The following is a 45,808-nucleotide window of genomic DNA, read 5'->3' as shown; positions in this document are numbered from 1 at the left end:
TGTGTCCCATCGGCACCTGGGCGTCGCGCTTCTTCCACATCTCCTCGACATCGCCGTTGGCGTAGCCCGCGGCCAGGCCGGCCGAATGCTCGACCATCGGCGTCTTCATCAACCCCGGCAGGATCGCATTCACCCGCACATGTTGAGGCGCGAATTCAACCGCCGAGGTGCGCGTCATCTGGTTCATCGCCGCCTTGCTGGCACCATAGCTGACGTAGGAAATGCCGATATGGCGGATCGAGGCAACGGACGAAATATTGATGATCGAGCCCCCGCCCTGGCTGATCATCACGGGCACGACGTGCTTCATGGCGAGGTAAGCGCTCTTGAGATTGACCGCGAAGACGCGATCCCATTCCGCCTCTTCGAAATCGACCACGCTGCCGGTCTCGGCGATGCCGACATTGTTGTCGAGCACGTCGATGCGGCCGTAGGTCGCAAGGCAGGCCCGCACCATGGTGACGATCTCCTCACCACGCGCGACGTCAGCGGTAAAGGCGGTGGCGCGGCCACCCTCTCGCTCGATGATGCCGACCGTTTCCTGCGCAGCATCCCTGTTGCGGTCGACGCAGAACACCTGCGCACCATGCCGCGCAAAGGTCACTGCGGTCGCCTTGCCATTGCCCCAGCCCGGCCCGATCGAGCCGGCGCCGACGACCATGGCGACCTTGCCCTTGAGACGATCCATCGTTTCCTCACCTGCTTGCATTGATTTTTGCAGGCAAATTGGCCGGATGTGCCGATCCGGTCAACCGATTCGAGAGAACGACGGGGTGCGGCGAGCCCTCAACGCATGACGGCCATGCTCAACACCGGAGCCATACTGGCAGGATCTTGCTGGCGGGACCTTGCTGGCAGAACCTCACTGGAAGGTCATGTCGAGACATTTGGAGATGTCCGACCCCAACCCGGAGGAGATGGTGATGCAGCCGCGTACCTTCTGCTGGGTGGTGTCGGCGGCCCAGATCGAGTAGCCCCCACTGCCGAAGAAGGAATTGGTGTTCGCGGGCTCGGTCTCGGTGGCATCGAATTCATAGTTGGAATCGGTATCGAACACGCGCGGCTTCTTGGCGCAGCCGCCGTCGGCCTGAACGTTGATAACCTCCTTGTTGTCGCGCGTCAGCGACAGCGAGATCTGGCAACGAAAATATTCCGAGGTCTTGACGTTGAAGAGGTAGGTGTAGGATTTGCACGTGGCGGTGTTGAGCTTTCCGGGGGACAGGCCGCGGCTGCAGGCAATCCGCTGATTGTTGGAGAGCTTGAACTCGTCGGCGTGCACGGCGGAAACCAGCGTCACCAGCAACAACGCGAAACCAGAGCCGATCTTCGTGACGAGGTTCATGCGAATCATCCCCTACATGCATCTTCTTTGCGGTTCATTTCTAGACCATGGCGCCAACATAGTCGCGAGATCGGGAACGAAAAATCGCAAAATGAATCGCGTTTGGTGGTGTGACAATCCGGACCACTGGCGAACCACTGGCCTTACATTGGCGAGGCGACAACGTTCGTGATTTGTTCGAAATGGCGGCGGCCCGACCGGCCGTGGGAGGATGAGATGACGACCCCAATTTTCAAAGCATTTGTGACGACCGGCCTGTTTGGTGTCCTGGTCGGTGTCGCGGCGACAGCGGCCTTCGCCGCGCCGGCCGCACCCACGCCGTGGGAGCTCAAGCCGGACATGGCTTACGCCTATGGCAAGGATGGCAAGACGCTCGCCTACAAGATGGGGACCAAGAACGCCAACATGCTATTCAAGGGCGCCAGGAAGGTGCCGAAGGGCACCATTTTCTTCCTCGGCGAGAACGGCCAGCTCTATATGCGAAGCGGCCCCTATCTGGAGGGCGACGGCAGCTTCTCGTTCGGCGCGGACGAATAGATCTCTGCTGCTGGCGCGGCGTATCGTCCGGTTGCGGTGCCCCACCCTCTCCCTTCGGGGGGAGGACCATCGCGCGTGTTGCGGCCGCTCGGTCGACAGGTCCGCCTAGAATGCCGCAGCCAAGTCCTTGGACCCCGGAAGTCCGCTCAGCGAGTCCATCCTGGAATCGGTGACCGCCAGCAGCTTCGCCACGGTGTTGTGGCGGACAGCGACGGGATTGCGCTCGTAGCCTGAGCGCTGGAAAAAGTTCGAGGTCGGCACCTGCTCGCGCATCGGCTGCGGCATCGTGACCATGTCGAAGCCGGTGCCATCGCCGGTCAGGTTCATCATCTCCAGCTCGGCCGCGGTGAGCGGACGCGCATAGCCCTTGGCGCGGGCGAACAGCACCGAGGTGAGCAGCTTATGGGTCTGCAGCATCGGGCCGACATCGATGTCGAGCACCATCGCATGCATGGCCCAGCCCTGCTCGGTGTCGCCGATCTTCTCATGCGCCGACCAGCCGTCCGGCACCGAGCGCGCGACCGCGACCATCTTCTTCAGCACCGACAGCTTCTGTTCCAACACCGCTCGCGCCGGCCCGTTGGTCTGGGTGACGCGCTCACCCAGAAGCCGCACGAATAGCGGTCCCTGCTCGGCCAACAGCTCGACGGTGTTGGTGGTGAGCAGCTGGTTGTAGCCGATCGCGGTCGAGATCGCGCGGTTGCCGCGAAAGCCGGATTGCGAATCGTGCCTGCCATTGCCGCCGGTCTCGAACGCGTAGACCCGCACCGCCTGCTCGCGCGTCAGGCCGCTCGCCGCGGCGAAGCGAGCATAGGTGCGTTTGAAATCGATGTCGTTGGCCGGCTGCTGCGGCTGCCACTGGAATTGCTCCCGTGCCGCTTTCAGGAGATCGGCGACCACTGGAATATATTTGCCCTCGCGCGACGGGCCTTCCGGCTCGGGTTCCGGATTCACCGGCCGCTTCGGTCCTTCGTAAACCGGCGGCTGCTCCAGGACGTAGTCATCAAGCGTGATCGGCTGATGGTCGCGCCGCTTGGCGTTGCGGGTGCGGCGCTTATCGGCGATCAGCTTCCAATAGGCGCCGGCCTGCTGTTCGAATGCGGCGCGCGCCTCCTGGTATTCCGCGAGCTTGCGGCGATACTCGGCGATCGCCTCCGGTGAAGCGGCTTGCGCCATCGCCGCGACGGCCCTCGGTGCCCGCACGGCCGGCTCGGCTGCAAGCATCGGCCCTGCAAGCGAGAGGACACCTGCAACGAACCTCAGGGTTGTGCGAATCGGATGGTGATGCATGGCTTGGTTGTAGCCAAAACCGCGGCGACTTCCAGGCCGAGGCTGGTCAGCACCCCGTGACGGCTTGACGCTGCAAAGCCGGCCGGTGATGAGTTCCGTCGCCGCAAGTCGGATGTGGAGGGAACTGCCGCCAATGGCTCAGAAAGTCGCGACCAGGATGACGTCCGACGGCTGGGAGATCGTCGACACCTCGGGCTTCCTGCACCTGATCGGCCCGCTGTGGCAACGCCAGGTCGACGGGATCAACGAATATGCGCTGGTCGCCGAGGACAAGCATCACAATCGCCGCGGCCTGGTGCAAGGCGGCGTGATCATGACGCTGGCCGACCGGAGCTGCGGCATGACCGCCCGCCACGTCTCGGGCAAGCCGCATATGGCCACCGTCCAGTTCGACACCCATTTCGTCGAGGCCGGCAAGATCGGCGAGACCCTGGTCTCGCGGCCGCATGTGGTGCGCACGACGCGGAGCCTGATCTTCATCACGACCGAGGTGAAGGTCGAGAACCGCGTGATCGCAATGGCCTCAGGCGTGTTCAAGATCTTGAAGAGCGAATGAGCTACAACGTCGTTCCGGGGCGATGCGAAGCATCGAACCCCGGAACCTCGAGACTCCGGGCTCGGTTTTTCCGCCCCGGAATGTCACCATGAAAGTCAGCGTTCACACATCACGAGGCATCCCATGAATTATCGCCAGCTCGGCCGCAGCGGCCTGAAAGTATCGCCGATCTGCCTGGGCACGATGATGTTCGGTGGTCCGACCGACGAGGCGATTTCGGCGCGCATCATTGCCAAGGCGCATGAGGCCGGCATCAACTTCATCGACACCGCGGACGCCTACAACAAGGGCCTATCCGAGCAGATGGTCGGACGCGCCATCGCGCACCATCGCGACAGCTGGATTCTCGCCACCAAGCTCGCCAACCCGATGGGCGATGATCCGAACCGCGCCGGGCTATCGCGGCGCTGGGTGCTGCAGGCCGCGGATGAGAGCCTGAAGCGGCTCGGCACCGATCACATCGACATCTACTACCTGCACAAGGAAGACCATGCGACGCCGCTCGAGGAAACCGTGCGCGCCATAGGCGACCTCCTGCGCGCCGGCAAAATCCGCTATTTCGGGGTCTCCAACTATCGCGCCTGGCGCGTCGCCGAAATCTGCAACATCTGCGATGACATCGGCATCGACCGTCCGGTGGTCAGCCAACCCTACTACAACGCGATGAACCGCATGCCCGAGGTCGAGCATCTGCCGGCGTGCGGCTATTATGGCCTGGGCGTGGTGCCCTACAGTCCGCTGGCGCGTGGCGTGCTCACCGGAAAATATAGCCCCGATGCAGCGCCCGACAAGGACAGCCGCGCCGGACGCAACGACACCAGGATGATGCAGACCGAGTGGCGGCCGGAATCGTTGCGGCTCGCGCAGGAGATCAAGCATCACGCCGAGGCCAAGGGCTTCACCGCTGGGCAATTCGCGGTGGCCTGGGTGCTGAATTCCTCCTTCGTGAGCTCGGTGATTGCCGGCCCTCGCACCGAGGCCCAATGGGACGACTACATCCGCGCGCTCGACTATCCCTTCGCCGCCGATGACGAGGCGCTGATCGACCGCCTCGTCACGACCGGCCATGCCTCGACCCCCGGCTACAACGATCCGGCCTATCCGATCGAGGGCCGCCGGCCGCTTGTGGGGTGAGTGCCGTGGAGCAGGACCGGTACGGGCTACCATTATCGACCGACTCACCGGAGTCGGCGCAGGCCTATCGCGACGGCGTCGATCTGCTGCTGGCGTTCTGGCCGGGCGCCGTGGAGGCGTTCGAACACGCCATCGCGCGCGATCCCGATTTCGCGCTGGCGCATGCCGCGCGTGCGCGTATTCACGCCATCTATCAGCAGCGCGAGCCTGCCCTGCAGACGATCGGACGCGCGCGCGAGCTGGTCAAACGGCGCGGCACCGCACGTGAGCAGAGCCATGTCGCGACGCTCTCGCTCGCCATCGAAGGCCGCAGCGCGGAGGCGCTGACCGCGACGCTGTCGCATCTTGAGAGCTGGCCGCGCGACGCGATGGTGATGGCACTGCCGCTAGGAGCGTTCGGGCTGCTGGCCTTCTCCGGCCGTGCCGACCATGACGCCGCCCGGCGCGAGCTGTGCGACAGATTTGCTGCCGCCTATGGCGAGGACTGGTGGTTCATGTCGAACCACGGCTGGGCGCTGACAGAGGCCGGCGAATTGGCGAAGGGACGCGATATCACAACGCGTGCCTTCGCGCTGCGCCGGCACAACGCCTACGCGGTGCACGCGCTGTTGCATGCGATGTTCGAGGATGGCTCGGTCGATGAGGCCGACGCGCTCGTAACCAACTGGATCGGCGACTACGATCGAAGCGGCATGCTGCACGGCCACATCCGCTGGCACCAGGCGCTCGGCGCGCTCGACCGAGGCGATGCCGCGCAGGCGTTTGCGGTGTACGCCGACGTGCTCCGGCCGACGATGGAATCGGCGCCTCCGCTCAATGCACTCTCCGACTGCGCCTCGCTGCTGTGGCGGCTCGCGGCTGAGGGCTACTCCGTGCCGCCCAACGCCTGGACCGACGTAGCAGCCTATGCGAACCACCGCTTCACGGGCTCGAGTCTGGCCTTCGCCGAGATGCATCTGGTGATGATCGCTGCGGCTGTCCATGACAAGGCCGCACTCAAGGGACGCCTCGCGGCGGTGGAGCGGCGGCTGGCGGAGGGCAAGCTCCCGGCCGGTCGCATCGTTCCGCACATGGTGTGCGCCCTGCGTGCGTTCGCCGACGGCGACTGGCGCAGCTGTGTCGACCAGCTCAAGCCCGTCATCGGCGATCTCGCCAGGATCGGCGGCAGCCACGCCCAGCGCGAGGTGATCGAGGATACCTATATCCTAGCGCTGATCCGCAGCGGCGAACTCGCCCAGGCGCGCATTGTGCTGGACGCGCGGCTGCATCGCCGTCCTTCGGCGCGCGACACGCGCTGGCGGGCATTGGCGAGCGGATAGACCTCGACTATCCCTCTGTTTCGAGGCCTGTCGGCATCGGCATGTTTTCCGGCTGCAGCTTGAGGCCGGCGGCGAGCGCGACGGTTTCCAGCAGCGCGGCGAAGTCCTTGTCCAGATAGCCGGCGGGATCAGCCTGCAGGCTGGCCGCACCGACATGGGCCTGCAGCGCTTCGCGCGTCGCCGCCGTCACCGGCATCGCGACGTCGAGCTGACGCGCCGCCGCGAGACCGAGATCGAGATCCTTGCGCAGCAAGGTCGGCGTGAAGGTGGTGGTCCAGTCGAGATTGACCAGCGCGTTGCTCTTGTACTTCGTGAAGGTCGAGCCCATCACGCTCGCATTCATGAAGTCGAGGAAGGCGTGGCGCGGCACGCCGGCCTTCTGTGCAAGAATGGTGATCTCGGCGAGGTTCTGGATCACGACGCCGAGGAAGACGTTGTGGGCGATCTTGCAGATGCGCGCCAGCTCGCCCTCGCCCACATACGAGACGCCCGAGGCCGCGATCTTGGCGAGATACGGCTCGATCTGATCGAACGCTGCCTTCGACCCCGACACCACCGAGGACAGCTTGCCGGCCTTGACGCATTTGCCGTTGCCGGAAACAGGCGCGCGCACGAACTCGCAACCAAGCGCCTTCAGCTTTGCTGCGATGGCCTCCGATTGCTCGACGCCAATCGAGGAACAGTCGACCAGGATCTTCGGGATCGCGCCGGAGCTCGCCGCGACCAGGCCGTGCTCGCCGAAATAGACCTGCTCGAGATCCTTGCCGGTGGAGACCATCGAGAACACGATCTCGCATCCGGCGAGATCGTTCGGCCGATCGACGATGACACCACCCTTGGCGGCCAGCGGCTCGGCCTTGGCGCGGGTGCGGTTCCAGATCGAAACCTTGTGACCGGCCTTCAACAGCCGTTCGGCCATCGGAAAGCCCATGCGGCCCATGCCGATCCAACCGAGCGTGTGCGTCGCCGTCATACGTCTCTCCGTTTTCCTGTGAGCTCAGTAGCGGTTGGCGATCGGCAGCTCTTCCGCCGGGAACAACGTGATCACCTGGCAACCCTTGTCGGTGACCACGACCTCCTCCTCGATGCGCGCCGCGGAATAGCCGTCGGCCGCGGGACAATAGGTCTCCAGCGCGAACACCATGCCGGTCTTGATCTCCATCGGGTTTTCCAGCGAGACCAGCCGCGAGATGATCGGCCGCTCGTGCAGCGCAAGCCCGAGGCCATGGCCGAACTGCAGGCCAAACGCGGCCATCTCCGAAGGAAAGCCGAACTCCTCCGCCTTGGGCCAGACCTTTGCGACCGTGTCGGTCGAGACCCCCGGCTTGATCAGGGCGATCGCGTTGTCGAGCCATTCGCGGCAACGCTTATAGGCATCGTGCTGGACCGGCGTGGCGCGACCGACATTGAAGGTGCGATAATAGCAGGTGCGATAGCCCTGGTAGGACTGCAGGATGTCGAAGAAGGCCTGGTCGCCGGGACGCAGGATGCGATCGGTGAAATTGTGCGGATGCGGGTTGCAGCGCTCGCCTGAGATGGCGTTGATCGCCTCGACGTCATCGGACCCCATCTCGTAGAGCATCTTGTTGGCGAGCGCGACGATGTCGTTCTCGCGCACGCCGGGTTTCAGATGCTCGTAGATCGAATGATAGACGCCGTCGACCATGGCGGCAGCCTGGTTCAATAGCATGATCTCGTCGATATTCTTGATCTCGCGCGCGTCCAGCATCACCTGCTGACCGTCGACCACTTTCATGCCGGCCTTCTGCAGTTCGAAGAACATCGCGGTCTCCGCGAGGTCGACGCCGACCGGCATGTCGGCGACGCCGGCGGAGCGCAGCAGGCTCATCACCTCTTCGGCGTGCGCCTTCATCAACCCGACCGCGGGCGGCACGGTGCCGCGCATGCCGAGCATGCCGGCGCGGCAATTCTCCGGCGCCAGCCAGTCGCAATAGATGCGGTGATGCACGGCCGCCGAGCCGAAATCCCACACGATCGGCTCGCCGTCGCCGGCCAGCAGCGCAAAGCGGCAGAGCTTATCGCGCTCCCATTCGCCGATCTTGGTGCCGGAGACGTAACGGATGTTGTTGACGTCAAACAGCAAGAGCGCGCCGCAGCCGGAGGCCTTCAGCGCTGCACGCGCCCGCGCCAGCCGGTAGCGGCGCAGCCGGTCGAAATCGACGCGACGCTCGAAATCCACCGAGACGTGACCGTGCGAGGGGATCGCACGACTCCAGCGCCAGTGTGGATCGAGATGTTCGGGGCTGACGAGATGCGGCTTGAGCGCGTTGGCGGCCATGTGCGGATCTCCGGCTTGCAATCGATTGCAACACGGGGTTTATTGCAGGTGGCCGAAGCCTGTCAAGGCGACGGGCGAGACAAACGTCGCTGCGTTGCGACATGAAGACACGCATATGAAGCGGAACCCGGTGACATCGGCACGAAGGCGCGCAGCACATGCCGGCACATCGCGGCCGACCATCAAGGACATCGCCGAACGTTGCGGCGTGCATCCCTCGACGGTGTCGCGCGCCCTGAGCCCCGCCATGAAGCACCTAGTGGCGGACGACGTGGCCCGGCGCATTCACGCCGCCGCCAATGCGCTTGGCTATCGGCTGAACACCGCGGCGCAAGGCCTGCGCACCGGCCGCAGCGGACTGATCGGCGTGCTGGCGCCCGACATCGCCGACCCTGGCTTTCCGCCGATCCTCTCCGGCATCGCCGAGCAGCTCAATGCGAGCGGCTATGCGACGATCGTCGTCGACATCGGCACTGACGGCTCGCAGCAGGAGTTTGTCGACCGATTGATCGCGCGCGGAGTCGATGGCCTCGTGCTCGGCACGGTCGGCTTGCGCGACGCAATCGTGAAACATTGTCTGGATGCGGCGCTCCCGGTCGTCCTTGTCAATCGCGTCGATGCCGGCGCGCGACTGCCGTCGGCTGCGAGCGACGACGAAACCGGCATGCGGCTCGCGGTCGAACATCTTGTTGGTCTCGGTCATCGGCGCATCGCCCACATCGCAGGACCCTCGAGCGTCTCGACCGGCGCCCAACGTCGGGCCGGGTTTGAGGCGGCAGCGAAGGATGCGGGGCTGCCATCGCCGGGCATCATGATCGAAACAGCCGAGACCTATACGCGTGAGGCCGGGCGCCGGGCAGCGCTGCAACTGCTCGACCGCAAGACGCGGCCGACCGCGATCGTCGCGGCCAACGACCTGTTGGCGCTCGGTGTCTATGACGCGCTCGCCGCGCGCGGGCTTGAGTGCCCGCGCGACATCTCGGTGGTCGGGCATAACGACATGCCGTTTGTCGACATGGTCGCGCCGCCGCTGACCACCGTGCGCATCGCGCAGCGCGAGATGGGCGAAGCCGCGGCAAAGCTGTTGCTTGCACGCATTGCAGATCCCGCCGCCAAGCGCGCGCACATCGTGCTGCCGCCGAGCCTGATCGTGCGTGGCTCGACGGCGCCGCCGCGCTGAACTCGTCGCAGGCGCTAAAGGGACGCGCTGCTTTCCGGCGCGACGCGGGTGATCACCTGCCCGGCGGTGGCGCCCTGGTGCGCGCCCTGCCACCAGGTCAGGGCGCCGTTGACGATCACTGCCTCGATGCCGGCCGCCGGCACGCAGGGCGCGTCATAGGTCGCGGTGTCACGGACGGTCGTGGCATCGAAGATGGTGAGATCGGCGTGGTTGCCGATCGCGATCGTGCCGCGTTGCTTGATCCCGAAATTCTTCGCGGTCAGTCCGCTCATCTTCCAGACCGCGGTCTCCAGCGGGAACAGCTCGAGCTCGCGGCAATAATAACCGAGCACGCGCGGGAACGTGCCCCACAGCCGCGGATGCGGCCGTTCGCCGAACGGCAGGCCGTCGGAGCCGATCATGGTGGGCTCGAACGCCAGGATGTTCTGCACGTCGGCTTCATCCATCGAGAAGTAGATCGCCGAGGCCGGCTGCAGCCGCTTCGCTGCCTCCAGCCGATCGACGCCCCATTCGGCGGCGATGTCAGCGAGATCGCGCCCGGCCATTTCGGGATGCGGCTTCGAGGCGGCAACGACCACCTTCACCTGCAACTTGGCGGGATCAGTGTGCAGCATCGTCGATGAGGCATTATAGGGATAGCAGTCCAGCGCGACGCATTGGCATTGCATGGCGCCGCGGAGCATGGGCAGCGTGAACTTGGACTTGCCGAAATTTGCCGGCCCGGCCAGCTTGTGATGCGAGATCACGACCGCCACGTCGAGCGCCCGGCCGATGGCAAAGCTCTCTTCGAGCGACTCGGCACAGCGGTCCGCCTCGTTGCGCATATGCGTCGCATACACCGCGCCGGTTCCGGTCAAAGGACGGCAGACCTCGATGATCTCCTCAGTCGGCGCGGCTTCCGCGGGCGGATAATAGGTCCCAGTCGAGACACCCAAGGCGCCTGCATCCAGCGCCTCCTGCACGAGTGTGCGCATCTCGGCGATTTCAGCATCCGTGGCCGCGCGATCGAGATCGCTCATGACGGAGGCGCGGAGCGCGGTGTGTCCTGCCATCGGCGCCACGTTGACCGAAGCCGGCGTGGCGCGCAGCGCGCCGATGTACTCGGCAAAGGTGGCGAACTCGGTGTTCCGACCGTCGCCAGAGGCGAGCAAGCCCAGCGGCATCGGCCGCGACGTTCCCGGCTTGAGCGGCGCAATGCTGACGCCGCAATTGCCGGTGACGACCGTGGTCACGCCCTGCGAGATCTTGCAGACCATCTGCGGGTCGAGCAGCACCGCGCCGTCATCATGGGTATGGGAGTCGATGAAACCGGGCGCGACGATCTTGCCGTCAGCCTCAATCGTCCGCGCCGCCGGCTTGCCAGCGAGATCGCCGATGGCGGCAATCCGTCCGTCGCAGATGCCGACATCTGCCGCGAAGCGCGGCGCCTTGGTGCCGTCAATGACCGTACCGCCGCGGATGAGAAGATCGAAAGCCCTGGCCTGCCCGCTGGACGTCTGTTCAGTCCAACTTGGCTCAGTCCCAGCTAGTTCAGTCCGCGTCTGTTCAACCGTCCTTTTAGCCATGGGCCCTCGCGCCAGCACCTTCTATGACATTCGTAACTTAGCGTTCGCATGTATGGCGACAAGACGCTGTCTTGCGAACGTCCGAAGTCACGAATTTCGGAAAAGTGATGAGCGCGATCCAGTGGGACGGTTCGAAAATCTGCTTCAGTATCACGGTTCAGGCGCGTCAACCGAATTTCGGAACCAAACGGCGCCAGAAGAAAGAACTTCCAGCATCCTTTGATTCCGAAGTTCGCTTGCGAGATCGCTGAGAACTGAAGCGAACTTCGGACTCAGGACACTAGCGGCCCCGGATCAGCGCGTCGACGCATGAAACGCCAGCGCGACCGAGGCTTATTTCTTCTTCTTGGACTTGGCCTTCTTGCCGCCCTTCTTGGCCCCCTTCTTCAAGGCGGCCAGGCCCTGATTGGCGTTCTTCAGAGCGTCCATCAGGTCCTCTTTTTGAGCTTCCAACAATTTCTGCAAGGCTTCCCGTTCCTCGTCGGACAGGGCACTGAAATCAATATATTTGACAAAGCCCATAGTAACCTCTTTCCTTCGGCTCGTGGTTGCCGGTTGCAACGGCGCGCACTCTTGCCCGACGCAAGCGAACAATCAAGATCGATTGCGCGGGACTCACAGGCGCGCGTCCCGGTTCGTCTTCACGAACCGGTCATGCCGCCCGGCGGGCGAGCAAGCGTGCCAATGACGTCTGGGGTCCCGCCGCTGCATTCTCGAGGATGGCGCAGAAATCCGCGACCCACTGCACCATCGTGCCGGCCTCGAACAGATCGGCCTTGTAGCCGAGCGCCCCCGTGATGCCCGACGGCCGCTCCTTGAGCATCAGACTGAGCCAGGTCTGATTGACGGGTAGCACCGGCTGGCCTTCGCGGAAAATATCCCCGAATGGCTTCACCGCGACATCAGCGAGTTTCAGCGGTTGCCGCAGCGGATTTTGCAAGGTGCAATAGACCTGGATCAGCCCCGCGGGATCGATACCCTCCTCTTCCGCCAGGCGCTCGGCGAGGATTTGGAACGGCAACTCCTCCCGGGCATGGGCGTCGAGCACAGCGTGGCGCACCCGACCGAACGCCTCCGCAAACGACAGTTCGGGCGTGAGCCGGCTACGGATGATCACCGTGTTTTCCAGCGGACCGACCACGCGCTCCGCCCCTGGCCGCACACGATTGGCCATGGAGGTGGCGATGCAGATGTCCTGTCGCCCGGTCCGCATCAGGAGCAATGCATTGAGCGCGGTCAACAAGCCCATGAACAGCGTCCCGTTCTGTGTTCTGGCGAACGCCTCCAACGGTTTGATCAGGCTTCGCGTCAGCTGGACGGCTTCATGGCTCGTGCGCGCGCCAGGCCGCGCCGCGGCGCCGCCCTTGTCGCGGCCGAACATCGGCGTTGCGCCGCGCAGCGTCTCGCGCCAATCGCGTAGCTGCGCCGCGGCCTCAGGGCTTGCGCACCATGCACGCTGCTGCCGGGCGAGATCGGCGAAGGCCGGCGCCAGCGGGACGCGCGGCTCATGTGCCGGCACGGACAAATAGGCCTGCGTGATCTCCTCCAGCAGGAGTCCGATCGACCAGCCATCGACGACCGCGTGATGGAAGGTCAACAGCAGCACATGATCATCGGCTCCGAGCCGCAACAAACGCGCGCGCAGCAGCGGCGCCTGGCTGACGGCGAATGGGGTCCAGGCCTCCTGCTGTGCCATCAGCTTCGCGGCGTTCAGCCGCAGCCGCTGGCTCGCAGCGTCGTCCACCTCTGCCGAGCCATCGGCAAGATCCTCCACGGACAGCAGTCTCCGCACCTGATCGGCAGCCATGAGTGTGGCCTGAGGCTCGTCGTCGCTCCAACCGAAGCCGGTGCGCAGGGCATCGTGACAGCGCACCACCTCGGCGAGACCGCGCGCGAGCGCGTCGACGTTCACACGCCCGCGAAGCCGAAACGCGAACGGCACGTTGAACTGCGGCAAGCCAGGAAGCGCGCGCTCCATTCTGATCATCTGCGCCTGCGCCATCGATATCTGCGGTCCCCGATCCTCTGCGAGTAGCGGAGTGGGCAGCGGCGGCTGGCCCCTCTCGGCGCGAGCCTGATCGATCCGCTGCGCGAAAGCCGTCACAGTCGGCGCCTCGAACAGGACCTTCATCGGCAGCGACAGCCGCAAGGCGCCGGCGATCCGGGCCATGACCTGGCCGGCCAGCAAAGAATGCCCGCCGAGCTCGAAGAAATTGTCGGTCGCACTGATGCTGCGCCGCTTGAGCAGCTCGGCCCAGATCTCGCAGACGAGCTTCTCGGTCGCGTGACGCGGCGCAATCGACACCGGGCCTTCCGGGGCATCTGCGATCGGCCGCGCCCGCAAGGCCGCGCGATCCAGCTTGCCATGCGCATTCAGCGGCATGGAATCGAGAAACAGGAAAGCTGCCGGAATCATGTAGCCAGGCAGCTTCACCTTGACGAAGCTGCGCAGCTCGCTCGCGGTCAAGCGGCTTTCAGAAGCGGCCACGATGTGCGCGATCAGCCTGACGTCGCGGTCCGCTCCGCCATGCGGCTCGACGATCGCATGACGCACTAGCGGATGGTCGAGCAGGACCTGCTCGACCTCCTGCAGCTCGATCCTCTGGCCGAAGATCTTCACTTGGCGATCGATGCGACCGAGGCATTCGAACGTGCCGTCCGCCCGCTGGCGGCCGAGATCGCCGGTGCGGTAGAGCCGCGCACCGGGATCGCCCGAGAACGGATCCGGCACGAAGCGTTCTGCCGTCCGTACGGAATCGTTGAGATAGCCGCGGGCGACACCGGCACCGCCGACGCAGATTTCGCCGACCACGCCGATCGGCACCGGCTGAAATTGTCCGTCCAGCACGTAGAGCTGCGTGTTCGGCAGCGGCCGACCGATCGGCACGGCGCCGCCGGGCTCCGGCGCAGACATCATGCGATGCAAGGTGACATCGTCGGAGCATTCCGAGGCGCCGTAGGCATTGACCAGCGGAATCCCAGGAAAGCGCGCGAACCAGCTGCGGCAAAGATCGGCGGTGAGCGGCTCGCCCGTCGCGATCACGATGCGCAAGCCGGACAGCGCGCGCGCCACCGCCTGCTCCTCGGCTCGCTCGAGCAGTGCGCGGAGCAGCGACGGCACGATCTGCAGCACGGTGATACCCTGCGCCTCGACCTCCTGCGCGAGCAGAGCGGGATCCCTCACCACCTCGGTAGCGCAGACATGAACGCGGGCGCCGGCCATCAGCCCGGCCAGGCATTGCCACACCGCGATGACGAAACTCTGTGGCGCCGTCTGGGCGATCACGTCACCAGACTCCAGGCCAAACGCGGCGATCAGCGACCCCAAATGGTTTGCGAGTCCGCGCCGTTCGATCAAGGTGCCCTTGGGCCGGCCCGACGAGCCCGAGGTGTAGATGACGTAGGCAAGACTGGCCATCGCACGGCTCGGCAGCGGAGCGCGATCCGACGGCGGTCTCGCGGCCATGTCCTCGATAACAGCAACGCATGGCCGGGCCGCGACGGCAAGTTGGTCCATCACAGGCCCCAGCGCCGCGGCCTCGTCGCGCGACGCCAGGATGAAGGCGGCGCCGCTGTCCTTGAGCATATGCGCAACACGCGCCGCGGGCTGCGCAGGATCGAGACAGAGGAAAGCCGCGCCGGCGCGGTGCACACCCAGCATCGCTGCAATCAGGTTCGGCGTGCGCGCGCTCCAGAGGGCGACCACCGCTTCCGGCCCGAAGCCTTCGCTGGCGAGCCGATCGGCTATTGCGGTGCTGGCAGCATCGAGCTCGCGATAGCTGAGCTGCCGCCGAGCGTCCGACAATGCGATCGCCTCCGGATGGCGCGCGGCCTGTGCCGCCAGGCGCGCCGATAGATCGCTTTGAGCTGCGAAATCGATCCGCGGTCCCGACCCGCGCTCCAGGACGTCGCGCCGCTCCGATGCAGGCAGCATCTGCAGCTGCGCGATCGGCGCACCGGGATCATCGAGAATGGCCTGAAGCAGCGTGTCGAGCTGCGCCGCCATCCGCGCGATCGTGTCGGCTTCGAACAGATCGGTGCTGTATTCGAGAAAACCCGAATAGGTTTCCCCGGCATCGTTGAGCTCGAGCGTCAGATCGAAGCGCGAGATGCCGGGATCGACATCGAGGAGTTCGACCGACAGGCCGGGCAACGTCGGCGCTATGGTCGTGGCATTCTGCAGAATGAACATGACGCGAAACAGCGGCGCCGCATCCTGGCTCCGCAGCCGCGACGCGGTCCGCAGCACCTCCTCGATCGGCAGATCCTGGTTGCGGTAGGCGTCGATCGTGACCCCGCGCACGCGGGTGAGCAGCTCACGGAAGCTTGGATCGCCCGACAGGTCGGTTCGCAGCACGATCGTGTTGGCGAACATGCCGATCAGCCGCTCGATCTCGACCTGGTTGCGGTTGGCGATCAGGGAGCCGACGGCCACATCCGCATGGCCGGTAAGGCGATAGAGAAGGCACTGGAAGGCCGCGAGCAATGTCATGAACGGCGTCACGCCCTGCTCACGGCAGAACGCGCGGATCCGCTCCGACAAAGCTTGCGGGACAATCAGATGATGGCGGGCGCCCTGCCCGCTCGACTGCGCCGGGCGCGGATGATCGGTCCGCAGCGGCAACATCGTCATGCCGTCAAGCTGCGCATGCCAACAGGCCAGCTGCTGCTTGGCCGTGCGCGTGCGCAGCCAGCTCTGCTGCCAGGCAACGAACTGGCGATATTGAATCGCAGGCGCTGCAAAAGTTTCGGGCGCAAGACCACGTTCCGGTGTGAGGCCGCGGCGGGACGCGTAGTACGCTCTGAGCTCGTCCCAGAACAGACGCTGGGACCAGCCGTCGGTTGCCGCATGATGGATGCTGACCACCAGCGCGTGATCGTTCTCATCGAAACGAAACAGCCAGGCCTGAAATGGCGGCTCCTGCGTAAGATCGATGCGCCGTCGCATGATGTGCAACACGTCGTTGTGCAACACGCCGTCGCGGTCGGCCGGCGAGGTGCCGCCGCGCGCGACGCGCAGCAGCTGTGCCGGCGCAGGCTGCACGATCTGAACCGGGCGACCGCGCCGCTCGGAGAACGTGCTGCGCAGCGTCTCATGGCGCGCGCTGATGTCGGCGATGCTGGCCTGAAGCGCCGCACAGTCGAGCGGACCTTTGAGCCGCACCGCTTCCACAACGTTATAGTGGCAGCCGGTCGGATCGAGATTGCTCAGAAAGCGGATTCGCTGCTGCTGGAAGGATAGCGGTGCTGCGGCCTCATCGCCGACCGGCACGCGCCAGCGGGGCGCGGCAACATCGCGCCCTCGCTCGCCCGTCCGCAGGCGCGTCGCGAGCGCGGCCACGGTCCGCGCGTCGAACACATCCTGAAATGAAAGACTGGCCCGGAGCTGGTCGCGTACGCGCGACAGGAATTGCGTCACCAGAATGGAGTCGGCACCGAGCGCAAATACATCCTGATCGACGCCGAGCTCGCCGCATTCGAGCAGGCCGGCCCAGATGGCGGCGAGTTGCGTCTCCTCCTTCGTCCGCGGTGTCGCAGAGCCCACTAGGCGCGCGGCCGGAGCCGGCGCCGCAAATGTCCCTGCCAGGACACTCCGCTTGAGCTTGCCGCTCGCCCCTTTCGGCAGCGCCGCCGCAAAATGGATCACGCTTGGCACTTTATATCCGGCGAGTTGCGTACCGGCGAACTGCCGCAACTGGTCCGCATCGACCGTTGCACCTGGCTTCGGCACGATCGCCGCAGCGACCGCCTCGCCAAGCCGCGGATGCGGCATGGCGAAAGCGGCAGCTTCCAGAACCGCGGGGTGACGGAGCAGAGCCTGCTCGACCTCTTCCGGTGAGACCTTCTGCCCGCCGCGATTGATGATCTCCTTGATCCGGCCAACGATAAAGAGATATCCGTCCGCATCGAGATAGCCGAGATCGCCGGTCCTGAACCAGCCATCGCGAAACGCGGCGGCGGTCGCGGCAGGATCATCGCAATAGCCGCGCGTCATCGTCGGTCCGCGCAGCATGATCTCGCCGCGCTGCCCCGCCGGAAGAGTCCGGCCCTGCTCATCCATGATCACAATTTCCGGTCCGGCAGGCCGCCCGACCGACCCGACCTTGCGCAGCTCCAGCGGATTTGCCGCGATCTGGGACGCGCCCTCGGTCATGCCATAGGTCTCGACGACAGGCACACCGAACAGCGCTTCCAATCCCTCCAGGACCGCTGGCGCCAGCGAGGATGATGCCGAGCGGATGACGCGCAGTGAACAATCCCGAACGGATTCCGGCTCGCGCTCGGCCGCAGAGAGCAGCGCCCGGTGGATCGCCGGCACCGCCGTGTACCAGCTCGGCTTCAGCGTGCGCAGGCAAGCAAGGAAGCTTTGCGGATCGAAGCCAGGCGTGCAGATCACGCTCGATCCGGCGCTCAGCGCGGTCAGCACGCCCGAGATGAGGCCATGCGCATGGAACAAAGGCAGCACGTTGAGCAGGCGATCCTCGCCTGTCAGCCGCAACACAGCTCCTGCATTATAGGCCGAACGACAGATGTTGTCGTGGGTCAACGGAACCAGTTTCGGCCGCGAGGCCGTGCCCGATGTCAACAAGATGAAAGCGTCATCCTCGGCCGCAGCCGCACCCGCCGCCACCGGGGCCCGGATCGGACGACCGGACAACACGAAACCGACACGGCCCGCCGGCGCAATATCAATGACCGGAATCCCCAGCGTGTGCGCGACGCCGCGGCTGACGGAGGCCATATCCGCTCGCGTCACCAGGGCGGAAAGCCTGAGATCGGCGAAATAGCGCAGCAGCTCGTCGGCCGTGAAATCCGGATTGACGGGAACGCAGACCGCGGCTGTAGCAACGGCAACCAGGGCCATCGCGTTCTCAGGGCCGCGCGGCAGCACGACCGCGAGCCGGTCGGCAGGGCCGACACCCAGTCCGCGCAGATCGCGCATGACGTCAGACGTCAGTGTCCAGAGTTCGGCATAGCTGACGGCCGCTCCTGTCGGCCCCAGAATCGCCGCACGATCGGGACTCATTGCTGCATGATATTGCAGAAGAGCTCCAATGCTCGAAAACAACGGCGTGTCGCCGGACTCCGATCCTGGGGACGGATGAAATTGAATGTCTGGCAATTTCGTGCCTTTTCTGAAAGGGTACGCTATTGTTTTTGACGTTTAGGAAAGTGTCTAGTCCAACGTAGAGTGGAGTCCCCAATTTGTCAGATAATGCGGAGACGATACGTTTGCGACGATACTTGAGCCAGATAGGTTGTTATGCCGAAAGAAGAGCTGAGCCCCGGACGAGGGGATAGTTTGAAGCGTTGGCTCGATAACTTCGGACTTGGCCAATACCACGATCTCTTTGTCCTCCATCGCATCGATCTCGACGTCATACCAGATCTGACCGAAAGCGATCTTGCCGAGCTTGGCGTCCCGCTCGGCGATCGCAAGCGGCTGCACCGCGCAGCGGCTCCCTTGCGCGCGGCCGCCGCCGAGACTCGGAACGACTCCAGGGCGGCGGCGCCGCGCACGACCGTGCTGGCCGAGCGGCGGCAGCTCACCGTCATGTTCTGCGACATGGTGGATTCGACGTCGCTGTCCGAACAGTTCGATCCGGAGGACGTGCGTGAGATCATCTCGGGCTTCCGCGAGACCTGCGTACATGTGGTCCGCAGCTTCGAAGGCTTTGCGGCGCGCTATGTCGGCGACGGCATTCTGGTCTATTTCGGCTACCCGAACGCGCATGAGGATGACGCCGAGCGGGCCGTGCGGGCCGGCCTCGAGATCGTTCGCACACTGTCGATGGCGCGAGAGGAGGAGCCTGCTGGCCAGCCGAGTCACACGCCGGCGGTGCGCATCGGCATTGCGACGGGGCTCGCCGTGGTCGGCGACCTCATCGGCCAGAGCACCGAGGAGCGCGACTCCGCCGTCGGTGAGACGCTGAATCTGGCCGCGCGGCTGCAGGGGCTGGCACCGGCCAACGGCGTCGTCATCGCGCCGTCGACCCAAGCCCTGCTGAAAGGCAAGTTCGACTACCAGGATCTCGGCGTCCACGCGCTCAAGGGGATTTCCGAAAAGATCCAGGCGTGGCGCGTGGTCCGCCCGTCCCGGGTCGAGACCCGCTTCGCTGCGATGGGGCCGCGCCTGACCCGGCTCGTGAACCGCGATGAGGAGCTTGCCTTGCTCATGGGGCGCTGGCTCCAGGCCAGTGAGGGCAAGGGGCAGGTCGTGCTGCTGTCCGGCGATCCCGGCATCGGAAAATCGCGGATCATGCAGGAAATCCGCGAGCGGGTGGCGGGCGAGCCGCATGGGCACGTGTCGTTCCAGTGCTCGCCTTATTATGCGAGCACCCCGTTTCACCCGTTTGTCGAGCAGCTCAAATTCGCGCTCGGTCTTGACTATGATAGTCCAGAGGCGCCGTCGCTGTCGGGTCTCGAGGCGGCGGTCGCTGCAGCCAAGGGCGATGCGGAGCGCGTGGCACCGCTGTTCGCGGCCCTGCTGTCGATTCCGACCGCGGACCGCTATGCTCCGCTCGGCCTCTCGCCGCAACAGCAGAAGGACGCGATGGTGTTGGCTCTGGTCAACCACCTGACCGGCCTCGCCAGCGATCGGCCGCTGCTGGTCGGCTTTGAGGACGTGCATTGGATCGACCCGTCGTCGCTCGAGGTGCTCGATCTTCTGGTCGAGAAGGTCCAGAACACCCGCATTCTCATCGTGATCACCTGCCGTCCGGAGTTTCAGCCCAGCTGGAAAGCCGACCATCATATCGCGATGCTGACCTTGAGCCGGCTCAACCGTGAGCTGCGAACCACCTTGGTCGAACGGGTCGCAGGCCGCACCGAGCTGCCCCGCGAAGTGATCGAAGAGATCATCGTCAAGACCGATGGCGTGCCGCTGTTCCTGGAGGAACTGACCAAGGCGGTGATCGAATCCAACCTGTTGACCGAGAAGCAGGGCCGCTACGTGTTTGCAGGTCCGTGGCGGCAGCTGGCGATTCCGGCGACGCTGACGGACTCGCTGATGGCGCGCATCGACCGCACCGGACCGTTCAAGAAGATCGCGCAGGTCGGCGCCACCATCGGGCGGGAGTTCTCCTACAAGATCCTCCGTGCGGTCGCCGACGCGACGCCCGACCATATCGAAGCGGCGCTCAACCACCTCGAAGAGGCCGGGCTGATCGTCTGCCGCGGCTACCTGCCTGAGGCGACCTACACCTTCAAGCACGTGATGATCCAGAATGCCGCGCATGCCAGCCTCCTGCACAGCGACCGGCGCAAGCTGCATGCAAGGATCGCGCAGGTGCTGGCTGGCCAGTACCCCGAAAAGACCGAGCGGGAGCCGGAGCTGCTCGCCTATCATCTCACCGAATCCGGCCAGAGCGAACCGGCGGCTGGCTTCTGGCTCAAGGCTGGCAGGCAGGCGGCGCAGGCCGGCGCCAATCTGGAGGCGATCGGCCATCTGCGGCGCGGACTGGGAGTGGTCCAGGGCAATCCGCATATGCGCGGCTGCGACGAGATGGAGCTCGAGCTCCGGCTTGCGCTCGGCACCGCGCTGATTGCCGCCAAAGGCTACGCCGTGCAGGAGGTCGAGGAGAATTTCGCCCGCGCGCTCGAGCTCGGCCAGCGCCTCGACGACGACGCCAAGGTGTTCGCGGCAATACGCGGGCTCTGGGTCTGCCACTTCATCCGCGCCGATCTGAGGAAGAGCCACGATCTCAGTGTCGAGCTTCTGAAATTCGCCAGGCAGGACCGTGCCAACCAGACCCGGCAGCGTGCGCATCAGAGCAAGGAATATCTGATCGAGGCGCACCGGGCGATCGCGATGACCATGCTGTATCGCGGCCGTTTCACGGCGTCGCATCACCATCTGCAGCGCTGCATCAATCTTTACGGCACCGATCTCTATGACGATCTGCGCGAGCGCCACGGCATCGATTCCGGCGTCGTGTCGCTGTCCTATCTCGGCTATCTCCTGTGGTTCCTCGGCCATCCCGACATGGCGCGCAAATATAGCGAGCGGGCGATTTCGATCGCCAGCACGCTCCGCCATCCCTTCACCTTGGCCTTCGCCTGCGAGTTCGGCGCCTATCTGTGCCAGCACCTTCGCGACGTGGAGGGCACCATGCGACACGCCGAGCGCGCCTTCATGATCTCGTCCGAACATGGCTTCCTGCACTACAAATATCAGGCCAGCATTCTCAAGGGTTGGGCCGCGGCCGAGCTCGGCGAGATCGACGACGGACTGAAACAGTTGCAGTCCGGCCTGGATGCCTATGAGGGAACGGATTCCTGGCTCGCCAGCTGCTGGTTCAGAAGCATGCTTGCCAACGCCTATGTCCGGGCCGGATTGCCCGAAGCGGCGCTCCGCGCGCTGGACGGTGCGCTCGCCATCGCCAGGCGCACCGGCGATCATTTCTTTCTCGCCGAAATCTATCGCCTGCAGGGCGACATCACCTTGATGCAGGGTGGTGTGACGGCGGCGCCAGATGCCGAGGAGCTGTTTGGCCAGTCGCTCGAGGTGGCCCGCGAGCAGAACGCACTGTCTTGGGAGCTGCGCAGCTCCGTCAGCCTCGCCCGGCTGCTGCGCGACACCGGACGGCAGCAGCAGGCCGCAGAGCTGATCCTGCCGGTCTGCCGCAAATTCAGCGAAGGGTTCGAGGTGGTCGACATGATGGACGCGATCCAGTTGATGGATGAGCTCGGTCTGGACAGCAAGGATCAGCCATGGGGCGAGGCGACCGACTGAGCGAGCTCGCCGACGCCCGCCGGCACTATGTCGCGCGCATTGCGAGCCGGGAGCAGATCGCCTCCTCGCGGCTGCTGGCGGCCCTGGAAGCCGTGCCGCGGGAACACTTCCTCCGCAAAGGTCCCTGGCGGATCAAGAGCGAGTTTTCCCGCAACTACACCAAGACCGAGAGCGCCGATCCGATCCATCTTTACGACAATGTGCTCGTGGCGATCGATGCACGGCGGCGCCTGGACACGGGATTGCCGAGCCTGTGGGCGCACTTCATCGACGTGCTCGACATTGCGAGCGGCGAGCGCGTCGTTCAGATCGGCTGCGGTCTTGGCTATTACTCCGCGATCCTCTCGGAGATCGTGGGCCCCAAGGGCAAGGTCCGCGCCATCGAATACGACCCGGCATTTGCCGAACGCGCAAGCGCCAATCTGCGCAGCTATCCGAACGTCGAGATCGTCTGCGGCGACGGCACCCAGGATATCGGGGCCAAGGCCGACGTCATCATCGTCCATGCCGGGTTTACGCAGCCACATGCGGCGTGGATCCGCGGGCTCCGTCCCGGCGGACGGCTGCTGCTGCCGCTCACCGCTCCGTCGCGTGAAGGCACCGTGATTAAAATCAGGCGACTGGACAAGGGCTACCAGGCCGAAGCGATCCGGCGCATCGCGATCTTTCCCGGCCAGGGACGTGGCGGGAGCGCGCTCGACGAGCGGGTGGTCGACTGGTGGGAACAGGCCGCGGCGATCGCGCCGGTGCGCTTTCAACGGATCGAGCACGGACTGCCATGCGGCTGAGCGCGGCAGAGGCGGCGAAGTTGTCGCGGCTCGTACCCACTTTCCGAAATTCGTGCTCCTCCCGGCAACGCAGTCTCACGAACTACGTGACGTCAGAGTCCTCGCAAATCGATGAAGCTCGCGGCGGCTTTGATCTGAAAATCCCTGACGACAATCGTATTACAACGGCAACATTGCAGGCATGCTCCCATGTTTGCGGTGGACTGCCGATACGACGTGCTGGTCTGCAGGCGCGCGAAACGGTAGCTTGATAGGCATTGAGCACCTCGGTTGAGAGCCTGACGTTTTGAGCGGACGTCGCGCAGGGCGAATTGCCGCGAAAGGGATTGCATGATGAGCATGATGGCCGAAACGATATCCGACCGCAGACCAGCTTCGCCGATCGCCCATGTCGTGAGTGCCAGCGTGCTCGGCACCGCGATCGAGTGGTACGACTTCCTGATCTACGGCATTGCCGCAGCGCTGGTGTTCAACAAGCTGTTCTTCCCGGCCTTCGATCCGCTGATCGGCACGATCGCGGCGTTCGGCACCTATGCCGTGGGCTTCGTCGCCCGGCCGATCGGCGGCGCGATCATCGGCCATTTCGGCGACCGGCTCGGCCGCAAGACCATGCTGATGGCGACCTTGCTCATCATGGGCGCCGGCACGTTCCTGATTGGCTGCCTGCCGACCTATCAGCAGATCGGCATCTGGGCGCCGATCCTGCTGGTCGCGTTGCGCTTCATCCAGGGGATCGGGCTTGGCGGAGAATGGAGTGGCGCTGTCACCATGGTCGCCGAACATGCCGGCGATCGCCGCGGCTTCTGGGGCAGCCTGGTGCAGGTGGGATTTCCGGCCGGTGTCGCGGCCTCCACCGCGATCTTCAGTGCGATGAGCGCTCTTCCCGAGGCGAGCTTCCTGAGCTGGGGCTGGCGGGTGCCGTTCCTGGCGAGCATCGTGATGGTCGCGGTCGGCCTGTTCGTCCGTTTCAGGCTGGCCGAGACGCCCGCCTTTCAGGAGCTGGTGCAGCGCGACGAGCGGGTCGCGCAGCCGGTCATCGAGGTGATCAGGCGCGACTGGTGGAGCTTTCTGCTCGCCGTCGGCGTCACGGTTTCCGAGGTCGGCCTTGCCTATCTGCTGACCGTGTTCGTGATCACCTATTCCACCAGCAAGCTGGCGCTGCCGCGCGAGATCGTGCTCAACGCGGTCGTCTATGCTGCCCTGGTCGAGTTTATCACGCTGCCCCTGGCCGGCTGGCTGTCCGACCTCTACGGACGCAGGGCGCTGTATCTGACCGGCGCGCTGACCACCGTCGTGCTCGCCTTTCCGCTGTTCTGGCTGCTCGACACCAGGGACACGACCGTCATCACGATCACGATGATCGTCACGATGACGATGACGCATGCGCTGCTGTTCGGGCCGAAGGCCGCCTTCATGCCGGAGCTGTTCGGCACGCGTGTGCGCTATAGCGGCGCTTCGTTGGGCGCCAATGTGGCGGCCGCGCTCAGCGGCGGCTTCTCGCCTGTCATCGCGACCGCGCTGCTGGTCTGGGCCGGCGCCTCCTGGCCGATCTCGCTCTACATCATCGCGCTGTCGCTGATCAGCGCACTCGCCGTGATAGCGACGCCGGAGACGGCGCGTCGCCCCTTGAAGAGCTGAGAAGTTTCGGCGGCCGTGATCAGCCGCCGCGCTGCGCGAGGAGGCTCCGGTAGAGCTCGGCATATCGGCCGGCGCGATGCCGCCATGAGACGTCGGTCAGCATGCCGTTGAGCTGCATGCGCGGCCAGTTCGAGGCGTTGCTGCGCGACGCGAAGAACGCCGCCGCGGCCCGCCGGATCGCATGGTCGAGATTTTCAGCCGTGACCGGGCTGAAGGTGAAGCCGGTCGCATCACTACCGGCTTCGCTCTCGTCGCGCACGGTGTCCGCCAGGCCGCCGACCCCGGCGACGATCGGGATCGCGCCATAGCGGAGCGCACAGAGCTGGGTCAGCCCGCACGGCTCGAACCGCGACGGCACGACAAGCGCGTCGCAGCCGGCCTGGATCAGATGCGCCAGCTTCTCGTCATAGCCGGTCACGACGCCAATATGGCCGGGATCGGCGGCTGCAGCCGCCGAGAAGCCGTCGCGCAGATCGGCATCGCCGTCGCCGAGCAGCGCCAGCTGCATGCCCCCGCTGGCAAAGGTGGGCAGGCAGGTCAGCAACAGATCGAGCCCCTTCTGCCACGACAGCCGGCTGACCACGCCGAGCAGGAATGCATCCGGCGACGCCCGCAATCCCATGCGCTGTTGCAGCGCAGCCTTGTTCGGCGCCCGCAGCTCCAGGCAGTCGACTCCATAGGGCGAAGCGATCGCAGCGTCGTTCGCGGGATCCCACACCGCGGTGTCGATGCCGTTGAGAATGCCGGACAGATCACTCGCGCGCTGGCGCAACAGGCCGGCCAGGCCCATGCCGTAATCGTCGCTCTGGATTTCAATCGCGTAGGTCGGCGACACCGTGGTGATGCGGTCGGCGAACTGAATGCCGGCCTTGAGAAAGCTGATGTCGCCGTAATATTCGACGCCATAGATCGAGAACGATTCCGGCGGCAGGCCGAGCGGCCCAAGCAACTCGCGCGGAAAGCGGCCCTGGAACGCCATGTTGTGCACGGTCATCACCGTGACCGGATGCGGCTGGTGGCTGTAGAGCAGATAGGCCGGCATCAGCCCGGCCTGCCAGTCATGGCCGTGGACCACATCCGGCACGAAGCCCGGCACGGTGCCGAGCCCGATATAGAACGCAGCACGTGCCAAGGCGGCAAACCGGAAGGCGTTGTCCGGCCAATCCTTGCCATCGGCGCCGACATAGGGGTTGCCTTCGCGCGCGTAGAGATGCGGCGCATCGAGCACGAACAGATCGAGTTCGCCATGCGAGCCGCCGACCAGCCGCGCATTGCCGCCGAAGAAATTCGGCAGCGAGCAGATCTCGCTGACCTCCGCCAGCGCCTTCATCACGGCAGGATAGCCCGGCACCAGGGAACGGACCTCGATGCCCTCGGCCTTGAGCGCGATCGGCAGCGCGCCGGCGACATCGGCAAGCCCGCCGGTCTTCACAGTCGGATAGATCTCCGACGTGACCGACAGCACACGCATGGGACTCATCGATTGAGCCCGTCGATCATCGGCTGGGTGATGAGGGTGACGCCGCTCGGCGTGGTGCGGAAGCGCTTGGCATCGAATTCGGGATCCTCGCCGACCACCAGCCCTTCGGGAATCTGCACGCCGCGATCAACCACCACGTTCTTCAACTGCGCATGGCGGCCGACATTGACGTAGGGCAGCAGCACCGCATTGTGGAGCTTGGAATAGGAATGCAGGTGCACGCCGGTGAACAGCAGCGAACGCTGCACGTTGGCGCCGGAGACGATGCAGGCGCCCGACACCAGCGAGCAGGTCGCCTCGCCGCGGCGGCCATCCTCGTCATGCACGAATTTCGCTGGCGGGGTGATCTCGGAATAGGTCCAGATCGGCCAGGAGCGGTCATAAAGATCGAGCTCGGGCGTCACGTCCGTGAGGTCCAGATTGGCGGCCCAATAGGCGTCGACCGTGCCGACGTCGCGCCAGTAGCTGCGCGGATCATGCTCGGTGCGGACGCAGGAGCGCGTGAACTGATGCGCCACCGCGCGGCCGTTCTTGACGATATAGGGGATGATATCGCGGCCGAAATCGTGGTTCGAATTGGGATCAGCGGCGTCGCGCTTCAGCTCGTCGAACAGGAATTTTGCATCGAAGACATAGATGCCCATGCTGGCGAGCGATGAGTCCGGCTTGCCCGGGATCGGCGGCGGATCGGCCGGCTTCTCGATGAAGTCGCGGATGGTCTCATCCTCGTTCATATGGATGATGCCGAAGCCTGAGGATTCCGCGCGCGGCGTCTCCAGGCAGCCGACGGTCACGTCGGCGCGCTGGTCGACATGCTGCTGCAGCATCAGCTCGTAATCCATCTTGTAGACGTGGTCGCCGGCCAGCACGACGATGTATTTGGAATTGTAGCTCTCGAGGATGTCGATGTTCTGATAGACCGCGTCGGCCGTGCCGACATACCACATGGTCTCGGACACACGCTGGCTCGCGGGAAGGATGTCGAAGCTTTCGTTGCGTTCGGGGCGGAAGAAATTCCAGCCCATCTGCAGGTGCCGGATCAGGCTGTGCGCCTTGTATTGCGTCGCCACCGCGATGCGGCGGATGCCGGAATTGACCGCGTTCGACAGCGCGAAATCGATGATGCGCGACTTGCCGCCGAAATAGACCGCCGGCTTGGCACGGCGGTCGGTCAGCTCAAGCAGCCGGCTGCCGCGTCCTCCGGCCAGCACGAACGCAAGCGCGTGGCGCGACAGCGGCTCGGTTCCGGCGGGTGCCATGTTGTTCCTCCCTGTTTGATCAGCAACGCGCGATCATGTCGCCGGCTGTGAGCCGGTATTCTAGGCGGTCGCTGCCACCCTTAATATGACGGAGGAACAGCCAACCAGTTCCCAAAGCGTAACGCAATGGCCCCCTCTCAGGCGAGGCCATTCCAGGTTGCGGACATTTCGTCCTGGCGCGGCGGGTCGGCTCCGGGGCGGGTGCAGGTCACCGCGGCACAGGCGACGGCGAAGGAGAGCGCCCGGCGCAGCTCGGCTGCGCTGAGCGCGGCCAGGTCGTCCCGCCTGATCCGGCCCAGCGCACGCAGCGCAAACAGCAGGCCGGCCTGGAAGCTGTCGCCGGCCCCGATCGTATCGACGACCTCGATCGCGGGTGCTGCGACCTCGACTGCGCCGGCGCTGCGGTGCCAGGCCAGCGCCCCCTTGGGGCCGCGGGTCACGACGAAAAGATGAGGGCACCCAGTCAGAAACGCCGCAGCGCGCGCGGCATAATCGTCCCCGCCATGGAGGTAGTCGAAGTCGACATCCGACATCTTGATCATGTCGGCACGGCCCGCGAACGCATCCATGCATGCTGCGTAGGCCGCCTTGTCCGTCACTAGGTTCGGCCGGCAGTTTGGATCGAAGGAGATCGTCGCGTGATGGCGGGCCGCCTCGATCAGCGCGGTCGTCTCGGCCGCGCCCTGATCGTGGACCAGAGTGGTCGAGCCGACATGGACGGCCTCGATCGTGTCGAACGGGATGCCGCCTTGCCGATAGCTCCATTTCCGCGCTGCCGTCTCGGCATCGTAGAACGCGTATTGCGCCTCGCCCGCAATATGCTGCACGAAGGCCAGCGTGGTCTGGTCCGCGCTCCGGATGGCGTAGCGCAGGTCGACGCCAGAGGCTTCCGCATGTTGCGCGATCATGCGGCCGAACAGGTCGGTCGAGATGCCGCCGATGAAGCCGGTCGGCACCTCCAGCCGCGCCAGGCCCACCGCGACGTTCAGGCAGGAGCCGCCGACCACCGGCCGCAACGCCGCGCGTCCATCGGCGGTTGTCGCCGGCACGAAGTCGATCAGCGCATCGCCGCAGCTTATGATCATGCCCGCCCCTCCGTCACAATGTCGCGCATCAGCGCGCGGCTGTCACGGTCGAGCCGGCGCAACAGCGCGTGGACCTCGCGTTTCCGGCGATGAAAAGCCGCAAGCGTCGGATCGGTCGGATCGCTCCGCCGCCCCAGCGCCGACATCGCCGCCATCGTCTCGCCGATCGAGCGGTAGGCACCGCTCGCCACTGCACCGAGCATGGCCGCACCCAGCAGCACCGGCTCCTGTGTCCGCGGCAGCGCTACCGCAAGCCCCGTGGTATCGGCCATGATCTGGCGCACCAGCGGACTGCGCGAGGCCCCGCCCGCCATCACCACGATGCGGCTCGTCACCTTGTTTGCCGCGAAGGCATCGATGACATCGGCGAGGCCATAAGCGAGGCCGCAGAGGCCGGCGACGAACAGCCGCTCCATCGCACCGATATCGGCATCGAGGTCGAGGCCGGCGATCACGGCGCGCGAATCCGGATCGGCATAGGGCGAGCGATTGCCGAGAAATTCGGGGAGAATATGAATGTCGCGCGCGAGAAACGCGGCCGCGCCAGCGCCATTCACCCGCGCCATGATCCGGCGTTCAAGATATTCGATGACGTCGACGCCCTGGCTGCGCGCAGCCGCGCTGGCCTCCCCGTAGGCGGGATGCGAGCGAAGCAGATGATCGATCGCCGCACCCGCCGCAGATTGACCGCCCTCGTTGAGCCAGAAGCCCGGCACCATGCCCTGATAATAAGGTCCCCAGACGCCAGGCACGAAGGACGGCTCGACCGTGGTCGCCATAATGCAGGCCGACGTTCCCATGATGTAGGCCAGCCGTTCGCAGACATTGACCTCCACGCCATCAGCATCGCGGCCGCCGATCGCGCCGACGCCACCGGCATGGGCATCGATCAAGGCCGCGCCAACCGGCGTCCCTGCAACGAGGCCGAGATCCTGCGCCGCGGCCTGCGACAAGCCCGAGCCCAATGGCGTGCCCGGCGCGACGATCTCGGTGCCGATGCGTGCGTAGTTCTCGGCAACGAACTCCTGCAGGCCGATGCGCTGGAAATAATCGGCGCTCCAGCGCCGCTCATGGGCGAGATAGTTCCACTTGCAGGTGACGGTGCACATCGAGCGCGCCAGCGAGCCGGTCGCCCGAAAGGTGAGGAAATCGGCGAGATCGAAGAAATGGCCGGCCGCATCGAAGCTCGCCCTGAGATGCCGCTTCAGCCACAGCAGCTTCGGCATCTCCATCTCCGGCGAGATCACCCCGCCGACATAGCGCAGCACCTCATGGCCTGCTGCGTTGATGGCGCGCGCCTCGGGGATGGCGCGGTGATCCATCCACACGATGACGTTGCGCCTGACATCGCCGGACGTGCTGACGGTGAGCGGTTGCCCGGCCCGGTCGAGGTTGACCAGCGAGCAGGTCGCATCAAAGCCGATGCCCTTGACCATGTCAGGCGCGATGGCGGCTTCCGCCATCGCCGCTCGTACTGCAGTGCAGCAGGCGTTCCAGATATCATCGGACGACTGCTCGACGATATCGCCCGCCTCGTACCAGGTCTGGATCGGGTGCCGTGCCGATGCGATCAGGTTGCCGGCTTCGTCGAAGATCCCCGCCCGCGTGCTCGACGTTCCGACATCGACGCCGATAAAGGCCTGCCGCATGTTTCACTCCCGTCAATGATTTGACGTGAGCTTACCAGCAAGTGTAGCCGCCATCGACCACCACGACGCTGCCGGTCATCAGGCTCGCCGCCTCCGAGGCGAGGAACAAGACAACCGACGCGATCTCGTCGACCCGCCCCATCCGCGCCATCGGCGTGCCGCCGATCCAGGCGTCATACATGCGCGGATTGGTCTTCACGAAGGCGTTCAGCGGCGTCTCGATATAGGTCGGCGCCACTGCGTTGACCCGCACGCCCCGCGCGCCCCATTCGGCCGCCAGCGACTTGGTCAGATGGTGCACCGCGGCCTTGGAGGCGTTGTAGAAGCATTGCTCCTGCGGCTTGTTGACGATAAAGCCGGACATCGAGCCGATATTGACGATGTTACCGGATTTCGCCGCCAGCATGTGCTTGCCGAAGGCGCGACAGCACCAGAACGTGCCGTTGAGGTTGACATCGATCACGTTGAGCCAGTGTTCGTCGGTGACGGTCTCGGCCGGCGTCTCGCTGCGGGCGATGCCGGCATTGTTGACGAGGATGTCGACCTTCCCGAACCGCCCCACCAGCTCGTCCGCGACCTCGGTGACGCGCGCGGAATCCGTCACGTCCATGATCACGGTCTCAGTGTCGAGGCCCTTGCCCTTCAGCTCGGCCTGCCCGGCGGCCGCAAGCTTCGGATCGCGGTCGGCGATGACGACCTCGGCGCCGGCTTCCGCCAAGGCCTCGACGCAGGCGAGCCCGATGCCCTGCCCGCCGCCCGTCACCAGCGCGATCTGTCCGTTGAGCTTGAATTTTTCCAGATACATGGTCGTCGTCCGTCTTTCTCACTGACGCCCGAAGGGGACGTCACCTCTCACGCAGCAATCGCATTGCCGCTGCCGTCGAACCGGTAGACCCGGTTGGGGTCGGGCTGCAGCGCGATCTGATCACCGGGCTTGACGCCCTTTTCGCCGGCGCAGCGCACAGTGAGAGTGCCGACCGCGCCCGTATCGACATAAAGGAAGGTGTCGCTGCCGAGATGCTCGGCCACCATGACCTTGCCGGGCCAGCCCTGCCCGTCTCCGACGATGTTGAGATGCTCCGGCCGCACGCCGATGGTCGCGGCGCCCCGCTGCGCAGCGTCTGGTCCGGTGATGAAATTCATCTTCGGCGAGCCGATGAAGCCCGCGACGAAGAGATTGGCCGGCTTCTGATAGAGCTCGATCGGCGAGCCATACTGCTCGATCTTGCCGCCGTTGAGCACCACGATCTTGTCCGCCATGGTCATGGCCTCGACCTGGTCGTGGGTGACATAGATCGCGGTGGTGCCGAGCTGCTTCTGCAGCCGCGTCACCTCGAGCCGCATCTGCACGCGCAACGCGGCATCGAGATTGGACAACGGCTCGTCGAACAGGAACGCCTTCGGCTCGCGCACGATGGCGCGGCCGATCGCCACGCGTTGGCGCTGGCCGCCCGAGAGCTCGCGCGGCTTGCGGTCGAGATAGGGCGTCAGGTTCAAGGTGGCCGCTGCCGCCTCGACCTTGCGGTTGATCTCGTCCTTCGGCAGCCCCGCCATCTTCAGGCCGAAGGCGATGTTGCCGCGCACGCTCATATGCGGATAGAGCGCGTAGGACTGAAACACCATGGACAGTCCACGTTTGGCCGGCGGCACGTTCACCACATTCTTGCCGTCGATCAGGATCTTGCCGTCCGAGACGTCTTCGAGGCCGGCGATCAGCCGCAGCAGCGTGGTCTTGCCGCAGCCGGACGGACCGACGAAGACGACGAACGAGCCGTCCGCGATGTCGAGATCCGCGCCCTTGATGATGTGGACCGGCCCGAACGATTTCTGCACCCCTTCCAACGTGATCCGTCCCATGATCCGGCCTTTCGTTATTTCACTGCGCCGAAGGTCAGCCCGCGCACGAGCTGTTTCTGGCTGAACCAGCCGATGATCATGATCGGCGCGATCGCAAGCGTGGAAGCCGCCGACAGCCGCGCCCAGAACAGGCCTTCCGGGCTCGAATAGGAGGCGATGAAGGTCGTCAGCGGCGCGGCGTCGAGCGTAGACAGGTTCAAGGTCCAGAATGCCTCGTTCCAGGCGAGAATCAGGTTGAGCAGCAAGGTCGAGGCGAGCCCCGGGATCGCCATCGGCGTCAACACATAGATCAGCTCGCGCCCGACTGTAGCGCCGTCCATGCGGGCTGCTTCCAGGATGTCCTTCGGGATTTCCTTGAAGTAGGTGAACAGCATCCAGATCACGATCGGCAGATTGCCGAGGCACAGAATGAAGATCAGCCCCGCGCGCGTGTCGAGCAGTCCGGCATTCTTGTAGATGAGATAGATCGGCACCAGCACGCCGACCGGCGGCATCATCTTGGTCGAGAGCATCCAGAGCAGGACGTCCTTGGTGCGCTTGGTCGGCGAGAACGCCATCGACCAGGCTGCGGGAACGGCGATCAGCAGCGCAATCAGCGTCGAGCCGCCGGCGATAATGACCGAATTGAGCGCGTGATGCAGATAGTCGCTGCGCTCCTGCACGGTCGCGTAGTTCTCGGTGGTCCAGTGGAAGAACAGGAACGACGGCGGCGTCGCAAACGCTTCCAGCTCGGTCTTGAAGCTCGCGAGCACCATCCACAGGATCGGGAAGAAGATCAGGAAGCCGACCAGCCAGGCGGCCAGGGTCGAGATCGCAACGTGACGTGCGGTGACTTTCCGTGCCATCTGCTCAGGCCTCCAGATTGCGGCCGACGATCCGCACCAGGAAGAAGGCGACGATGTTGGCGATGACGACCGCGACCAGGCCGCCTGCCGAGGCGCTGCCGACGTCGAACTGGATCAGCGCCTGCGAATAGACCAGGAAGGCGATGTTGGTGGTCTGCAAGCCGGGCCCGCCGCCGGTGGTGACGAAGATCTCGGCAAACACGGTGAGCAGGAAGATAGTCTCGATCAGGATGACGACCGTGATCGGTCGCGCCAGATGCGGCAGCGTCAGATAGATGAAGCGCGACGTCGCGCTGGCACCGTCCATCTCGGCCGCCTCCTTCTGCTCCTCGTCGAGCGATTGCAGCGCGGTCAACAGGATCAGGGTCGCGAACGGCAGCCACTGCCAGGCGACGATGAAGATGATGGCAAGCAGCGGCGCGTCGGTGAACCAGTCGATCGGCGTCAGCCCGAGCGAGGTCGCGATCCACGCGAACAGGCCGGAGACCGGATGCATCAGCAGGTTCTTCCAGACCAGCGCGCTGACGGTCGGCATCACGAAGAACGGCGCGATCACCATCAGCCGGACGAAGTTGCGCCCCACGACCGGCTGGTCGAGCAGGACCGCCAGGGGAATGCCGAGCCCGATCGTCAGCGCCAGCACCGAACCGACCAGCACCAGCGTGTTCTGCAACGAGGCGAGGAAAGCGGGGTCGGTGAGGAAATAGGTGTAGTTATCGAGCCCGACAAAGCTCTCCGACCCCGGATCGAGCAGGCTGTAATGCAGGGTCGAGAAGTAGATCGTGAGCGCAAGCGGCACGATCATCCAGATGAACAGGAGCAGCACCGCCGGCGACAACAGCGCGCGGGCCAAAAATTGCGTCTGTCTGGTGGCCATGCGTTGCTCCAGAACTCAATGTGGTGAAGTCGGTCTGCAGCTGCGATTTCAGCTTGTCGGGTGGGCAAAGGCGCAGAACGCCGTGCCCCTCACGCTTGATGAGCTCCGTGCAACGGTGGGCATGCTTCGCTTGCCCACCTGACGCATTCCTCTCGGAGGAGAGGGAGTGCACCGCATCCGCGATGACGAGATTGAAAGGGCGGCCATCCCAAGCTGTACAAGAGATGGCCGCCAGGTATCGGCTCGGGAGGAGATTTACTGAGCCGACGTCGTGGCGCGCATTACTTGATGTAGCCCGCGCGCTTCATCTCTCGTTCGGTCGAGGACTGTGCCGCCGCGAGCGCGGCATCCACCGAGGTCGAACCGGCGAGCGCCGCCGAGAACTGCTGACCGACGGCAGTCCCGATCCCCTGAAATTCAGGGATCGCGGCATATTGCACGCCGACATAAGGCACCGGCTTGACGGTCGGATGGTTCGGGTCCGCCGCATCGATCGAGGCCAGCGTCGGCTTGGCGAACGGAGCGACCTTCAGATAGTCCGGATTCTGGTACAGCGAGGTGCGGGTGCCCGGCGGCACATTGGCCCAGCCTTCCTTCGCGGCGACGAGCTTGGTGTAGTCCTTGCTGGTCGCCCAGGCGATGAACTTCTCGGCCGCATCGGCCTTCTTGGAGCCGGCGGGAATCGCCAGATTCCAGGCCCAGAGCCAGTTGGCGTTCTTGCCGAGGCCCGTATTCGGCGCCATGGCGAAGCCGACCTTGTCGGCGACCTTGGAGTCCTCGGTTGGTGACGAAGGACGCAGCCACCGTGGCGTCGATCCACATCGCGCATTTGCCGGCGTTGAACAGTGCGAGGTTCTCGTTGAAGCCGTTCGAGCTGGCGCCGGGAGGGCCGGCCTCCTTCATCAGGTCGACATAGGTCGACAGCGTCTTCTTCCATTCCGGCGTGTTGAACTGCGGCTCCCACTTCTCGTCGAACCAGCGCGCGCCGTAGGAATTGGACATCGCGGTCAGGAACGCCATGTTCTCGCCCCAGCCCGCCTTGCCGCGCAGGCAGATGCCGAACACGCCGGCCTGCTTGTCGGTCAGCTTCTTGGCGGCGTCGATCACGAAGTCCCAGGTCGGGTTCTCCGGCATCTTCAGCCCGGCCTTCTCGAACAGGTCGGTGCGATACATCACCATCGAGCTCTCGCCATAGAATGGCGCGGCGTAGAGCTTGCCGTCCACGGAGACCGCGTCCTTGATCTTCGGCAGCAGATCGCCGGTATCGTAATCGGCGGGAAGCTTGTCGAGCGGCACCAGCCAGTTCTTCTTGGCCCAGATCGGCACCTCATAGGTGCCGATGGTCAGAATATCGAACTGACCGCCCTTGGTGGCGATGTCGGTGGTGACGCGCTGGCGCAGCACGTTCTCTTCCAGCGTGACCCATTTGACCGAGATGTCGGGATTGGCCTTGGTGAATTCGCCCGTGAGCCCCTGCATCCGGATCATGTCGCCGTTGTTGACCGTGGCGATGGTCAGGGTGGTCTCGGCCTTGGCCGGCATTGCAACGAACAACGCCGCGGCGCCCAGCAGAGCGCCCAGAACTCGTGTCGCAGTGAAGCTGGTCTTCACGCTTTCCCTTACAGGAACGTCCCTCACAGCATCCTCCCTCTGCCCGCGTGTTTTGAACATATGCTCACGCGTTGAGCTGATGTTCACTACAGGGACAGGGCTTTGTCAAGCCGGCGGCCACGCCTTCGAGTTGTGCGGCGCGGCAGTGCTCACGCGCGAGAGAGACTTCGCAAGCGCGTTCAGAGCAGAATGAGCGAGGCTGTCAGGCCAGGATCGCGCGCCCGGTGGCTTCGTCGGTGATCAGGCCATTGATCAGGCGCCCGGCAAGCGCGGCGCGGATGGCGGGGAGCTTGGCCGGTCCGAGCGCGGCGGCAATTGTCATCGCTTTCGCCGGCACATCGGGCGGAATGCTGGTGAGCCTGCGGTTGGTGCCGCCCTTGATCAGCCGCCCCTTGGCATCATAGGCCCAGCCGGTGATCTCGCCGACCGCGCCCAGCCGCATCATCTCGTAGAGCTCCTCGCGGGTGACGAAGCCGTCGACATGCATCTGTGCCTTCTGATCCATCTGGCCGATGCCGATCAGCTTCAGGTCGGCCTTGTCGGCCACCGCCTTCACCTTCGTGATCGCATCGATCCGCACCATGCGGTCGCGCTCGTCCTGCGAGTCCATCAGAAACGGCAGCGGCATCGGATAATGCCGCGCGCCGGTGCGGTCGGCGAGACGACCGACCGTATCGAAGAAGCTTGCCGAGCCGTCGGCCAGGATGTTGCCGACCAGCGAGACGATCTGATGTTCAGGCCGATCGACCGGCGAGACCCGCTCGACGGCGGCGCGCACCGCGCGGCCGGTGCCGAGCGCGATGATCACAGGCGTCTCCGCCCGGAGCGTCAGTTCCAGCAGATTGGCGCAACGCTCGGCGATCCCCGCGGCGGATGACGGCGCCGCCGGATCGGTCGGCACCACCTCGCAATGCACGAGATCGAAGCGGCTCTTGAGCTGCGCGGACAGCTCCATACAAGAGGCGATCGGATGTTCGAGCCGGAAGGTGATGAGACGCTCGGCAAGACACAGCGAGACCAGCCGCTGCGCCGAGGCACGCGACACCTGCAGCATCCTGGCGATCTCATCCTGGGTGTGACCGGCGATGAAATAGAGCCAGCCGGCGCGCGCGGCGTCGTCGAGACGGGACTTGTCGCTGTCGTTGGCCGCCATGGCGCCGCTCAAAGATTCCCTGAAAAATCCCGCATGCAGTCGAACACACGATCCGCGCCTGCAGCCTCCAATATGCCATGGCCGTCGCGGCCGTGATAATGGCTGCCGCCGGTAAATCCCCAGGCAGTCATGCCGGCAGCCTTGGCGGCCATCACGCCGCTGACGCTGTCTTCGACGACGAGCGTACGCGCGGGCGGTATGCCCATCCGGTCCGCGGCATAGAGAAACAGATCCGGTGCCGGCTTGCCGCGCGCGACCATCTCGGCGCTGTAGAGGCGATCGCCGAAATGATCAATCAGCCCAGTGAACTGCAGCGAAAATTTGATGCGATCCAGATCGCTGGAAGAGGCGACGCAGCACGGCACCGCGAGCGTGGACAACAGCGCGGCGATGCCGGGGATGGGCTGAAGTGAGGCGCTGAAGCTGTCACGCACCCGCTGCTTCAAATCGGCGAGGAAGCTTTCGGGCAATTCGCGACCGAGGCTGCGATAGTGTTCGAGCACCGCCTTGGTGCTGCGCCCCAGAAACAGCTTGAGCGCCTCGTCCAGGCTGAGAGCAACGCCGGCCACAGCAAGTCCATCGGCAAGCGACTGACAGCTCAACAGCTCGCTGTCGACGAGCACGCCGTCGCAGTCGAAGATGATCAGCTCTGGTTCGAAAGTCCGCATCCGGACATGAGAACATATGCTCAACGCCTGGGCAATAGCCCGGTCATTGGGCGGAGACCGGCAAACGCCTGCTACCCCCTGCGGACGGAGCCCCGTCCGTCATCTTGATCGCGGTGGCGCCGAACTGCGGGCGCTGCGGTCCGGGCCTGCGATCCCGCCCAGCCGCTCCAGATCGCGCCAGAGCCGGGAGGCGCGCTCCTTGCCCAACATGGCCACGATTTGCTTGTTGACCCGGTCCATCGCGGCGTCACAAGGCGCCTCGAGCTGCGCGCCCTTCTTGCTCAGATACACCCGGCTCATCCGCCGGTCGCCGCCGGGATCGGCGCGACGCTCCAAGAGGCCTGCGGCCTCCATCCGGTCGATGAGCCCGGTCATGGTGGCGCTGTCGAGCACGATCCGCGCGCCGAGCTCGGCGCCGTTCAGTCCATCCTGCTCCCAGAGCACCTTCAGGATCGCAAACTGGACCGGTGTGACGCCAAACGGCGCCAGCGCGTCGCGCGAGGCCTTGGTTACCTGCTGCTGCGCCTTGCCGATCAGGAAGCTGATGCAGTCCTCAAGTCGTTCCACGCATCCCCCTTGCCGCATTCGCGGGTCGGCCGCCTCATTGCTTGTATGCAAGCTATCTATCTTGCATGCGAGCAAATTACCTCGTATACGAGCAACTCGTATATCAGCAACTCTGCCACGGGGACCTGCGCATGACAACCGAGCCGGACGAGCCGATGCGCTGCGTGGCCGTGATCGACCAGGCGCTGCCGATCGGGCACGCGGCCAATGCCGCCGCCGTCCTGGCGCTGACCATGGGAAAGCGCCAGCCGCATCTCGCGGGCGAGGCGCTGGTGGACGCCTTGGGCGGCGAACATCCCGGGCTGATTCCGATCGGCATTCCCGTGCTCGGCGCGCCCGCCGACGAGCTTCCCGCGCTGCGCGGCAAGGCCGTCGCCGCTGGCCTCGATGTGGTGGATTTTCCCGTCCAGGGTCAACAGACCACGGACTACACCGAATTCCAGCGCCTGGTGCGCGCGACCGATCCCGACGCGCTGCGCTATCTCGGGCTGATGATCTACGGGACCAAGAAGAAGGTCGCGCGCGTGGTCGGGCGCTATAGCCTGTTGAAGCCACCATCGGGCGGCCCCTCGGAGCTGAGCTGAATTAGGCTGCCGGCTTCACTGCCTGACGACGCAACGCGGTCAGGCGCGACCGCGTCACTGCGTTTGCGGTCAGCATACGTCGTCGCGCCATGACATCCCCTATTACCTTCGCGCCTCTTCAGATTGCGACTGCGTCGCAACAGCGCTCATGAGACACGCCGTGTCGCATGGGCTTCATCAAACCGACGCACGACTGACAACGCACGGAAATGTGCGGACACGATAAGGGCGGCGAGGATTCTTCCTCACGACATTCGTCACGCTTCAGCTTTTGCCTTTCGGAGACACTCATGAACATGTCCACAGGGCGGTTCAAGGCGCTTTGCCTTGCCACGTCCGTGCTCTTCACTGCGACGAGCATCATGCCGGCCTTCGCCGGCGCGGCGACCGCGACGCCGATCGAGCACGTCATCATTATCGTCGGCGAGAATCACACCTTCGACAATCTGTTCGGCACCTACAAGCCGAAGGCCGGCCAGAGCATCGACAACCTCCTGAGCAAGGGCATCGTCAACGAGGACGGCACGCCGGGTCCGCAGTTCAAGAAGGCCGAGCAGCGCATCGGCCGCGACGAGGTGCGCTACAACGCCGAGACCGCCTCGACCGGCGCCTACGCCACGCTGCCGCAACCCTATACCACCTACGGCATCGGCCTGCCGCAGAACGTGCTCGACACCCGCTTCCCCAGCAATCTGCCCAACGGCCCCTATCAGATCTCGAAATACGTGCCCTACGCCGCCTACACCGGCGATCCCGTGCACCGCTTCTTCCAGATGTGGCAGGACATCGACGGCGGCAAGCACGACAAGTTCGTCTGGGTCGAGCAGACCATCGGCACCGGCTCCAACGGCGCGCCCGTTCCGGCCGGCGGCTTCAATCCGATGGAGGGCGCGATCTCGATGGGCTTCTACAACATGAATCCCTTCACCGACGCGTCCGGCAAGGCGCAGAGCGGCGACGCGCCGTTCTTCAAGCAGCTCGCCGACACCTATGCGATCAGCGACAATTATCACCAGGCGATCATGGGCGGCACGGGCGCCAACTTCCAGGCGCTGGTGAACGGCCACGCCGCCTTCTTCACCAATCCGGACAAGCTCGACGGCTCGGCCGCGATGCCCTACGCCAACCAGATCGAGAATCCGGACCCGGTTTCCGGCACCAACAACTACTACACGCAGGACGGCTATAGCGGCGGCTCCTACGTCAACTGCTCGGATCCGAGCGCGCCGGGCGTGTCGTCCGTCAACGAGCAGCTCTACAAACATGGCGTCGCGAACAGCAAATGCGCGCCGAACACCTATTACCTCGTCAACAACTATAACATGTATTGGAACCAGACCTCGAGCGTGACCCGCGCGTTGGGCTCGAACCAGTTCACGCTGCCGCCGCAGTCCGCGCCGACCATCGCCGACGTGATGACCAAGCACGGCATCTCCTGGAAGTACTACAGCGCGGACCGCGGCACCGATCCGACCACCTTCGCCAGCGCGGTGGACGGCGTGCAGCTGCTGTTCCACTCCTATTGCGGCATCTGCGATCCGCTGTCGGGCTATCTCAGCATCATGAAGAACCCGACCGAGGAGGCGAAGCTGCAGAACTACGGCGCCTTCATCAACGACGTCCAGAACAACACGCTGCCGGCGGTGTCGTTCGTGCGTCCGTTCGAGGCGCTGGCCGGTCACCCCGCCGACTCCACCACCGACCTCTACGAGAAGTTCCTGGAAGCGCTGATCAACCGCGTCAAGGCCAACCCGCAACTGTGGGCCAAGACCGCGATCTTCATCACCACCGACGAAGGCGGCGGCTATTACGACTCAGGCTATGTGCAGCCGGTCGACTTCTTCGGCGACGGCACCCGGATCCCGTTCATCGTGGTGTCGCCCTACGCCAAGCAGGGCCACGTCGATCATACCTATTATGATCACGTCTCGCTGCTGAAGTTCATCGAGCGCAACTGGCACCTGCCGACCATCTCCTCGCTCAGCCGCGACCACTTGCCCAACCCGGTCCATGATCGGTTCGAGCACCGCTACAAGCCGCTCAACCGTCCGGCGATCGGCGACCTGATGAACCTCTTCACCTTCGGTGATCGCGACGGCGACCATGATGGCGACGATCATCACGGCTGGAACGAGCACGGCGGCTTTGGCGGCCATCAGGCCTGGAACTGGGGCTGGCGCGACTGAACACAGGATCAGCCGATCACTAACCGTGTACAGCAACAAACAACAGCCCGCAGCGGTCTCCGCTGCGGGCTTTGTCATTGACGCGAAACAACGTCGCGCCGGCGCTTAGCGCTCCAACCCGGCGTCGCGGTGGTCGCCGGCGCCATTCATGTCGAAGGCGAAGCCGCCGCCCGCGGCGACCCTGGCTGCCCGCATCCATCGTGCGCTCGTTTGATTGCGCGATTCGTGAACGCGCCAACCCGGCAGCCGCTGGCAGCCATGGTAAACGCCGCATGATGCGCTTCGATCGAATTCGACTTGGCAGCTTAAGCGTTGCTTGCTGAGATAGCCCTTATGTAGCGCGCTGATGATCTGTCCCGCGGGCCTTCGATGAGCAGCATATCAACGATCGCGTTATCAGGCATGAACGCGGCGGTTCGCCGCCTCGAGGTCTCCGCGAGCAATGTCGCCAATGTGATGAGCACGGGCGCGCTGCCGGGCGCCGACGGCACGGTGGCCGCGGGCTCGCCGCAGGCCTATGCGCCGCTCGACGTCGTTCAGACCGCAACCGCAGGCGGCGGCACGCAGACCAGCGTGAGGACGAGCAATCCGTCCACCGTCGCGACCTCCGACCCGCAGGCGCCGTTTGCCAATCAGGACGGCCAGGTCGCCGCACCCAGTATCGATCTCGCGCAGGAGATGATCAGCCAGATGGTCGCCAAATATAGTTATGCGGCCAATCTGAAGGTGATGAAGGCGGACGACCAGATGGCCAAGACGCTGCTCGACGTGAGGGCGTGAGGCGAAAGCAGCGCGCCCTCATTCTGCGGCGCGCGCGGCTGCGAGTCGTCTCAAAGCAGCGCTGCCGTCCCCACCGCGCTGAACCTTCGCCCTCACTGGAACAACCACGCAGCGCCGGCGCGGCCGGCAGATCGTGACGTCGACCGCGGTTTCGCAGCGAGAGAAGATCCTCAGGCGGCCTTCTGGATCATGCTCTCTCCCGTCACAGCGCCGGTCGGCTCGGGGCTCAGCCAGCGATAGATGAAGCCGCCGGCCGCGCCCCCGATCAGCGGCGCCACCCAGAACAGCCAGAGTTGCGCCAGCGCCCAGCCGCCGACGAACAGCGCGGGTCCCGTGCTGCGCGCCGGATTCACCGAGGTGTTGGTGACGTGGATGCTGATCAGGTGAATCAGGGTGAGCGCAAGGCCGATGGCGATCGGCGCGAATCCGGCCGGCGCCTTGCCATGGGTCGCACCCATGATGACGAACAGGAACATCATCGTCAGCACGATCTCGCTGAGCAGGCAGGCGCCGAGCCCGTATTTGCCAGGCGAATGATCGGCATAGCCGTTGGCAGCAAAGCCGCCGGCGGTGCTGAAGTCAGGCGCGCCGCTGGCAATCGCGTAGAGCACGGCGGCACCGACAATGGCCCCGACCACCTGCGCGATGATGTAGGGCAGTATCAGATTGGTCGGGAACCGCCCGCCGCAAGCCAGCCCCACCGTCACGGCCGGATTGAGATGACAGCCGGAGATGTGTCCGATGGCGTAGGCCATGGTCAGCACCGTCAGCCCGAACGCCAGGGCCACGCCGAGCATCCCGATCCCCACCTGGGGCACGCCCGCCGCGATCACCGCACTGCCGCAACCGCCGAATGTCAGCCAGAAGGTGCCGATCGCCTCCGCCGCAAGCTTCTTGCTATTGCCGTTCATCATCGCCTCCCTAGGTTCCGCGTTGACTGCTTGGATGCCGGTGTTCCCGTGTGGGGAGATGATGACCACTCCAGCAACCTGGAGTCAAAGGCGCAGTGAGCTCGGATGACTTGGGAGAGAGTTCAGAGCAGCCGACAGATGCGGGGCGATCCTGATTTCCTCTGAGGCTTCGATAGACTTGCCGCGGAACATGGTCTGCGCCGCTTCTGACGTCCCGCGACTGGCTCGATCACGTCCTCGGTGCGGGCGACTCCGACAGCAGGCCTGCCTTGAAGATCGAAGGCAACCGCTCGATCAGCCGGCGCATCGCGATATCAGCAGGACGCTCGGCCATCAGTTTTTGAAGTAGCGGGGCGGCCTGAGCAGCATCACGATCAAGCATGGCGTAGGCCTTCAGATAGGCTTCCCGCCAGGACGGCGGCACGTCGTCAGGCCACGGTTCAAACAGCGTGATCGGCTCCTCGCGTCCACGGACCGTCAGCTGCCCAAGCGGGCGCAGCAACGACGCCTCACATCGCGCAGCCGCAACCGGCCCGACACAGATCGTCGAACCGAGCTCCTTGTTGCTGGCTTCGAGCCGCGCCGCCATGTTCACGGCGTCGCCGTGAGCCGTGTAGTCGAGCTTGGATTGAGCGCCCACGTCACCGACGACAGCGGGGCCGGTCTCGATCCCTATCCGGGTGCGGCCGAGTTGGATTGCCACCGCAGGCGCGCGGCGGCGAAAGTCTTCGCTCCACGCCCGAATGGCGATCGCACATTCGACGGCGCGTTGCGGGTGATTGTCGAGGTCGAGCGGTGCATTGAACAGCGCATGCAGGCCGTCGCCGACGATCTTGTCGACCATGCCGCCGTGACTGATCACGATGCCGGCAACGCCCTCAAAGTACTGGTCGAGCGTCGCGACCAGTTCCTCAGGGCCGGCGCGATGCATCGTCGCGGTGAAGCCCTCGATATCAGTGAACATCGAGGTGACCTCGCGCCGTTCGCCCGTGAGCTTGACCAGGTCAGGATGTTCGACGATGCGACGGACCACGGCCGGCGCGAGGCGCTGTTCGAGCCGATGGCGCACGAATGCTTCCCGCCTGCGGGTCAACGAATAGGCGCTGCCCGCCGTCACGGTGAAAACCAGCAGGGCCGCAATCGACGGCGTGAGCGGATCGACGAGGCGATCGGCGAGCCCGGCCGCGGCGATTGCAGCCATCCAAAGAAGCGCGATAGCGGCTGTCAGAATTGCGCTGCCGGCGGCTGGCGACAAGGCGGCCCCAAGCACGACAGCGAGCATCCCGACCATCAAGACCGCGAGCGGCTGCACCACGGGCTCGATCGCCAGCGTGCGGGGCACGCGGCCGGAAATCATCTGCTCGACCGCGTCCGCCTGGATCTGGACCGACGGCGTCAGCGGGTCCGCCGATGTCTTGCGAAGCCCGCCAAGCTGCGGCGCTGAACCGCCGAGCAACACGATTGCGCCCGCCAGCCGGCCATCGCCTGCCTGTCCCTGAAAAACGTCGACCGCAGAGAGCGTGCGGGCGGCGCGACGCGATGGCGTCGCGGGCACGAGCCGCAGCAGCGCGTCGTGCGGCAGCGCAAGCTGCCGGTTGCCGACCACCAGTCTGGGCGGATCGGCTTCAATGCGATAGCTCGAGGCGCCTTCTGCGAGGCGCAGCGCCTCGGCTGCCAGACCAGGCATCAAGACACCACCGGCAGCCACGAAGATCGGAACCTGACGGATGGCACCATCGGCGCTACCCGGCAAGGAGAGCGCGCCTTGTCCGCTCGCAGCAGCCGCGAGTGAGTCCGTCGGACCGATCGCGCCCATGGCCTGCCACAGATCATCGAACGGCAGGGGCCCACGGCTCACGACCGCGGCGCCGGGCAATGTGCCATTGCGGTCAGGATCGAGCACCAGGCCAAGCGCGACAGGTACGGTACTGATGGCTCGTGCCAGCCGCTGATCACCGTCTGGCAGGCCTTCTGCAAGCGCGCTGATCTCGGCACGACCGGTCACCGACCCAAGCCGCCGCGCAAGCGCCGCTGGCGAACGGTCGTCGGGCTCCGCGAGCAGAATGTCGATCGCGATCGCGACAGGCCGTCCTGCTGCAATCGCCTCCACGAGCTGCGCCATCGTGTCCCGCGGCCATGGCCAGTCGCCCAATGTATCGATGGAGCGGCGATCGATGTCGACGACGACAACCTTCTGGTCGGACGATGCGGGCTTGCGCAGCCATTGATCGCCGGCGAGTTCGATATCGAAGGCGCGGTCGCGCAAGACGTCGTTGCTGGGAAACAGCAGGGCCGCCGCAAGGAAAGCGGTCAGCGCCGCCAGGCCCGCCACGACCGGCAGACGCTGCTGCAATGCTCCCCGGATCCTACCCATCGAAAAGCTGCCGCGCGATCACGCCGAACAGACTTGTTTGGGACAATACATGGAAACCAGTGACCTCAAGATATTCAACTCACGCTCGCAAGCGCGGCGCGGATGCGTTCGGCCCCCCAACGTTTCACCGGGGTCGGCGGCGCGCCCGGCGAGGCGATATCCGTCCCCTCGCCTTCGCGCACGATCACCTGCTGACCCGCCGAGCTCACCGCGACCGAGCCGCGCGCCACGAACACGCCAAAACGGTCGTTGCTCGGCCCCGCGAAGAACCGCGTGCCGCGGACGGCTATCAGTGCGAAGGGGCTGCGAATTTGCACGCCCGCGCGATGCGGCCGGCCGTCGAATAGCATTGGCCCCGAGCGCAGCGTCATCTCCCCGCCGGCATTGACCAGAAACCGGTCGATCTTCAACCGCGCCTGCTCGCCAAGCTTCACCGTCGTATCGCGGCCAAGCCGCATGGCCAGACGGGATGCAAGTCCGGTCACGACTTCCTCGCTCAGAAAGACCGGCGCAGCCCGGTCGAGCGCGCGACGGGCAGATTCAAGCTCGCCGAAGGCCTCGCCCGTGACCTCTTCGACTGAGCCGACCGGCTCGACTGCGCGCACCGGTCTGAGGGCAAGAACAAGCGGAAGCGCCAGCGCTCCGTGGCGGAGAAGCCAGCGTCGATTGCGGGAATCGTCGCGCTTGATCTCGCCGAATGTGGTCATTGTCGATCCCGCTGATGTTGGTGTTGTGGAGCAATCATTCGTCGCGGATGTTCAGCAACGCGTTCTATCGCCTGGTTCGCTGATCCGGATGCTCAATGAGCCCGCAGCGCTGCTTCGGCACCGTCGATAGGTTCAATGAACACCCGGCGCTTCGGCCTGTCGGCGCGCTGGCAGTCCGGCGTCGATAATTACATCCGACCGGAAAATAGATTTGCAAATGTTCGTCAACGGACCGCTGTCCAGGTAACGAATTGACGCGATAGGAGCTTTGCGCCTAGCGTCGCATCCAGATATTGCGGCAAACGGGTTGCGAATGTCAAATCCGCCCCATGGCATCGTCACCGATGCGACTTAAACCTGTGACCTCGAGATCGCCAGCCTGACTGAGAACCCAGTACGGAGCTGAATGCGTTGCGATACATGACATGCCAGCCATCCGCAAATTGCCCGTCGTGCCAGTCTGTCGCAGCCTGTGCGCCTTGCCGTGTCGGGCAAATCACCTGCATTGTCTCGCGCATCCCGCCTCGATGAGAGGGACGTATCGCGATCGTCACGAACGTGGAGCGCGGGGAGCGGTGGCCGCGACGGTGTTGCCCGACGAGCAGCATCGATCGGCTTTGCGTAGGACTTCGGTGGGACAGGTACCAAGCCCATCGGTTCGGTCTTGCGCGAAGGTTCTCGCGGACGGTCAAGCCGTGTGGTCCTGGCGCCTCGGTGCTGGCGCCAAGCTTGCGACGATTTGCAGGCGACGGGGGCAAGAACGCCGATCCCCGGGGAGAGCGCGGAGTAAGCCGTAACCCATCGCGCAGCGAAGGCCGGGATGTCTTGGCCG

The 45,808-nt window shown here is 64.9% G+C and carries 33 protein-coding genes and 1 pseudogene; 11 read left to right on the top strand and 23 right to left on the bottom strand.

What is annotated here, in order from left to right:
- Both BRAS3843_RS22845 and BRAS3843_RS22840 read right to left on the bottom strand, forming a co-directional pair.
- A partial coding sequence (locus BRAS3843_RS22845; protein WP_035982508.1) for an SDR family NAD(P)-dependent oxidoreductase occupies positions 1-688 on the bottom strand: 688 nt, incomplete at its 3' end.
- Positions 689-862: 174 nt separating this feature from the next.
- Positions 863-1,342 (bottom strand): hypothetical protein, encoded by a 480-nt coding sequence (locus BRAS3843_RS22840; RefSeq protein ID WP_008971432.1) that lies wholly within the window; start codon positions 1,340-1,342, stop codon positions 863-865.
- A gap of 216 nt (positions 1,343-1,558) precedes the next feature.
- Between BRAS3843_RS22840 and BRAS3843_RS22835 the strand changes: the two genes are divergently transcribed.
- A complete protein-coding gene (locus tag BRAS3843_RS22835; protein WP_008971431.1) occupies positions 1,559-1,879 on the top strand; it encodes a hypothetical protein in 321 nt (106 codons plus the stop codon).
- A 105-nt stretch (positions 1,880-1,984) separates the two neighbouring features.
- Here BRAS3843_RS22835 and BRAS3843_RS22830 read toward each other — a convergent pair whose 3' ends face one another.
- Positions 1,985-3,169, bottom strand: coding sequence for a hypothetical protein (locus BRAS3843_RS22830; protein ID WP_008971430.1), 1,185 nt, complete (start codon positions 3,167-3,169; stop codon positions 1,985-1,987).
- A gap of 133 nt (positions 3,170-3,302) precedes the next feature.
- On the opposite strand from BRAS3843_RS22830, the gene BRAS3843_RS22825 reads away from it, so the two are divergent.
- From BRAS3843_RS22825 to BRAS3843_RS22815, 3 genes are all read left to right on the top strand, one after another.
- Positions 3,303-3,725 carry a PaaI family thioesterase gene (locus BRAS3843_RS22825; protein ID WP_008971429.1) on the top strand — a complete coding sequence of 141 codons (423 nt, stop codon included), beginning with the start codon at positions 3,303-3,305 and terminating at the stop codon, positions 3,723-3,725.
- Between the two features lie 123 nt (positions 3,726-3,848).
- Positions 3,849-4,859, top strand: a complete 1,011-nt coding sequence (locus BRAS3843_RS22820) for an aldo/keto reductase (RefSeq protein ID WP_008971428.1) — start codon at positions 3,849-3,851, stop codon at positions 4,857-4,859.
- 5 nt (positions 4,860-4,864) lie between these two features.
- Positions 4,865-6,178 (top strand): tetratricopeptide repeat protein, encoded by a 1,314-nt coding sequence (locus BRAS3843_RS22815; protein WP_035982502.1) that lies wholly within the window; start codon positions 4,865-4,867, stop codon positions 6,176-6,178.
- A gap of 7 nt (positions 6,179-6,185) precedes the next feature.
- Here BRAS3843_RS22815 and BRAS3843_RS22810 read toward each other — a convergent pair whose 3' ends face one another.
- Together BRAS3843_RS22810 and BRAS3843_RS22805 are read right to left on the bottom strand one after the other, a co-directional pair.
- The gene (locus BRAS3843_RS22810) at positions 6,186-7,151 is read right to left on the bottom strand and encodes an NAD(P)-dependent oxidoreductase (RefSeq protein WP_008971426.1); all 966 of its coding nucleotides are present in this window, start codon (positions 7,149-7,151) and stop codon (positions 6,186-6,188) included.
- Between the two features lie 24 nt (positions 7,152-7,175).
- Positions 7,176-8,477 carry a M24 family metallopeptidase gene (locus BRAS3843_RS22805; RefSeq protein WP_008971425.1) on the bottom strand — a complete coding sequence of 434 codons (1,302 nt, stop codon included), beginning with the start codon at positions 8,475-8,477 and terminating at the stop codon, positions 7,176-7,178.
- A 115-nt stretch (positions 8,478-8,592) separates the two neighbouring features.
- Between BRAS3843_RS22805 and BRAS3843_RS22800 the strand changes: the two genes are divergently transcribed.
- Entirely contained in the window at positions 8,593-9,657 is a 1,065-nt protein-coding gene (locus tag BRAS3843_RS22800) for a LacI family DNA-binding transcriptional regulator (protein WP_083841418.1), read from the top strand.
- 14 nt (positions 9,658-9,671) lie between these two features.
- On the opposite strand, the gene BRAS3843_RS22795 is transcribed toward BRAS3843_RS22800, so the two are convergent.
- From BRAS3843_RS22795 to BRAS3843_RS22785, 3 genes are all read right to left on the bottom strand, one after another.
- Positions 9,672-11,222, bottom strand: a complete 1,551-nt coding sequence (locus BRAS3843_RS22795; RefSeq protein ID WP_008971423.1) for a D-aminoacylase — start codon at positions 11,220-11,222, stop codon at positions 9,672-9,674.
- Positions 11,223-11,555: 333 nt separating this feature from the next.
- A complete protein-coding gene (locus BRAS3843_RS22790; RefSeq protein WP_008971421.1) occupies positions 11,556-11,744 on the bottom strand; it encodes a hypothetical protein in 189 nt (62 codons plus the stop codon).
- 130 nt (positions 11,745-11,874) lie between these two features.
- A complete protein-coding gene (locus BRAS3843_RS22785) occupies positions 11,875-18,291 on the bottom strand; it encodes an amino acid adenylation domain-containing protein (RefSeq protein ID WP_347379586.1) in 6,417 nt (2,138 codons plus the stop codon).
- 234 nt (positions 18,292-18,525) lie between these two features.
- Between BRAS3843_RS22785 and BRAS3843_RS22780 the strand changes: the two genes are divergently transcribed.
- From BRAS3843_RS22780 to BRAS3843_RS22770, 3 genes are all read left to right on the top strand, one after another.
- Positions 18,526-21,957: an adenylate/guanylate cyclase domain-containing protein gene (locus BRAS3843_RS22780; RefSeq protein WP_008971419.1), complete on the top strand. Its 3,432-nt coding sequence runs from the start codon at positions 18,526-18,528 to the stop codon at positions 21,955-21,957.
- Positions 21,954-22,745 (top strand): methyltransferase domain-containing protein, encoded by a 792-nt coding sequence (locus tag BRAS3843_RS22775; protein WP_035982505.1) that lies wholly within the window; start codon positions 21,954-21,956, stop codon positions 22,743-22,745. The genes BRAS3843_RS22780 and BRAS3843_RS22775 overlap by 4 nt, the downstream gene beginning before the upstream one ends.
- Positions 22,746-23,084: 339 nt before the next feature.
- A complete protein-coding gene (locus BRAS3843_RS22770; protein ID WP_050886502.1) occupies positions 23,085-24,383 on the top strand; it encodes an MFS transporter in 1,299 nt (432 codons plus the stop codon).
- Positions 24,384-24,402: 19 nt separating this feature from the next.
- On the opposite strand, the gene glgA is transcribed toward BRAS3843_RS22770, so the two are convergent.
- From glgA to BRAS3843_RS22710, 12 genes and pseudogenes are all read right to left on the bottom strand, one after another.
- Complete coding sequence (glgA, locus tag BRAS3843_RS22765) at positions 24,403-25,863, bottom strand: glycogen synthase GlgA (protein WP_008971416.1); 1,461 nt, start codon at positions 25,861-25,863, stop codon at positions 24,403-24,405.
- The gene (glgC, locus tag BRAS3843_RS22760) at positions 25,860-27,122 is read right to left on the bottom strand and encodes a glucose-1-phosphate adenylyltransferase (protein ID WP_008971415.1); all 1,263 of its coding nucleotides are present in this window, start codon (positions 27,120-27,122) and stop codon (positions 25,860-25,862) included. The genes glgA and glgC overlap by 4 nt, the downstream gene beginning before the upstream one ends.
- Positions 27,123-27,259: 137 nt before the next feature.
- Entirely contained in the window at positions 27,260-28,207 is a 948-nt protein-coding gene (locus tag BRAS3843_RS22755) for a carbohydrate kinase (protein WP_008971414.1), read from the bottom strand.
- On the bottom strand, positions 28,204-29,856 hold the full coding sequence (locus tag BRAS3843_RS22750) for an FGGY-family carbohydrate kinase (RefSeq protein ID WP_008971413.1): 1,653 nt from the start codon (positions 29,854-29,856) through the stop codon (positions 28,204-28,206). The genes BRAS3843_RS22755 and BRAS3843_RS22750 overlap by 4 nt, the downstream gene beginning before the upstream one ends.
- 31 nt (positions 29,857-29,887) lie before the next feature.
- Positions 29,888-30,661, bottom strand: coding sequence for an SDR family oxidoreductase (locus BRAS3843_RS22745; RefSeq protein ID WP_008971412.1), 774 nt, complete (start codon positions 30,659-30,661; stop codon positions 29,888-29,890).
- 47 nt (positions 30,662-30,708) lie between these two features.
- On the bottom strand, positions 30,709-31,713 hold the full coding sequence (locus tag BRAS3843_RS22740; RefSeq protein ID WP_008971411.1) for an ABC transporter ATP-binding protein: 1,005 nt from the start codon (positions 31,711-31,713) through the stop codon (positions 30,709-30,711).
- Positions 31,714-31,727: 14 nt separating this feature from the next.
- On the bottom strand, positions 31,728-32,558 hold the full coding sequence (locus tag BRAS3843_RS22735) for a carbohydrate ABC transporter permease (protein WP_008971410.1): 831 nt from the start codon (positions 32,556-32,558) through the stop codon (positions 31,728-31,730).
- A 4-nt stretch (positions 32,559-32,562) separates the two neighbouring features.
- Complete coding sequence (locus tag BRAS3843_RS22730; RefSeq protein ID WP_008971409.1) at positions 32,563-33,435, bottom strand: sugar ABC transporter permease; 873 nt, start codon at positions 33,433-33,435, stop codon at positions 32,563-32,565.
- Positions 33,436-33,716: 281 nt separating this feature from the next.
- Positions 33,717-34,977 (bottom strand): annotated as a pseudogene (locus tag BRAS3843_RS22725) (sugar ABC transporter substrate-binding protein).
- 271 nt (positions 34,978-35,248) lie between these two features.
- Positions 35,249-36,199: a sugar-binding transcriptional regulator gene (locus tag BRAS3843_RS22720; RefSeq protein ID WP_008971405.1), complete on the bottom strand. Its 951-nt coding sequence runs from the start codon at positions 36,197-36,199 to the stop codon at positions 35,249-35,251.
- 8 nt (positions 36,200-36,207) lie between these two features.
- On the bottom strand, positions 36,208-36,867 hold the full coding sequence (locus BRAS3843_RS22715) for an HAD family hydrolase (RefSeq protein ID WP_008971404.1): 660 nt from the start codon (positions 36,865-36,867) through the stop codon (positions 36,208-36,210).
- A 99-nt stretch (positions 36,868-36,966) separates the two neighbouring features.
- The gene (locus BRAS3843_RS22710; RefSeq protein ID WP_008971403.1) at positions 36,967-37,434 is read right to left on the bottom strand and encodes a MarR family transcriptional regulator; all 468 of its coding nucleotides are present in this window, start codon (positions 37,432-37,434) and stop codon (positions 36,967-36,969) included.
- 131 nt (positions 37,435-37,565) lie between these two features.
- On the opposite strand from BRAS3843_RS22710, the gene BRAS3843_RS22705 reads away from it, so the two are divergent.
- The 3 genes from BRAS3843_RS22705 (at position 37,566) to BRAS3843_RS22695 (ending at position 40,984) form a co-directional block, all read left to right on the top strand.
- Positions 37,566-38,018: a DUF2000 domain-containing protein gene (locus tag BRAS3843_RS22705; protein WP_008971402.1), complete on the top strand. Its 453-nt coding sequence runs from the start codon at positions 37,566-37,568 to the stop codon at positions 38,016-38,018.
- A 290-nt stretch (positions 38,019-38,308) separates the two neighbouring features.
- Positions 38,309-40,204, top strand: a complete 1,896-nt coding sequence (locus tag BRAS3843_RS22700) for an alkaline phosphatase family protein (protein WP_008971401.1) — start codon at positions 38,309-38,311, stop codon at positions 40,202-40,204.
- Positions 40,205-40,573: 369 nt separating this feature from the next.
- Positions 40,574-40,984 carry a flagellar basal body rod C-terminal domain-containing protein gene (locus BRAS3843_RS22695; RefSeq protein ID WP_035982495.1) on the top strand — a complete coding sequence of 137 codons (411 nt, stop codon included), beginning with the start codon at positions 40,574-40,576 and terminating at the stop codon, positions 40,982-40,984.
- Between the two features lie 170 nt (positions 40,985-41,154).
- Here BRAS3843_RS22695 and aqpZ read toward each other — a convergent pair whose 3' ends face one another.
- From aqpZ to BRAS3843_RS22680, 3 genes are all read right to left on the bottom strand, one after another.
- Positions 41,155-41,895, bottom strand: a complete 741-nt coding sequence (aqpZ, locus tag BRAS3843_RS22690) for an aquaporin Z (RefSeq protein ID WP_008971399.1) — start codon at positions 41,893-41,895, stop codon at positions 41,155-41,157.
- Positions 41,896-42,124: 229 nt separating this feature from the next.
- Complete coding sequence (locus BRAS3843_RS22685) at positions 42,125-44,269, bottom strand: adenylate/guanylate cyclase domain-containing protein (RefSeq protein ID WP_083841417.1); 2,145 nt, start codon at positions 44,267-44,269, stop codon at positions 42,125-42,127.
- 74 nt (positions 44,270-44,343) lie between these two features.
- A complete protein-coding gene (locus BRAS3843_RS22680) occupies positions 44,344-44,976 on the bottom strand; it encodes a FecR family protein (protein WP_008971397.1) in 633 nt (210 codons plus the stop codon).
- Positions 44,977-45,808: the final 832 nt, after the last annotated feature.

Origin of the sequence: Bradyrhizobium sp. STM 3843 (assembly GCF_000239815.1) — a bacterium.
In the GTDB taxonomy this organism is placed as follows: domain Bacteria; phylum Pseudomonadota; class Alphaproteobacteria; order Rhizobiales; family Xanthobacteraceae; genus Bradyrhizobium.
This window is presented reverse-complemented; position numbering and strand designations above follow the sequence as displayed.

Bases quoted from the DNA above. Each gene is read 5' to 3' on its own strand.
- BRAS3843_RS22840 (WP_008971432.1), bottom strand. From the start codon at position 1,342: ATGAACCTCGTCACGAAGATCGGCTCTGGTTTCGCGTTGTTGCTGGTG.
- BRAS3843_RS22835 (WP_008971431.1), top strand. From the start codon at position 1,559: ATGACGACCCCAATTTTCAAAGCATTTGTGACGACCGGCCTGTTTGGT.
- BRAS3843_RS22830 (WP_008971430.1), bottom strand. From the start codon at position 3,169: ATGCATCACCATCCGATTCGCACAACCCTGAGGTTCGTTGCAGGTGTC.
- BRAS3843_RS22825 (WP_008971429.1), top strand. From the start codon at position 3,303: ATGGCTCAGAAAGTCGCGACCAGGATGACGTCCGACGGCTGGGAGATC.
- BRAS3843_RS22820 (WP_008971428.1), top strand. From the start codon at position 3,849: ATGAATTATCGCCAGCTCGGCCGCAGCGGCCTGAAAGTATCGCCGATC.
- BRAS3843_RS22810 (WP_008971426.1), bottom strand. From the start codon at position 7,151: ATGACGGCGACGCACACGCTCGGTTGGATCGGCATGGGCCGCATGGGC.
- BRAS3843_RS22805 (WP_008971425.1), bottom strand. From the start codon at position 8,477: ATGGCCGCCAACGCGCTCAAGCCGCATCTCGTCAGCCCCGAACATCTC.
- BRAS3843_RS22800 (WP_083841418.1), top strand. From the start codon at position 8,593: ATGAAGCGGAACCCGGTGACATCGGCACGAAGGCGCGCAGCACATGCC.
- BRAS3843_RS22795 (WP_008971423.1), bottom strand. From the start codon at position 11,222: ATGGCTAAAAGGACGGTTGAACAGACGCGGACTGAACTAGCTGGGACT.
- BRAS3843_RS22790 (WP_008971421.1), bottom strand. From the start codon at position 11,744: ATGGGCTTTGTCAAATATATTGATTTCAGTGCCCTGTCCGACGAGGAA.
- BRAS3843_RS22770 (WP_050886502.1), top strand. From the start codon at position 23,085: ATGATGGCCGAAACGATATCCGACCGCAGACCAGCTTCGCCGATCGCC.
- glgA (WP_008971416.1), bottom strand. From the start codon at position 25,863: ATGAGTCCCATGCGTGTGCTGTCGGTCACGTCGGAGATCTATCCGACT.
- glgC (WP_008971415.1), bottom strand. From the start codon at position 27,122: ATGGCACCCGCCGGAACCGAGCCGCTGTCGCGCCACGCGCTTGCGTTC.
- BRAS3843_RS22755 (WP_008971414.1), bottom strand. From the start codon at position 28,207: ATGATCATAAGCTGCGGCGATGCGCTGATCGACTTCGTGCCGGCGACA.
- BRAS3843_RS22750 (WP_008971413.1), bottom strand. From the start codon at position 29,856: ATGCGGCAGGCCTTTATCGGCGTCGATGTCGGAACGTCGAGCACGCGG.
- BRAS3843_RS22745 (WP_008971412.1), bottom strand. From the start codon at position 30,661: ATGTATCTGGAAAAATTCAAGCTCAACGGACAGATCGCGCTGGTGACG.
- BRAS3843_RS22740 (WP_008971411.1), bottom strand. From the start codon at position 31,713: ATGGGACGGATCACGTTGGAAGGGGTGCAGAAATCGTTCGGGCCGGTC.
- BRAS3843_RS22735 (WP_008971410.1), bottom strand. From the start codon at position 32,558: ATGGCACGGAAAGTCACCGCACGTCACGTTGCGATCTCGACCCTGGCC.
- BRAS3843_RS22730 (WP_008971409.1), bottom strand. From the start codon at position 33,435: ATGGCCACCAGACAGACGCAATTTTTGGCCCGCGCGCTGTTGTCGCCG.
- BRAS3843_RS22720 (WP_008971405.1), bottom strand. From the start codon at position 36,199: ATGGCGGCCAACGACAGCGACAAGTCCCGTCTCGACGACGCCGCGCGC.
- BRAS3843_RS22715 (WP_008971404.1), bottom strand. From the start codon at position 36,867: ATGCGGACTTTCGAACCAGAGCTGATCATCTTCGACTGCGACGGCGTG.
- BRAS3843_RS22705 (WP_008971402.1), top strand. From the start codon at position 37,566: ATGACAACCGAGCCGGACGAGCCGATGCGCTGCGTGGCCGTGATCGAC.
- BRAS3843_RS22700 (WP_008971401.1), top strand. From the start codon at position 38,309: ATGAACATGTCCACAGGGCGGTTCAAGGCGCTTTGCCTTGCCACGTCC.
- BRAS3843_RS22695 (WP_035982495.1), top strand. From the start codon at position 40,574: ATGAGCAGCATATCAACGATCGCGTTATCAGGCATGAACGCGGCGGTT.
- aqpZ (WP_008971399.1), bottom strand. From the start codon at position 41,895: ATGAACGGCAATAGCAAGAAGCTTGCGGCGGAGGCGATCGGCACCTTC.
- BRAS3843_RS22685 (WP_083841417.1), bottom strand. From the start codon at position 44,269: ATGGGTAGGATCCGGGGAGCATTGCAGCAGCGTCTGCCGGTCGTGGCG.
- BRAS3843_RS22680 (WP_008971397.1), bottom strand. From the start codon at position 44,976: ATGACCACATTCGGCGAGATCAAGCGCGACGATTCCCGCAATCGACGC.